Raw genomic sequence first — 57,671 nt, 5'->3', positions numbered from 1 at the left:
CAAGGAGTAAAACCTAAAGGATAAAATAAGTTTTGTACATCTGCTTAGAATTTCTACTTTTGTCGCGGAGAGCTGGCAGAGTGGTCGAATGCGGCGGTCTTGAAAACCGTTAACTGTCACAGGTTCGGGGGTTCGAATCCCTCGCTCTCCGCAGAAGCGGAAAAGCTACCAATTTGGTGGTATTTTTTGTTTAAAGAATTCATTAGGCACATTCGAGGCACTTGGATTTTTATAAGTGGATAAGGGGTAGTAGTGCGCTTTAAACAAACAAAGTTCGTTTCCGCCCTTCTTCGCTGAATAAATAACATAGCATTTGAATGTTATTTTCGAATTCACAAAATATCAGCAAAAGGGCATAAAACCTGCAAATTTTCAAATTTCCAGGTTTTTCTGCTTTAGGGCTAACCTCCAAAATTTTCAAAAATGCACAAAGTTTTCGTGGCAATATTGTGGCACTTTTTAAATGTATAAAAAAGTGCCACAGAATACCATATAACTATTTGTATATCAACATGTAAAGCACATTGTCGACTTGACTTAAAAGCGCCATAATTCTAACATATGTTAATTTAAAAATTAACATATGTTAGAAAGCAGCTTTGGACTAAACTTCTTTTTGAAGACTCCAAAAAAGAAAACCAGCATCAGGTATATTTACCTGAGAGTTACCGTTGATGGCATTCCCAAAGAAACCTCTACAAAGCGCAAATGGGACATGCATCGGTGGTACCTACGCACAGAAAGAGCAATCGGTAACAAAGAAGACGCAAAGACACTGAATTTCTTTCTGGATTGCATGGTAACGAAAATAAACCAGTGCAAGACAGATCTGATGTACGCAGACCAGACTGTCACCTAACAGAAGATCATGGATTTATGAGGGGCAAGACTATACTCAAAAATAAGGTCCTAGAGGAATTTTAGGCCCACTAGCATTGTTCTTCGATTTTCGAGACTGCAAAAACAGCATTGGACGGAATAAACAGTTTGGTAAATTGCTTTTATAACTAACTTTGAATTGATTAAATTTTTGAAATATGCTAAAAGAATTTTCATATAAACAATTCGGGAACATCGAATTCAGCATGAAAGCATTTGAAGAAAACACATTCACTTCAATAGCTGACCACATAAAAATTCTTCTCATTCCAAAAAAAGCCATCATCCAAGTGGATTTTCAAGAGTTCAAAATGGAAACTGATGCCCTTTTGTTCATTAATCCAAAAGTGATAATAAAACCTTGCGAAACAATTAATGGCCAATTGATCTATTTCAATAGGGATTTTTATTGTATTGAAATTCACGATCAAGAAGTAGCCTGCGATGGAATCCTCTACAATAATGTCTTTGAAATTCCCTTTATTGCTTTGGATGAAAATCAATCCAGGGACATCCAAAGTATCATTCAAGAAATCAAATCTGAAATGAACAATGAGGATGCCAATACAGAAGAAATGCTTCGGATATTGTTAAAACTCATCATTCTTAAGTCAACTCGAATTTGGAAACAACAACACCAATTATCGGAAAATACCCAACATAATGATGTTCAATTCTTAAGAAAGTTCAGCAAATTAGTAGAACAACACTATAAAACACATCATTCTGTTGCGGATTATGCCGAGCTGTTATTTGTAACACCAAAAAATCTAAGTAAAAAAATAAGTTTGATCAGTAAGAGTACTCCAAACGACATCATCAAAGACCGGATAATACTTGAAAGCAAACGTCTTTTAGCCCATACCAAAATGACTGTCAAAGAAATTGCCTACAGTCTTAATTATGAGGATGACGCCTACTTCATCAGATTTTTCACCAAACATACCGGATTATCACCGGTTTCTTTTAGAAAGCAGTTTTAAAACTCAAAAGGGACTCTACATTTATAAGTAAAACACGGCACAATTGTCGTGTTTTTTCTATTTAAACCATCCCAAAACTTCTATATCATTCATTAAAAATCAACCTGTTTTTATAAAAAGGGAAAAAAGTGCAATGCAAAGAGAAATCCGTCCATTGTCGCCCTGTCCTATTTGAAGCAACTTTGCTACATCAAATTAATACTAACATTTTAAATATTAAAATCATGAACAAGTTTACAGTAAAAGACGGAACAGAAATTTATTTCAAAGATTTAGGAAACGGGCAACCAATTTTCTTTCACCATGGTTGGCCACTGTCATCTGATGATTGGGATGCCCAAATGATGTTTTTCTTAGAAAAAGGATTTAGGGTAATCGCACATGACCGACGCGGACATGGCCGTTCTACACAAACTTTCCAAGGAAATGACATGAACACTTATGCTACTGATGTAGCTGAATTGGTTGAGTTCCTAGATTTGAAAGACGTCATACACGTCGGTCATTCAACAGGAGGAGGTGAAGCCATTCGCTATGCAGCTCATTATGGAAAAGACCGAGTAGCCAAGGTGGTTTTAATCAGTGCCATCACTCCTTACATGATTGCAGACGAAAACAACCCTAACGGAGTGCCTTTAGAAGTTTTTGATACTATGCGTTACAACACACAGCATAACAGGCATCAGTTCTATCAAGACTTGACAATACCATTTTATGGCTATAACAGAGAAGGTGCTGATGTGAAAAAAGCAATCCAAGACAATTGGTGGAGACAAGGAATGATGGGTGGCATCAAAGCTCAGTACGATTGTATCGAGGTGTTTTCTGAAACCGATTTTACAGAAGATTTAAAAAGCGTAACCATTCCTGTATTGGTATTGCATGGTGATGACGACCAGATTGTTCCATACGAAACCACGGCTGTTAAAGCCGCTGAATTATTACAGAATGGTAAATTAATCATCTATCCAGGTTTTTCTCATGGTATGCCAACGACTGAAGCGGCTACCATCAACAAAGACATTCTAGAGTTTATTAACGCATAACAGGGAAAAAAGTGCAATGTTAAGCGGAAAGCGTCCATTGAATATTTGGGCTTTTCGCTTCAAATTTGCCTTATCAAAATACTAATATTTAAATTTAAAAAACATGAGAAATTTAATTTTAACAATCGGATTAGTTGCAACATTATTAGCAAGTAATGTTTCGTTTTCACAAACAAAAAGAGCTGCTGCATCAGTCGGAAGATCAGAATATATTGAAGTAGAAAAAAGCGTAAAACTTCACGTAACCGACCTTGGCGAAGGACAACCTATTGTATTAATTCATGGATGGCCACTGAGTGATGAAATGTATGAATACCAGTACCAATATTTAAGCCGAAAAGGTTTCAGGGTAATTGGTATTACTTTGAGAGGTTTTGGAAAATCAGACAAGCCTTATGGCCGATATGATTTTGATGTATTTTCGGATGACATTAAAGTGGTATTGGAAAAATTGAAAATTGAAAAAGCCGTGTTAGGTGGTTTTTCAATGGGGGGAGCTGTGGTTATTCATTATGTCACAAAATATAACTCGGCTCATGTAAGCAAACTAGCCCTGTTTGGAGCGGCCGCACCTTCTTGGAAACAAAGAGACGGATTTCCTTACGGAATACCGGATGCAGATGTAGCCGGACTTATACAAGCTACATTGACCAACAGACAGGATTTGATTGCAAGCTTTGGAGCTGGCTTTCCAGCTAAAGAGGGCAATATCTCAAAAAACATGGAAAAATGGCTGGAAAACATCAATTTAGAAGCTTCTCCTTACGCTATAACTGAATCTATAACTGCACTTCGCGATCTGGACTTGCGACCTGAACTTTCAAAAATTAAAATACCGGTGGCTATATTTCATGGCATCTATGATAAAAACTGCCCTTTCATTTGGGCAGAGCAGTTGCAAAAAAATATAAAAAACTCAACTATTATAAGATTTGAGAATAGTGGACATGCACTTTTTATAGAAGAAATGGGAAAATTCAATACTGAGTTGGAAAAATTTGCTAAACAATAATTCTTTAATGCCTGCTTAAATAAAAGACACACGAAGGGATCGTATTACTTCGTGTGTTTCATTTTCTTGGAAACATTTAAAAATTAAATTGATGAGTTCAACCAAACAAGTTGCCTTGTTATTGGGGTTTCTTGCTTCTCTTTTCTTCGCCATCACTTTCGTAGTAAACAGGCTAATGTCGTTAAATGATGGAGTTGGATTTGGAGTGCTTCCCTATGATTTTTTTGGATGTTTCATGTTATAGAAATGGCACTCCATGCCCTAACGAAATAATTTGCTAACTGTAATAAATAGCTAATTGTTTCAATCTCATTTTTACTAGTTTGTTTTTTTGATTTCCACTTGGAATCTCTATCATTGCCGATTAGAAGAAATACTTCTGTAAAAAGAAATAGCTACTAAAGTTGATTTCTGAGGCAAACTGTTATCAAAATTAGTACATTAGCATAAGTATTCACAGAATTATGACGTTCCTTAAGATCAAGTGACTTCGTGCAGGAGTCCTTTAAGATATTTGAGAACGAGGGAAATCTTGAACTGTAAAAGTGTAAAATCGTGGCATGCAAATTAAAAGTAGGCTAAAAAGTGGCTTTATATGCCTTCAGAAGGCTAGGTTCGAATCCCTCGCTCTACGCAGAAAAGGGGCTGTCTCCTACATTTGCTTGATACAAACATAGGAGACACCTTCTTATTACATTTCAAGGTATTCGAACCGAAGAACATTCAAGGTCATGTTGAAGGAAATGGCCGAAGTCGCCGATTGCAAATTGGAAGTTTGATTCGAACTTCGCTGGAAAAATAAAATGTTTTTCATATATTAACTCCAGATTTTTAGCTATTTCATCAAAAAAGATTGTTATGATATTCTCGTCAAAAGCAGAAAATATTTTGGGGCAGATCAGCACCAAAACTAAGCTGGGTGACTTACGTAAGATTGCAAAGGACATAAAAAAAGATCACGAGTTAGCTTTGGAGCTATGGTCTGCCAAGAGTTTTTTTTCCAGGCTATTGGCCATCTTGATTATGGACAATAAGCGCGTATCACAAGATTTCATTAGTGAGCTTGATATCGATATGCAGACCCATCCATTGGATGAGCGGACACAGCTAATGGACTGGTTTATGGCTAACCAACTTACTAAAGACAAGAAAACAATTGCACTGATTGAATCATGGGAAAATAGTCTTTCTACTCTTCAGAGACGGATATTCTGGTATCACCAAGCACGTTTAAGGTGGACAGGACAAATACCGCCTGCCAATACACCAGAATTACTAAACAAAATAGAAGCTGACATTGCCAAAGAAGAACCAGAAGTTCAATGGGCAATGAATTTCACTGCGGGTTGGATTGGAGTTTATGAAAAACAATACCGAAATCGGTGTGTCAGTCTGGGAGAGAAAATAGCTCTCTATAAAGGTGACATGGTATCAAAAGGGTGTACACCAAATTATTTACCAGCGTTCATTGCCATCGAAAGCAATAAGCGAAATTTGTAATCCAGCTAACGCCTTCAAATTTTCAATAAATTAGTTCGAGAAAATTATTCGCTATGAGCTGCTCCATTATTAAGAAATCAAAATCTCAAATTCCTTGACACAATTTGTTTACTTTTGTTGTGATGCCGACACTAATAGATAAAGAGGTTCAGCTTCTATCACGAATCAGAAATGGTGATGAGAGAGCTATAGATGAAATTTATATTGCGAGCAAGGGTCGGTTTTTGGCCTTTGCAAGAAAGTTGTTGAATGATGAAAACAGCTTGGAAGACGTCTATCAGGATACGGTCATTGCATTTTATGAAAATGTGCGTACTGGAAAAATAACATCGCTAAATAGCAGCATAACAACTTATATCATCGGTATCGGTAAATACATGCTTTATCACCATCTAAAAAAAACAAAAGCAATGAGCAATTTGGACGACGTAGACGAGTTGGATTTAGGCATTGCGACAAATACATATATTGAACAAATAGAGAATAAGGAAACTGCGATCATACTGCAACAGGCAATCGAAAAATTGGGAGAGCCTTGTACTTCGTTATTGCGACTGTTTTACTACGAAGAAAAAGAAAATACAGAAATAGCAACTTTATTAGGATACGCGAATGCCGATGTAATCAAGAGCCAAAAATACAGATGTATGCAGGTTCTTAAGGTGATAATGAAAAAAACATATAAAAATGGCAAATAAATATCAAGACCTGATAGACGATTACCTAAGAGATAAGCTCGACGAAGAACAGCGCCGGGAGGTCGAACGATTGGCCGATACGAATGAACATTTTCGCACTGAACTTGATTTCCACAAGCAGACCAAGTTAGCTTTTGCAAATCAACAACACGAACGGTTAAAAAAACGACTTCAATCCTTATCCGATGAGGCACCAAAACCGTTAAATCCCAACCAACCCACAAATAGGTTTGGAAAATCATTTTGGTTTGTGGCTGCAACTGTGTTACTGATATCAAGTATCGGGCTTTATGTATGGTCATTGAAACAAAGTGAAGCAAGCCCGATGGATTTGTACATAGTCTACTTTGAACCTTATCCAAATGTGGCACTACCCGTCACACGTGATGAAACACAACTGAACGAACATTCATTGGCCTATTCTTATTATGAACAAGCAGAATATGCCAAAGCTTATGAACTATTTGAAAATTTGTTACAAAATAGTAGTATAGATGATCCCGAAATCTTTTTCTATAAGGGTATATCAGCTATGCAACTCAACCTAAATGATGAAGCTATAGCCTTATTTAATAAATATAAAGGTGAGGCCACGGCAAAACTTGAACGCCAAGCGAAATGGTACGAAGCACTGACCCGTCTTAAACAGGGGGATAAAGTACAAACCCGTAAGCTGTTGCAATATTTGGCAGACGATCCGGGTTACAAACAAACAGAAGCAATACGTTTATTAAAGCAATATTAATTCATCGCCGTTTCATTAATTTTTGCTTACCTTCTTTTACGTATTATTCCGAGGATGGATAATACGAGAACAGATCCCAAAGCTATCCCCCAGTACCAATAATTATCGTGTGGATGTATGGGGTTGATGTCTCCCGAGACGACCAGTCCTGCCCAATAGAACGGATGTTGTAGTTGACTTTCGTTTTCGACACGTTTGAGATAGTTGGTTTTTGCGGTTGTTAATGCGGAATGTTTATGTTTTTTATCGATAAGTTGTTGGTAGTAATCCACCATGATGCCACTCGTGCTGGCATCCGGCAATGACCACAGACCCATCACCAAACTTGGAACACCAGCATATGTAAATGCGGTAGCCAAGCTTTGTACGCCCTCGCCTTTTTGCAACGGCCCGTAGCCCGTATTACAGGCGCTCAGTACCGCCATATTGGCCTGCAATTTTATTCCATACAATTCGTACGCATACAATTTACTGCCATCACCGAAATGAAAATTTGACTTTTCACTATCTTCTTCCTGTACATCGGCGTGCATGGCCAAGTGTAACAACGAATAATTAGGAGCTTCTTTTAAAAAATCCTGCTTGCCAAAATGATTTTGCTGATAAACGTAGCCATCGAGCATCTTGGCGATCTTCTCCGCTTCTTTTGCGGCTCCGGTTAGCCTTTGTGTAGATACGGATCGTTCCTCTCCCACGCCACCTATATACTCCGGGGCGAATGCGCCGAAAGATTGTCCTTGAGTGTGCCGAAGCCCCTGTTGCGCCAGCCACAGTGAAGTACTACTGGCGTAACTAACAGTATGCTTATGAAGCAAGTAACCTGACGGACTCTCTGTATTGGTCAATGCTTCAAAAGGAAACTGGTGGAGTATTCCATCAGGTACAATGATGAGGTTGCGCTTTAATCCCCAAGATACATCCGCTCCCACCAAACGTTCATGAAGTTTTGTGGCCGTCACATAATAATCGGAATTGCGTGTCTGCAATTGTTCGGTTGCTTTCCGCACGAGCAATTCAATAGAATCCGTTCTGCCTAGCGGAAAGAGAGAAAGCGATGAACGATCAATTCGCATCACATACGCGCCAGAATCGGTAAACATATAACGTAACATCGACACCTGTTTCGGAAGTTCTTGCTGAATGGTACGAGTCGTCACCATGCCCTGGCTCAACATTTTATATCGAGGGTTCAACACTAACATTTGCTTCTCTATATCATGAAGTGCTATTTCACAAGCATGAATTTTTGCCCGCCATTGGTTCGCCTGTTTATCTTGTAAAGTGTCCTTATGCACTTTAGCCAACTGTTGTTTGTAGAAAACAAGGAGCTGACGTTGTTCTTCTTCAGCATCACGGAGCGAATCAGGTAAAGTTGTACTATTGGACGGTGCGTGTTTGATAAATTTTTTCCAACGGTGCTGACTTCTATTGTTCTCCAAATTTTCAAATAGCGTGGCCAAAGAAGCTTGATCTACTTGCTCTTGCTGCACCAACGTTTGGCATTCCAACAAGCCGAAATGAATAGCAGTTTGTATATCCGCCAATACATCCGTATAAGGGCCGCCAAGATAATACGTGTTCAGCATTTCCAACGCCAGCTTAAAGAGATGGTTGGCATTTCTGAGGTCATCTTTATGCTGTGTGTTATGGTATAATCTTAGTAGGTGATGTCCATTGGCACTGAGACTGCTTATATACTGTCGGTTTACCTTTCCAAGAAAAGAGGAAGAGGCGAGTTGCGTGTAATCGTTTACCAAATCATCATTTCCAGTCAAAGTAGTCAATGATTTTTCAATATGAAAACGGACGCTGTCCGGCTGATTCTTTTTTTCGGCCAATTGGGCTGATAGGGTATGAAATACCGGAAAGTCTGCAGAGCTTGGGGTTTTAAAGGCTTCCTGCATTCGTTGACTAGCCTCATCAAGCTGACCGACTGCCATCAGCGACTTGGCGAGCCGAGCATGGTTGTGCTCTAATCTTCCTCCGTATCCGTATTGCGCCATATGGGAAAATCCGGTGCGAAAGTAAGAAATGGCCTTTTCATGGTTATTCGATTCGGCATATACCTCCCCTAGAACCGAATAGGCATTATTTAAGTATTCCAACACCGCGTCATCTGGCTTCCTTTGAAGATTTTGTATAAATCGTCTTGTCGAATCCAGATAGTTCTGAATGCTATAAACGTCTTTTTTGAGCGCATGGTAGTCAAGACATGATTTCCAATAAGACAAGAGCAATGTAGGATGTTCGTGGTCATTTTTGTTTACTATTAGCCTATTTTTATTTCCCCATTCCTTGCTTTTGCTGTCAACTATTTCACGAATGTTAGCCAAAATCCCTTCCATTGCTACGTGATCCCCATACTGTTTTTGCCATCGCATTTGGTTTCCATAGACGGTCATCAGGTAACTGTTGTCGACCAGTTCGATACCACTCCATATCTGCGCAGCTTTCATATAATACGCATACGATTTATTGGCCATGCCCGCCAATCCATAATTGAATGCTAGATTATTGTAACCCAATGCAACTTCATTGTCCATATGACCATTGTGCTTGATATATCCGTCGATAGACCGGTGGTAGTATTCAATAGCTTCGGGATAGTTCCCGATTTTGTTGTTGATATAAGCGATGTCGTGTATTGCAGATAAATAGGCCAATGGAGGATCTTCATTTAGTGATTCACGCAATTTCGCACACTCCTGCGCAAAAGGCAATGCTTCTTCCCATCGGTTGTTGTAACCCAAGAAATGGTAATAGGTATTTAGAAAGGTAGATTGCTCACTGGTATCAAGCCTTGAATAGGACAACAAAGGATAGGCTTTTTCAAAGAAGGGAATCCCCTCTTTTTCGTAGTTGTAGCCCGCTCCTTTGGCATAAAGCTGTTTAAACAAAAGCCAGTTTTTGACGGAATCCGGTTCGTTTTTGGCAAGTTGGTATGCTTTCTCCCAATGATCAGAGGCCTCATGGTAATGTTTTTGCTTTTGTAACGTGTCTGCCATTTCGACCTGTTTCATCCATGTGGATTGTTCCTGCCCCGAACCCGAAGGCAAGCAGAGTACACCGCATATTAGCAGTATGTATAATAAGTGGTTGGTTAGTAGCATATTCCAAACTTAAATAAAATGCTTTGCATTCACGAATAGCTTTTGCAAAAAAAATATGCATGAATAACTCATTTTTATATGCAATAATTGCACAAAAGAACTAACGCATAACCCTACCTAGGACACGTTTATTTCAGAAAAGCAAACTTTCTGTTTACCTCATCCCAACGAGATGTCACTAACCCAATAACAACAAACACAAAAAGCGAAAACAATTAAAATATACAACTATGAAAACTATTCCATTTTTTTCTCAAGTAAGGATATCGGCTATCATCGGAGGAATATTGTTCCTTTGTGTAACCGCATGTAATAAACAAACTGAAGACCTCAAAGATGACGTTGAGGACACCAATCGCGAAAAATACATTCAACGTATCGCACAGTATACGTCTCAGGATATGAGTACGGCCAGTAGCACCATTATGTTTGAATATACACCCGGGAAAAAAATCTCCAAAGAAACCGTTACCAGATATACTTCAAATGGTCCACTGATATCTACCTATTCATATTCATACGCCAACGGAAAGATTTCAGAAGTAAAATATAGCGAGTCCCATACCTCATACCAGACCACGACAATTTATGAGTATAACGGCGACCGAATTACGGGTAGGGAGATCAGGTATAACAACGGAAATCCGGATTCCTACAGACACTACAGCTATAACGAAGATGAAAACTATTATGAAGTCAGAGACGGGCTTAACAGAGATTACTGGTATTTTACAGACGCTGGAGATCTTCGTATCCTCGCGTTGAATGCGATTTTACCTACCACCCATGAGTACGACAATAAAGCTAAAGGCGCACTGTATGCATACAGGGACGACCTGAACACCGTACATATAATGGCATTGTCAAGTAAAGTTTTTACCGTCTTTCCAAGAAAAAGTACCACCACAGGGTCTAATACAATTTCTTTTAAAAACACATTTGATGACCAAGGATACATCATTGAATCGACCACAGTAGGTGGAACATCTTACTCCAAAACTATCTATACCTACGATTAATAAGGAATTTTCTGTTTACCTCACTCCAACGAAATGCCACTAACCTAATAACGACAAATTTAAAAATATGAAAACTAAAATTTTATTACTATCGGTTTTGCTATTCAGCGTATTCTCTGTAGACGCTCAGATATGGAAAAACATGGGCAAGAAAGTAGAAAAGAAAATCGAACAGAAAGCCAGTCAACGTATCGAGCGGAAAATAGATAAAGCCATCGATAAGGGGTTGGACAAAGTGGAAGAAACCCCAGGCGAGATCGGTAAATCAGAAAAAGAAACAGCGAAAAAATCCCAAAGAAATACAGGTGCTCAGATGGGAAATGCTGGGCGGGAAGATAGTTCGACAGATGAACTTGACGGGCTCAGTGAAGATGGAAACTCTACCGCCAGTTTGCGACGTTACAGCAAATTTACGTTTGTGCCGGGCGAAGAGATTATTGCTTTTGACGACTTTTCACAAGATGCCGTAGGCGATCTGCCCGCATCTTGGGTCAGTACAGGCACCTCCGAAATTGTGAAGTTTGAGCACGTAGAGGGAAATTGGGTTTGGTTCAACAAGACCAAAGGAAATTTTGTGCCGGAATATCTGCGTGACTTCCCAGAGGACTTTACACTCGAATTTGATCTCATGTATGATTTTGCGTTTGGCACTTATAGCAATGCCCGTTTGCTTAACTTGGTGTTTTCTGATATGGCCAATCCCGAGGCCAAACTGAGCTGGGAAGGCACCCCAGGATATTTTGCCCTTCAAAAATTGGCGGACAATTATACAGGGATCGAATTTTCTGGGCTTGGGCACGATGGCGGGCCTTTCATTACCGGTAGGAAAGCCGTATCAGCAGACGCTTCCCTCAACTTCACATCAAGGTATAAAGCTGATCAGCTTATTAACGCTGATGGTAAAAACACGCCGATCCACATCTCTATCGCCCGAATGGGCAGACGGATGCAGGTATTTGCTAATGAAATTAAAGTACTGGATATGACAAATGCATTCGAACGTGATGTGAAACTAAGCAGCGCACGTTTTTACGTATTAAACAGTACCGATGCCGACAACTATTACATCAGCAATATCCGTTATGCCGTTGGCAAGCCCGACACTCGAAACAAATTGTTATCATCGGGTACATTTACGACTTCAGCTATTACGTTCAACAGTGGTTCGGCACAGATCAAACCCGAATCCTACGGGATATTAAAAGAAATAGCCGATGCCCTCAAATCCGAACCAGCCAAATCCGTTACCATCATCGGGCATACCGATAGTGACGGCAGCGATGTGCTGAACCAACAATTGTCCGAAAAGCGGGCCGATGCAGTGCGTCAAGCCTTAACGCAAGAATTTGGCGTAAGCAACACCATCACAGCTGAAGGAAAGGGAGAAAGTACTCCTGTAGCAGACAATACTGCCCCATCAGGTAAGGCACAGAATAGACGTGTAGAATTTTTACTAAAATGAGTGGACTATCAAACCATGAGCTTGAGATATTGAACGAAGCAAAAAGCCGCCAAAGTCAATTTATATTAAACTAAAACATTAAGAATAAGCAGAAAAATTCTAAAAATAGTAATAAGATGAAAAAACTACTAATACTATTATCCATTTTGGCATTGTTGGCCGGCTGTGGAAAAGATGGATCTCCGGGGCAGGACGGTCAAAACGGAGAGCAAGGACCTGCTGGAACTGCGAATGTTGTCGCGTCAAATTGGTTTCCCGGAAAGCGTTGGACTACCGTTGCATCAGACTTCAAACATGCTACTTATACCATTACACAGGGAATGTTGAGCGAAGTTGGAGCAAGCACTTTTACAGCATTTTTAGAAAGTGGCGGAACGATGATAATGTATATGAAAGCTGAAGACTTCATTTATCCTTTACCTCATTTGGGCGGTGCTATGGACAAAACTAACGTGAGATGGTTTCCATATCCTATAGACTCTCCTAACGATATTATTTTGCAGGTATATACCAATGACCGTACCAGAACAAACACCTTTTATGACGATCCGACAACATTTGATTTCCGTTATGTACTGATCCCTGCCGGACGGCAAGTGCAGGCCGCTAAAGGCTTTAGTAGAGATATAATAGATGTCAAGACATTACCGGGAATGAGCTATACGGAGGCCAAGAAACTGTTTGATTGGGAAGACTGACCTGAGAAGCCGTATAGACACGAGTATTTAAACTCAAAGAAACATGAAAACAAAATACTACCCGTTACTTCTTTTATTGATTCTTTGCTTCAGCATATGGGCCTGTAAAAAAGACAATAGAGAACCCGAAAGAGAAAAAACAAAGGCCGAATTGCTTGTAGGCAAATGGCAAATAGAAAAAATGTATAATCTCCAAAATGAGGACGATACAGACGACTGTACGAATAAAACCACCTTCGAGTTTCTCGCAAACAATGATATGCGCTGGAGTGAATGGTTTGTAGGAACTGAAAAATGTAGTGAGTTAGCTTATCACGAGCATAGTAGTGTAAAATATCAAGTCGAGAACGGCCTCATAACCATTCGGATTGTCACTGACGATGGAAAAGCATCATTTGACGACTTATCTTTTGATGTGAGTGAAGAATCGTTTACCCTTTATTTTTTCGAAGGACATAAGGGACTTTTATTTAAAAGAATCCAATAAGCGAAAAAACCAAGAATAGAAATAAGATGGGGACTGTTTTCATACGTTTGTTGTTTGTATCCATCGGATTGTTAGGTATCTGGGGAAGCCTGTATGCGCAGGCTACCCATGCCTTTCCGTATCGGGACGAGAGCAACCACTATTTTCCCGAAGCGTTTATCTATCAATACACCGATCTGCAGGGCGAATACCAATTGGTATGGTTATGCTACAACCCCGATACCCGCGAGATGCTTTACATTCCAAATGACGATATGTTGAAAGCCGTTATTTCTTATCCGAATGGCGACTATATTGGTTATCTTATCGACGAAAACGGGCAAAAGCAGACCATTCGTCATCATATATCCGAAGTGTCCGAGACGGAGACTAGCTCACACCATGATTTTTACCAGCTTACTGCCAGACCGCAGGATACGATCATCAGGTATCGGGAATATCAGCACAACGAACCGATCATCTCATGGGCCATAGACATCACATACCTCAAATCAGGAGAAAAAGAAAGCATTTACGTGACCGAAGATTTTGATATCAATACCTATCAAATCTACGGTTTCAATCGCTTATTCGGTGATATGCGCCTACCCTTTTCATTGGACTATATCGGCATCCTGACAAAAAAGCAAATGGTTACCGACATTAAAAACAATCCCTATCAAACCGCAAAATTTAACGGACATACCGCTACGGTGTATCACTTTGATACAGCAGGGTATCCTGAAACAGAAAAAGAGGATACGAATTAAGAATATAATTTATAAAACATGAAAACGAACAAATTATTACGGACGCTTATCCTGTTCCTGTCCTTGGGTTGGATAATGGGCGCAACAGCACAAACAGACCGGACTTTCAATGCTTTTGGCGGAACATTTAAAGCACAGCCTAATTCATCATCTGCAAGCCCAGAGACAACGGTGTTCTATATTCATCAAACACAGAATAGAATCACTGGGACGGTTGTTAGTGAAAATCCGAGCAGAAAAGGAACGTTAGCAGGATCCGTCAACAACGGTATCGCTAGCGGAACAATTACTTGGACACAAGGGGCATCGGGAGACGAAAAGTTTAATATCATTAAAGATCAACGTATACAATACCTCGCTTTCAGGTACTTTAAAGCCGGTAGCAACAGTGCCTATTTAATCCATACAATGGAGCAACACAGCAATCTGAAAGCTTTGCCAGACAATGGATCAACATCAACCGGCTCACTATCCAAATTAGAAACCGTAACAATGGGAAAACGGTCGACCAATAGTATCGCAAATCAACTTATAAAAAAGGAGGCTAGAAAAATCGCCGGATTTTACCGTATCAAAGGCTTAATGGATGTTAAGGGCATAAAGCACGATGTGTATGTTGAAATAAAGGACATTCCCAACACCGCTGACAAAAGCAAATCCAAGGTAACTGCTTTCATCGTTGGCGAACGTTATGGCTTGGGAACAGGCGGTAGACTGTTTGAAGGAAGCGTCGATGAAGATGACATCTCCGTAGTTATCGATGTTATTTACGAGGAAGTTAATAGGCGCACAAGCTGGGCTAAAGGACGCATTGTATGGACAAATAGCGGAATGGCCTTGGTTGCACCCAAACAAAGTTACCGCATGGAAAAAGTAACTAAAGCCATAGCGGAACGTCAGGGCAATAAGTAATTCCAGGCTAACATCACAAATAAGACAACATAGGTTGTGCAAGAATCCAATTTAAATGATATAAAAATATGAAAGCAATACACTTATTCGTAGCTGTAATAGCACTTGCTACCCTTTCCTCTTGCGGACAAGGTCGTAACAATGACGAATCCGCAGCCAATAGCGAAATCGACCAATTAGAAAACGAACTTAAGAACATAGACCCCAAAGCCAAAGGTGACAATACCTGCCTGCTGGGATATGCCGAAAAGTATGAAGAATTATTGACCAAAGATATGGTGGCCGAGGCCACGGGATCCAATGCGGGTCAGATGACAATGCACGAGAATAAAATACACAAAGACACTAAATATCACTACACTAAATACAGCTGGAAAACAGGTAAAACAAAGGAAAGGTACGGTATGGATTTACCCGAAGAACATGGTGTGAGCATAAGCGGTATAGAAGCCATTTCACTAAATCAATTTCAAATGTCCTACAAAGCCGTGTCAAAAGCAGCAGCAGCGGCACTTACGCAAAAAGCAAACGAAGCCTTAGATGGCAAAAGCGATAATGCTGCCGTCAATGAAGGTATGAAGAAACTGGATGAAATGGGTATCAGCAAAGAGGAACAAAAAAAGATGATGGAAGGCTTTGCCAATACCGCACAAAAGATGACAGAGGGATTTACCAAAGTCGACAATCTCGGACAAGCCGCTACATGGAATGCTAAGACGAATACGCTATATGTATTCGAAAACGGCGCCATGTTTGAATTGGTCGTCGAATTGAGCGATAGCGGACGTAATCTGGAAGTCGCTACGACAATAGCCACACAGATATTGAATAAATGTAAATAAGTTTTTATCGTTGTTATACAACGCTTTAGCGGGAATATTTGCTTTTTCTGTTTACCTCAGGTCACTTTCATGTCACTAATCTATATAACAAACAGTTTTATCAAAAATTATTTAACAATCAATTTAACAGAAAATGAAAAAATCACTATTAGCAATCGCTTTTATCTTATCAGGTATGACCTTTGTTCAGGCACAGCAACCCATTCGAGTTGGTGTATTCGGTGGATACGGCACGAAAATTGAAAAACCAGCCATTGGTGCGATTGGTGAGATCGGTATCTTGGATAAACTGACTGTATCGCCCTCTTTTGCCTATTATTTCTTGGAAAAGAATGAATTTGCCAAAGCATCTTTCTTTGAGTTTAACGCCAATGCCAATTATTATTTCGTGACCGGAGGTCCTTTCAATGCCTACGGGCTTGCAGGATTGCAGATTGCGAGATCCTCGGTCAGTATGGATTTGGGCGATTTTGGATTTGGTGATTTTGGTGGCAGTTCCAGTAAAGTCGGATTAAATGTTGGTGGAGGTGCTAATCTCGATTTCGGAAGCAAAATCCTGCCCTTTGCCGAGGTCAAGTACACCATTAGCGGAGCTGAACAACTTGGAGTCTTCCTCGGTGTAAAGTATAGTATTCGATAGTCTATTATTCATCCTCAAAACAAGTATAATGAAACTGAGACGTAAATAATATTGACACACAGGTCAATATTATTTACGCTGAGCTCTCATCAACCATAAAAAAATAAACAGATGAAAACATTGATTACATTATTTATCACAATATCCTTAATGACAGGGATATATTCCTGTGGGAAAGAAGACAATCCGCCTACCGAAACGAGCAACAGCAGTTATGAATTTAAGTTTTTAAGCGGTCCATTGGAAGGCAAGGAGTACAAAGCTTCAGGTTTGTCGAGAGAACAAGTTACATCATTATTTACTGAACAGCCGAGTGAAAACGTAAAAGGCATATTTGCCCAAGTATTAAACGGGAATATGACAGTGGTCGCCACCATAGGGCTGACGGCCAATAATCAAGTCCAGCCATTCAATGATGACGATACGTCGGTAGGTACACAGATGTTCCTGTCATTTACCGACAACGGAGTCAATTATGTTTATGGTGCTAAATCCGGAACACCTACGATTAAAAATCTAAAGATTGCGACGGTTGGTAGTAGCGGAGGCGCATCCATGGGGCTTACGACTTACGAACTCAGCTTTAGTAATGCCACCTTCTACGATGAGGTTGCCTCCGGGAACGGTCAAAACGTGGAAGTAAAGGTGAGCGGTAAAATCATTATCCAATAATACTTTTGTGATGTGAGGCTGATCCCGATCTCGTGTATGGAAAAATCGGGACAGCACACATCGACCAATTAAAAAGTAAACTTAAACAGATGAAACCATCATGATTTAGTCAAACCGAACGTAGTGAGCTCATGAACTTAGCGAAGCGATTTCATGAATGCCTTAAAAAGCGAACAAGTGATGAATAATACCAAAGAAAGACAAACATTCAATGAATAAACCACACAAGGAATGAATAAATCTGATCGCTTCATCACCTTTAAAACCGCCGAAGGCAGCATGAATGGCTTTAAAAATAAACAAATAATGAATAAACAAATTTAGACAGATGAAAACAAGATATTATACAGCAATATTGCTGGCATCGTTCACTATTTTGGTTGGCTGTAGCAAAGGGGATGACCCAAAGCCCGACGGATCGGAGGGAGAAATCTGGTATCCTGAAAAATCGCAACCGGGCGTATTCAAAGTTCCTGATGGGTTGAAAAACCACCAAGATACATATGCCAAACAAACCTATTCGAAAATTGAGGTGTTGGATAAGCTTATTAAAGATTATGCCCCTTACTTTATAGCTCCACAGGGGACGAAAAACACTTCGATTACTCCAACTCTGGGAAACCGTTTTGAATACGCTGTCAACAATCATACAGTCAATTATATGTATGGTGATTTTAGTTCTACCCACCGAATCTTTGAACTCGAAGTAGATAATTCAAATACGCCGATGTTTAAGGCAGGCGGCGACTTATGGGAAAATTGGAATGCCGAAGATGGTAAACCCGAACAGGGAAAGCACTATGGTAATGTATCCTATTACATCGGATCGGACGATACAAGGCAAACCAAAGAATTTTCTTGGATAGACGATGGCGGAGGTCGTTATCGGGTCAAATTGTTGATCTGGAGCACAAGACCAAACAGCTATCTCACGGCCAGATACGAATACACCTTTAAGCCCGATTTATCTGGTAATTATACCTATTGGTCATATCCTCCCAATGGTGGTGGAGACTATTGGCGTGCTGACTGGAAAGCCAGTGGTAAAGGAGCGTTAACAAAAGGTGAAGGTGGGGCAGCCGTAACATACCAATGGTAACGGCATTAGTCTTATTATAACTAAACAAATACACGCATGAAGAAGATATTAACATTTGTCTTTCTTGTCATTTTTCTCAGTTGCGGAAAGGATGGCAGCATAGGCCCAAAGGGCGAGCAGGGAATACAAGGTATCCGTGGCGAAAAAGGCGAAGATGGTTCGACTATCTATAACGGTACCGTCGTCCCACCGGCTAGTCTGGGTCATGAGGGCGATTTTTACTTCCGCTCGGGTACATCCGATTTCTACGGCCCGAAAACAGCATCCGGCTGGGGCACACCAACTAACTTAAGGGGTGCTAGCGGAGCAACAGGAGCCACAGGGGCGGCCGGATCGAAGATATTGGGCGGAGCTGCTTTACCTGCTACAAATGTCGGAGTCAATGGCGACTTCTACTTCCGTACGACGACAGCAGATTTTTATGGCCCTAAGATATCTTCGGGCTGGGGTACGCCCATTAATCTCAAAGGTGTAAAAGGCGATGACGGTTCCCGTATATACAGCGGCACAAGTGTGCCCGCGACGAGCTTGGGCAACAGTGGCGACTTCTACTTCCGTACAAGCACATCGGATTTCTACGGCCCGAAAACAGCATCCGGCTGGGGAACGCCGACCAATTTAAGGGGTGCAGCCGGAGCAACAGGCGCTACTGGTGCCGCGGGAGCAGCAGGATCGAAAATATTAAGTGGAACTGCGGTACCCACGGCAAGTGTCGGCATAAACGGAGATTTTTATCTTCGCACGGCAACCGCCGATTTTTACGGGCCAAAAACATCTTCTGGCTGGGGAACACCTATAAATCTACGAGGGTTGCAAGGTCCCGCTGGCCCGCAGGGTCCTCGAGGAACAGCTAATGTAATTTATTCGGATTGGCTCTATTTTGATCAATTGAATGATTGGACGAATATTAACCCTAAACATGTCAGTACCCTATTTTACGTAAATGCATTAGCGGCGAATCCAAACAGCTTGGTCATGGTTTATGTACGTACGGCCGGCTCAAGTCAGGTGAGAGCACTACCTATTTATAATTTCGACACCGGTTATCGAATATTGTCCTATGAGTTTTCCTACCACTACCAATTGCCAATCATAACAATTGATATTAAGTCCTCTACCGCCGATATGGGGCAGGGTATGTTGTATGATTCGTTTCGCTATATCATCATCCCCGGAGGCGTCGCGACGACAGCAATGAGCAGTAATCGGAATACAGAGAGATCGATAGAAATCAAAGGTGTAGTTTACTCAAAATCCGACCTGGAAAAGATGTCGTACGATGAAGTGCACAAATTGGTAGGAATACCAGAGTAAGTTTACCGTCGAAAACGAGGGCTGTCTCAAAATACTGCCCCTTAAAAAGTTAGACACTTTTTAAGGGGCAGTCCATAACAAGAGATAGTTTTTTCTCGTGAAAGAGGGTTTATCCAGTCTTCTAGGTTATCCCTGAAACGACGGGTTTTGAAATTCTTGAACGTTAGCTACCGCGCTACCGCCTTTTCCAGTTCTCTAACAAAGTCCCTACCCCAATAATGTATATCGTAATAGGTTACTTGATCGTACAATCGGTTTACACGTACCCTTCTTTCATCCTCCGGCATGAGCAATGCTTTTAACAAACCTTCCTTCATACTTTTCATATCATACGGATTAGTTAGGATAGCATACGGTAGTTCAACCGACGCTCCTGCAAATTCAGAGAGCACCAATGCCCCATCGCTTTTAAGAAATCCCTGTACAGCCATATATTCTTTAGCAACAAGGTTCAGACCGTCTCGGAGTGGTGTAATCCAAGCAATGTCGCTGGATCCGTATAACGTTACCACCTCTTCAAAAGGCAAGGCACGGTAAAAATACTGGATAGGTACCCAGTCCATCGTGGCATATTTACCATTAATCTCTCCCACTGCTCTATTTACCTCATCGCGGATATCGTCATATATAGACATACCTTGAGATGGTGGCGTACAGATATTCACCAGCTCAACTTTCTCCCTAAATTCAGGATATTCAGCAAGAAACTCGCCAAAAGCCAGGATCTTTTCCAATGGTCCTTTTACATAGTCCAGCCGTTCGACCGACAGAATTGTTTTGCGCCCCAGTTCTTCTTTGCTCGATTTGACCGATGCAATTTTCTTTTTCACTTCCGGCTTATTCAAGATTCGTTTGATCTTATCAATATTAACGCCTACCGGTTGTGCACCTAACCTCACCTGTCGACCATCGACTTCAATGATCTTTGTCATCTGGTCTACACCTAGGGCACAGCTGTACGTTAGAAACTGCTTTGCCGCATTGATTTTCTTAACGACCTTAAATGGGGTGTGGCTACGCAGCACATCTACAAAATTTTCTACATAACGTGGAATATGGAAACTGATAAAATCACATAAAAGCAAGCTTCCGATAATTTCCTTTCTCCAGGGAATAATGTTGAAGATATCTGCTGCGGGGAACGACGTATGATGGAAGAATCCAATTTTAAGATCTGGACGTAATGTCTTTAGATAAGCAGGTACCATCCAAAGGTTATATTCGTGAATCCAGACCAAGGCATCTTGATCGGCATCCCTTGCGATCCGCTCGGCAAACAAACGGTTAATTTTTAGATAATGTTCCCAGTCGCTGTGATTAAATTTCGCTTTGTCGACAAAAGAAAATATAGTGGGCCAAAATGCCTCTTTAGAAAATACGCGATAAAACTGATCAATGTCCTTTTTTGGCAAGCTGATTGTCGAGGCCACTAAGTTTGGAAATCGTTCTTCATCGATAAGCTGATTCGGAATATTAGGGGTATCGTCCTGCAAGACCTCTTCACCAATCCACAAGCCCGATCTACCTTTTTCGAATAGGCCCAGTAGCGAAGGGATAATTCCGTTTGGGCTTTTTGGTGCTATCCGTATGGCTTTACCATTTACGATTTCCTGCTCAAATGGTAGGCGGTGGTAGACCATCACCAATTGATTTGTTTTCTTGTTAACCGATATCGAATTTTTACCACGCGCTTTAGGATAGTGTTTTTTAAATACTTCAAAACGATCCATCGATTCTAAAATACCTCCGGCACCTTTTTCAACAGCGTGATATACATGCGATAAATCCGCTGTCCTATCCAATAGCGATTGCTCTGCCGCGCCAACAACTACCCCTTTAAACCCGACCTGATACAGCGAAAGGTCATTAAGCGTATCACCCGCGACGAGAACCTCTTCATCGGATATCCCCAGTGTTGCTACCAGTGAGCGTAGTGTGCTGCCCTTATTGACATCCTTAGGCAAGATATCGAGATATTGATCCACAGAGGTAATCATATCACAATCAAATTTATCAGCGATCTCCTTTATCTGTTCCAGATCGACATCCTCATCGTAGTAAAATGAACAGCGTCGCTGTTGTGGTACTTCTTGATAAACTACATTGGCAATATCCAATACTTCCTGACGGATATCGTATAGCGATGGCCATTTGGCCTCAATCTCACCTTGTAGCGGTTCAATAGACTCAAGTGTAAATCCATTCACCACCGTTGCACCCACATCGGAAATAATATAATTTGGTCTTGGAATAAGTGGATCATTTAAGAGGGGGATAACCGATTCCAGTCCCCTTCCTGTTACAAAAACCAACTGAATGTCTTTTTCTTGTTTAATCAAACGGTATAACCGCAGACGATCTTCCATGCTTCCGCCTAAAAATGTACCGTCTAAATCTGTTGCTAACAACATCAAATCATGCTCCTTTCTAATAGTTTAAATTCTGTTTTTACGGGCATATAATTGTATAAAACCCGATAGGCTGTATTCAAAATAGGCATATTAAGCCCGCGTGCCGTGGCCATATCATGTAAACCTTTTGTGGCCGTATACCCTTCGGCCACCATAGACATGGTATCCTTCGTCTGTTCGACACTATATCCCTGTCCGATCAATACTCCAAAAGTGCGGTTCCGGCTGTGCTGCGAATATGCTGTAACAAACAAGTCTCCTAGGTAACTCGAACTTCCTATTTGCACGCTATCAAGACCTAGTGCGTGCAGTAGCATCTCTAACTCGTGGATCGCATTAGCAACTAATACGGCGATAAAATTATCTCCATAGTTTGTTCCCTTGGCCATGCCACATACCAATCCCACCACATTTTTAAATATGGCTGCATATTCAACTCCGATTAGATCTTGGCTCTCACGGATCTGTACGTAATTCGAACCGAATGCGTTACTCAACGCTGTTCGTAACAAGGGATCGCCCGCACAGACCGTCATATAGGTTTTCTTACCGACGGCAATTTCTTCCGCATGGCAGGGACCAGCCAAGATCGCCTGATTGAGCTGCAACGCACCAAAACTTTTTGCCAAAAAAGAAGAGGGAAGTAAATTATCGGGTCCTACCGTACCTTTAATAGAAGAGATAATGATTTTATTATCCATTTGATCAGGATCGATCTGCTGACAGACAGCTGGAAGATGTGCACTGGGAACGACAAACAGTATATGCTGGCATTTGGAAAGAACGTCAGCCAAATCTGTCGAAGCTTCAATATAGTCGGTATCTAATTTCGCGAAGCTGATGTAATCGGGATTACTACCTTCTCTCGTAATTGCTTCTACCTGTAATTGTCGGCGTAGATACCAATATACCCGAATTTTATTCTCTGCTAATATTTTTACCAAAGCGGTAGCCCAACTCCCACCACCTATTACACTAATTTCTCTCAAACCATTGTGGATTTTGTTAAAACAGCAGAATACGCTGTTTATTTTGAATATACTGATACAAAGATACTAAAAATAAACTAAAAAGCAAATAAAATACTCATTAATAAATGGATAATATATGACGCTCTATGTAAAAACGTCTTTCGTTTGTAAACGGCATTTTTACATAGAGCGTAGTAATCCTATCAGCGCGGTCGTTATGGTACTAACATGGCGCTAGCGCACCATAAAAGAGCTGCTTGACCATGAAAATCACCTACCAGACGGCGGCGGTTAAGATAATGTTCTTTCGTGGAACCAACGTTTGTACCAATGCAAACTTCCCGTAAGTCGCCATTATCATTCAGGTACGGCATCAGCGCCAGCCACGCCCGCCGTGCTACTTTAGCATACTCTTTCTTGTCAAGCCATCCTTCTTTAACACCAGTAACCATAGCATAGGTGAACATGGCAGAACCCGATGTTTCCGTCCAGGAATCTTCAGGCTCGTCGACAAGTTGTCCCCAGAGTCCCTCCTTATTCACATAAGATTTTAGCGTACGCATCATATGTTGATAGCTAGACAGTATACGCGGATAGTGTTTATTATCTTTAGGAAGGTTCTTTAGCAGTTCCGTCATCCCTGCAGCCATCCAGCCATTACCTCTTCCCCAGAAAAATGGTGCCTGCTTAGCATGATAAAATAGACCGTTTGGTTTTTGGATGGAATCCAGGTATACCGTCATTTCATAGGCTGCCCTATCGATGTAACTCTTATCCTTTGTTGCAAGGAATGCATGGCTTTGAATAGCTGTGATCATGTACATATCGTCGATCCAGAATCTGGTCTGCCAGCTGAGTCCGTTATCCAAAAATACGCGGTGTTTCACGCTGTCACTTGCAGACGATTTTGGAAGTTGCCATTGCCGGTCTGCGAAATCAATTCCGATATGATAGTAAAGCGGATTTCCGGTGAGCATATAGAGCCGTAAAGGAATAACGCCAAACACGGTATTATCTACGTGGTTGGGCTTTTGCATCAGTTCCTTTCTCTTCCCCAGAAGGGGGAAGAAACGTTCCTCCAGATCCTTGAGCAACGCTTTATTATTCGTTTTTTCGCTGAATACGAGTGCTCCTAACCAGGTGCAGGTTTCCGGATATACGATGTACGGTGGCGTTCCGGGGATCTCGTCAAAATGCCTATAATCGCTAGAAAGGTAGTTTTTCACTAACTTCTCACCAATAACCAAGGGGTCGGCATAAGCAGGCAGCTGGTCCCATATGCCATTTTGTGCATAAGTCTGTATACTCAAAAACAAAATACAGATTTTTAGAATGTTTCTTTTCATACTATCTATTCGTTACGTCATTAGGCCATTGACTAAAAAAGCGTCAATGGCCCATATTACTCATTTATTTTTAGAATGCAATCAACACTATTCACTTGCGCCATATACCCGCATACGGTTAATACTTGCATTATCCCCCCTATTGCTTTCGGTAATGGTAATACGAATATAACGGACTTTTTGCTTTGCAAAAGAAGCAAAACGTTTATCATCCGATGCCGGGGCAGACCCCCAGTTTATCTCACCTACAGATGTAAAAGTACCTCCATTTTGGCTCACTTCAATAATAGCTTTGCGCAGATCCGTATTTGTTGACCTTCTATTGATCATTATTTCAGTAATCATTCGCTCTGCTTTCATATCCACCAGGATCCAGTGTGGTAGCTTTTCTGAACCACCTTCCCATTTGCTGTGCCAAAAAGGTGAAGCCCCATCGACCAAGATTGCTCCGGGCGTACCTTGTGATGCATTGAAAGAAGACGCAGTAGCGGTCCATCCCGTATAGCTAAGCTCCGCTTCCACGAAGAAGCTAACGGTAGACTGTACCGGATTAGCATCTTTGGATGAAATGGTAATCTCTACCTCACCCCTGCCTTTCGCCGTTACCACACCAGCTTCGTCTACCGTGGCAATATCAGGGCGGTTACTTTCATAACGGAGTTCGACCCCAGCTGCAATAGCTGGCAAGATTGTTAGTTCTTTCCTTAATTGATAAGTGCCCCCCATTGGTGTGATGGTTAACTGGTTAGTCGGTGTTACAATCTCGGATACCGTTAGATCCAGCACTTTTACTTTAACGGTGGTGTGAATTTCTGGATTGTGTACGGCACGAACAGTTAAATTCGCTTCGCCGTTTAAGCGGTGTCCCAATGCGCTGCCAGCCTCATTTATTGTGAATACGCTGGCGTCGTCTGTATGAAAGGTTACCAGAGGTGTACTATTTTCGGGCAGCAGATTAATCATGACCTTCTGTTCCAGGTTGTATCCGACGATAAGATAGCCGTCTACCATACCCTCCACTTCAATCGTTTCGATGGATGGTCTTTCGATCGTAATTGTCCGTTGGTCGCTTAACCTGCTACCGTCCTGGGTTTTCACGATCAGCTCAGCCGCTCCCATGTTCTTGGGTGTGATTAAGCCTTTTGCCGACACGGTAAATATTTCTTCATCGCTCGATTTATAGGTAATTCCACCTCTATCTGCATTATCGGGGGCTATTGAGGCTTCTACAAGAAATGTTTCATTCAATGGAATACTTAATCCTTCCTTATCGATATTCTGGATTAAGATATCGTTCACTTTTATTTCTTCGTTCTTGGAGCAGCTCCATAACGAACATAGTAGCATTATTATCGCTAAACTTTTTTTTATCAGATGTATCATAATTCGGTATAGTTATTCAACAATTTCATTATTTTTTTGCTTCAAAATCTGCAAGTCTCGCTAGCATCTCGACACACGCCCCCTGATACAGGATTCCCGATTCAGGTCGTGGACCGTTCGCTTTAAAATCATTGTTAAGCAGATTTGTCTGCACATCTCTCGCTGGCGACATCCAGGCATGTTGCATTATTTTTCGATAGGCCTGTACGTACTTCTCATTATTATCTACATGGCACAATTCGATATAACCCCTCAACAAAATAGCATTGAACCATACATTGTTATCCGTCCACATCACGATTTCTTCACCAAGTGCGGCCGAATGATAGGGTTTGAACCAGCGTTTATAAGCTGATTCAGCCGTCTCTTGGGCATCTGTCAAGTATTGGTTGTCGCCCGTGATTTCGTATAATAATACAGCGGCCTGTACAGGTTGCCCCGCGTTATAGGTGAATTTCGTTTTGTCTATAATGACAGTTGAACCCGGATTGGACGGATCGGATAGTTTCATATTGTCCCAGTACAGCTTATCTTCGGGATCCTGAAGTCGATCTTTCACCCAATGGTAAAATTCTTTTGCCTTGTCCAGGTATACCTGTTCGTTGGTCGCCTGATAAAGTTTGGCTCCGAGTACGGCGGCAGGGGCAGTAGAACAGGTGTTCTTTCCTTTGTCACCTTCCTTCCAGTGCACACCCCCTCCCATCAGATCGTTTGTTCCGGACAGCACAAAATCCCAAACCAGTTTTGCACGCTCGAGATATTTGGTATCGTCGGTAAGCATGTACAGATCGACCATATCTAATCCAATCCATACATTATCGTCGTAGAAGCGTTCGTCGCCACCCCCGGGAAACACAGCATATCCCTCAGGGCCGCCCTGCCTCTGGTTTCGAAATTTATCTATCGACGTAAGCAGCCTATTGTCGTAGAGCGTTGCATACTTTGCCTTAAGCGCCGGGTCGTGCTCGCCCATACTTTTAAGTGCGGTATAACCCGAAAAAGCGGCCCCCTGACCCCATACCGTAGAAGCGCCATCCCAAAACGTATTTCGGCGCGGATAGTATTCGCCCCAGACATCCAGTGGCATGCCGTCCAGAAAATAGGTGATCAATGCATCCATCATCTGATCCGCAGCCGTCAGCAGCATATCGCCCTGTTGATCCTGTGTCACTTCTAGTTTCAAGTTAAAAGGCTGCTTTGCAACAGCGCTATTGATACCGGTACTCGCGTGCACCGTCCACTTGATGTCGACAGGGTTGCCTACCGTAGCACCCAGAGTCCTAGCCAGCGAATCCAGCGTCATCCGAGGCACAGTTAATACAGTCGCGGATCCCAATTTGTCAGGCCTGCGGCTCATGAGGGGCTGCGAGAAATCACCCGATACCTTGTCAAATACCACAGTATAGAAGGCCAATGTGCCATTCGAGACGGTGGCTTCCGACCATTTGAACTCAAGTCCGTCACTGTTCTCCGCTAGCGTTACCGTACTTCCGTCTACAGGAGCTCGCAATTCCACTTCCTGCACCCGACCCTCACCGAGCCCTCCCTTTTCTTCCTTTTCACAAGCCGAGAAGCACAAAGTAGATGCTACAGCCAGTATACATATAGATACTATATTTTTCATCTGTATAATTTTTTTGGTTACCACCCTGGATTTTCAACAAGATTTCTATTTTTATTCAGCTCGTCCTGTACAATATTCCACAGGTATTGTTTGTCTTTCCATTGACGCGTTTCAAAAACAGTGCGCTGATGGAAACCTGCCGACGTCGTTGCCTCGATATTCATACCGTAAAAATCGCCACCATCTGTTTGCGCAGCTATCTTCCACCGGTGTGTATCAAAGTAGCGTAAATTTTCAAAACAAAGTTCAACACGGCGCTCTTGCTGTATTGCCTGCCGCATGGCGTCCTTATCCCCCGGAACAGGCACCATACCATCTTCCGAACCGTACTGCGGGATTCCCGCTCTTTCGCGGATCATGTTCAGGTATTTTGTAATATCCGAATGCTCCGGATCATATTCGTTCAAAGCCTCTACATAATTCAGATAAATTTCTGCCAATCTGAGCTGTACTTCCAATCGCCCCTGGATACGGTCTGGCTCCAGTGTCGTACTTGGATGTACCAGCTTTCGCGCACCATATCCTGTCCTAGAATAATTTCGTCCATTATATAGACCACTATTTCCTCCGCTGTACATCTGTATGGTAACCGGCTGGTTATTACTTCCCCTGTCGTTATTTATCCATTTGCTGAGGTTGAAGGTGATGGCGACATAAAAGCGCGGTTCACGTCCCACATACATGTTTGAGGTACCAGGTGTATAATATTTCGTGTCTTGCGCCGTTGTACCTGTTTCGTTATATCCCGAAGCTGGATCAGTTATAGGCCGCCCATTAGACATGAAAAAGGCATCCACGAGTTGCTGTGTCGGTCCAAAGGCTGACCACCCCCCCACATTTCGGGGCGATCCCATTTTATCGGGGCCAAAATTATCCGATACACGAGCCATGATCACTTCCGAATTCCAATCCGTCAGATGCACGTTCTTCAGGGATTCATACGGCTTAATGACACCATCTGCATCCCGTTCGATATAAAGACTATACTGACCGAAATCGATCATATCTTTCGCAGCATCAGCTGCCAACTTCCACTTATTGTTATCGTATTGCTGGTTTACCAGTACCGTACCATCCAGATTCTTAAAGTCTGCATAATCGATATTCCCGTTAAATAGGGGGCTGGCAGCATACAATAATACACGTGATTTAAAGGCCAGCGCCATTCCACGGTTGATTCTTCCCCACTCCCGTGTATTCACGGGCGTTATCGGCAGATCAGGAATAGCAGTATTGATTTCATTGACCACATAATCAACGCATTCATCATATGTATTTCGCGGCAGGCTAATTTCCTCAATTGTCGCATCCGGTGCAAGTAGCTCTTCCGGCATAATAATTACCGGACCATATTGCATCATCAGATTGGCGTAGAAGTATGCGCGAAGAAAGCGTGCTTCTGCCTTCCATTTCGTCTTTTCAGCCTCCGGTACTTCCGGATTAGCGTCTACATTCTGAATAAAGAAGGTAGCCGAACGAATTCCCTGATAGTAATGGCCCCACCTATTAAAGGCGCTGGTATTGCGGTCCCAGTTACCGATATTGAGCTGAAAGGGTGCCATGTCGTTGTAAGTCACGTCGATATCGTCCGACAAGCTTTCGAAACTGTTGTCAAAGCGCCAGTCCATCTGTGCGCGAATCCGGTTGTATATATTCGCCAAATATTGCTCGGTTGTCGTACGACGTTTGAAAATATCCCCTATCTGCAGGCGGTCATCGGGTACCTGATCAAAGAAGTCCTTATCGCATGAACTGCATATCAGTATCAACAGCAGCCCTATATATGTTTTTATTTTTGTGTTCATAATTAACAGAATTAAAAAGTGATGTTCAGACCTAAGCTATACGTCTTAATATTTGGATACCGATCGCCTGCGCCACTCCCCAACTCGGGGTCAAACATTTTAAACGGACTAAATGTGAGTAGGTTGTAGCCAATAAAGTAGATACGTGCATTTTCCACGCCCCAGCCACTAAAAGAACCCTTCGGTATCGTATAACCAAAGTCCAGGGTCTTCATGCGTAAGAAGCGACCATTTTGAATCCAATGACTGCTTGGGGCTGTGTAGTTCTGGTTAATATCACCGTAAGAAAGACGGGGATAGAATGCATCCTGCCGTTGGTCGTCTTCTGTCCAGCGGTCGTGAATATTGTTAAACAAACTTCCACGGGCAGATCCAGCACGGAAAGGCATGAAAGTGGTCGAAAGGGAAAATTCAACACGGTCTACCCCTTGAAAGAATGCGCCTAAGGAGAATCCCTTGTAGGCTGCCGTAAGACCAAAGCCATATAAGATTTGGGGTACATGATCCAGTCCGATGGCGGTCTGGTCATTTGCATCAATCACCCCATCACCATTTAAATCCCTGAATTTTAAGTCTCCAGCCTGTATGACACCAGCCGTACGGGCCACCGTCGGATCTTCAATTTCTTCCTGTGTATAGAAGCCATCTGCAATATAGCCAAAGCGCTGAAAAAGACGATGTCCACGTTTTTCCATCCACGGATAAGGTTTAGCGGGTTCGTCGTTTTCGATCAGCTTGTTCGAGTTGTAGGTAAATGTACCTCGGAAGGTAGCGCCCCACTCACCCCATTGCTTACTGAAATTAGCGGTGATGTCGATACCTTTGTTTTCTGCGATTCCCAGGTTGCCCAGCGGGTTAGAACGTAGTCCTACCGAGGCCGGGACTGATGCGCGGGTCAGGAAAATATTTTCCCTACGACGCTTGAACACATCGACCATAAGCTCTAGCGCATTATCAAAAGTTTTTAATTCAAGGCCGATATTTGTGTTTTTTTCAGTCTCCCAGGTCACTGTAGAGGCGTAATCACCAATATCCAACCCACCAATGTTGTTGTCTCTATTTTGGCCATAGCTGTATCCGCCCGTGTTTGCCACCGTGGCGATATACGCAAATCGTCTCCCGCTGATATCACCACTACCCACTAAGCCATATGAAGCTCTGATTTTTAACAGTTGAATCACCTGATCCATATTGCCCCAGAATTTTTCATTTGAGGGTACCCATCCGATTGCATAAGATGGAAAGATACCATATCGGCTTTCGGGCGCAAAATTTTCTGAACCGTTATATCCGAAGCTCACTTCCGCGAGGTACTTATCTTGATAGGCATAGCTTCCCCGACCCACAATCCCACGGCTACGGTACGGAATTGATCCCATCAGATCGCCGGCCGTGGCACTGATCCGATCTGATTGATTATATAAAAATAGGCCGTTAACCGAGTGTCCACCAAAGTCGCGACTATAGTTAATGGCCGATTCGAGATAGAATTGCCGGCGGCCACCATTTTCCCGACTAAAATCAAGGTAATCTTTACCGGATCCACCATCTGTCCGTTCATAGACGAGTTCGCCATTATCATCGCGCGTCTGCGCATAGTACGTATAAGGTATTTTGGATCGATTTAATCTATTTGTATTCTGTGCATCAAAAGAATATAGGACACGAGCCGAAAGTCCTTCTGTCACAAAATCCAGTTTCTGTTTGACATGGATGTCCGACATCATCTGATTTTCGTACGTGGTCACGAAACCACGGTTTGTCAACAATCCGTAGGGATTGTATAGTCCACCTCCTGTAGAAACGAACGGTTCCGACCCATCTGGATACCGAACGGGATACAAAATCGGATAGAGGTTAAATACCGAAGAGAAGATGGCATTTGTTCCTGTACCGGGATAATTGCCATTCGAGATCCAACCTTTTATGCCGAGGTCTACCGTGGTCGTTTTCGTCGCATGTACCGTTAAAGCCGATGTAAAATTATACCGCTTAAAAGCAATCTCCGAATTGTATTGCGATAGACCATCAGTCTTAAACAGTCCTTTTTCATCGTAATATCCCGCAGACACATAATAGTTCATGCGTGGAGCGCCACCACGGATACTCAGGTTGGCCTTTCGGTTATTTCCAAACCTGTTAAATATCTCCTTAAACCAGTCCACATCCGGGTAGAGCATAGGGTCTTCCTGGGACAGCGTATTCCGTATCCGTTCTTCCGAATAGATCGGCGAATCGCCCCTTGTCACATTGGCTTCGTTGGCCATCTGCATGTACGTGACCCCATCTACCATATCGGGTACGCGGGTAAATTCGGTTATACCCTGGTAGTAATCTACGTCTATCCGCGGTTTTTCCAAGGGCAATCCTCTTTTCGTTGTGATCAAAATGACCCCGTTGGCACCACGCACACCATACACCGATGTCGAAGAAGCGTCTTTAAGAATATTAAAAGACTCGATATCATTTGGATCGATGTTGCTAAAACTTCGTTCCACTCCATCCACGAGTACGAGCGGACTGGAGTTATTCAAGGTGTTGAAACCCCGGATCCAAAGCTGGGCACCGTCAAGACCAGGCTCCGCACTACGTTGCATACCGACTACCCCGGAGACGCGACCTGCCAGCACGGTACTGATATTTGCTACAGGCTGTTTTAACTCGGTTACATTAAGATTAGACTGGGCACCTAAAGTCTGGATCTTCTTTTGTGTACCATATCCCACCACCACTACTTCTTCTAGGTCATCAGCAGCTTCTTCGAGCTGTACCTCTACACGGGTCTTATTTTGTAAAGTTTGCTCGATTTCTTTGAATCCCACAAATGTAAATCGCACCGTTTTGGCCTCTTCTGGAATACGAAATTCATATTCCCCATTGCGGTCTGTCTGTGTAGATACGTTAAAATCGACGATTGAAACTGTTACACCCACGAGCGGGGTACCATCGGGTCCTGTCACCTTTCCCGTCAGCGTACGCTGTTGCAGCCCGGTGCCGCTAACGGGTGATTTCACAATAAAAAGATGATTTGCACCCATAGGGGTCGGATATGCGCCTACAGCCGATAGCAGCAGCATAGCGCATAAGGGTGTACGCAACTGTAAGCCCCATTTAATCCTTCGAATTTTATTAAATTCTTTCTTGTTCATTGGTTATAGTTTATTCGTTAATTGGTAAAAAATATTGATTCGTACCGCAGAAGACGACCTTAGGTTGCCTATCTACGTATCATCGGGAAATGATTATCGGTATACGAGCATAATTCTGATTTAGTTTATAAAGGTTTAATACATGTATTACATAGGCTCAATCACAGCAGCAAAGCCTCCGCTTTTAGCCATTTTTATTTCCATTACGGAGTCAGCTGTCACTTCAGACATCTTTTTTCTATAGTCCATCGCCTGTTCTACCGCATTGATACCATCTTCGAAATGCGTCATTTTAAATGATTTGCCGGAGGCCAAAAACGATAGTTTGACCTGAAAATTTCGCCAGTCAACTTTACTGTTTGTCATTCCGCCGATGTACCATTTATCCCCTTTACGCTTGGCCACGATGACATGCTCGCCCACCTTAGCATCTAGGGCAACCGTTTCATCCCAGGTGGTAGGCACCTTGGTGATAAATTCAGTACACTCCTCGTTCTTATAGTACTGCGTGGGGTTATCCGCTAACATTTGCAGTCCACTTTCGAAAATAACAAAGAGGCTCATCTGGTAGGCACGTGTACCAATGCTCGCTGAATTCGGACGCTCGCTTCTATAGACATTGGGTTGCATACTGATCATGGCACCAGGCGTGTAATCCATGGGACCTACGGCGTTACGTATGAAGGGAAGGTATACGCTATTATCCGGGTAACAACCACCCATCTGCTCCATTCCGCGAACACCCTCATACGAGATCACATTTGGATATTTATATTCCAGTCCGGCCGGTTTAAAAGAGCCGTGGAAATCTACAAGAAGATTATGTTTCGCAGCTTCTCGGGCAATACGTTCGTAATAGTTGACCATCCACTGGTCGCTCCTATCCATGAAATCGATCTTTACTCCCTTTACGCCCCAGGATGCGAATTTTTCGAAAAGGTCTATATTTTTTTCTACCGTTAACCAGGTTAACCAAAGAAATACACCTACATTCCGCTCCTTACCGTATCTGATAATCTCATGTACATCTACTTCGGGATTGGGGGTATATGGGTCTCTGGTACTCTTCGCCCAACCTTCGTCCATAATAATGTAGTTCATGTCAAATTTATTGGCGAAATCGATAAAGTACTTATAGGTGTCCAAGTTATATCCCGATACAAAATTCACATCCGGACCGTATGGTTTTGCCCCGTTCCACCACTCCCAACTTGCTTGACCCGGTGTTATCCAAGTGGCGTCGTCGATGATATTCTTGGATGCCAATCGATAGGTCATCGTATTGGTGAGGATATCCGTATCCACTTTCGAGACCATAAAATATCGCCACGGAAAGCTCCGTTTTCCAGCCGTTCTCGCAATATAATCTGCTTCTTCTAAAATTTTTACGCTGCGGTCTCCATCATCTCCAAAACGAAGCGGTACCTTAGGAAAGGTCGAAGTGATCCCGTTTTGACCATTTCCCTTAATAAACATACAGGGATAATCCGACAGATCCGATTCAGAAAGCAGTATCTTATATGGCTTTTTTGTGTCGATCAATACAGGTAGGACGGCCATTTTATCCGCAGGTTTCCATTCAGAACTATTTATATGGGTATATATTTCTTCGTATGCAGTTTTAAATCCTCCTGGTTGTTGTGCATGTAAAAGGTAATCAGCGGGAAAATTGATCCCGAAATCTTCCGAAATTACATTGATGCTGTCTTTCATTTCAGTCATGATCCGGTAAGCTATACCGTCGTCGTACGCACGAAATTCCACGCCATATTGACCTTTAAAACGAAGTATCAGCTGGTTGTACGCGTTATCTATAGTCGAAAATTTTAATGGTACCACTGGTTTGAGCTGCTCGTTAACATGATTTTCCTTTTTACCCGCTAGTTTAGGCTGTTCACCTAGGTTCGCATTATCAAGTTGTAGCCCTAGAGAGTTGTTGCGTAAGAGGGTATCATTTTTACATAAAACGGAATAATAGATTTTGTCAGACAGAACGATCTCAGTGGCCATGTCACCATTCGGTGAGACCAGTTTAATTTTGTTCTGCGCATTTACTGTCGATAACGTCGCAGCAAGTAGGAAAGCTCCAGCAATCTTCTTCATGAAGTAATAATATTTTTAAGTTTAACATTCTGTATGCAACCATGTCCGGGTGCATTTTCGCTACCAGTGTGTATCGAGATGGCCTTGAATTTTGTTCACGCTATTGTACGTGAAAACCCGAACCGGCTATAGATAACATTATCACTGCAGATTTATAATGCAACAAATTTAGTTGCTATCCCTAACGAAGTATTTGCGTAGTGCGCCAAAAGGGTACACTTATCGACCAGTTGTAAATTAGTGTACCCTTTTGGCGAATTATGATACTGTTGATCCGGTATTGTGCTATTACCACGATCATAGAAAGTTGTATATTAGCAGAGTGCAAACACCCCGTGGTTATATTTCAGTTATATTTTCACGGATAAACCTTTTACACTTATAAATAATTACAGGTCATTATAATGAAGATTATTGGTCATCTAAGATACTATTTGGTTTTAGTTCTCCTATCAACAGAATTGATAACGGTCACCGCACAACAACAGCAGCATAGACCCAATATCTATTTGCCTAATAATGCCGTATTATACGCCTATCAAGACCATTACGGATATATGTGGTTTGGCACCTATGATGGACTATCTTTCTATAATGGTACGGAGACCATTACCTACCGTCATGAACCATCAAATCCACTCTCCTTATGTAGCAATATCGTTTACAAGGTCACTGCGGCCGGTGATGACCACCTCTGGATCTCCACTACCATGGGATTGAACAAGCTATCGCTCATCACCCGTAAGATTGTTGCTTCCTACCCTTCCCTCCCAAAACTAGTGAATATTGAATCCGACGCCAATGGTGATTCTTGGATGATCCCCGGAGACCAAATACTATTGCACTATAAGTCGTCCCCACATCTAAACGATGTCGTGATAGATAGCATCCAGCTTTCAAACAAAGACCTTGGTCTACTGAATATCAATAAGTTATTCATTGTAGATTCAGCATTATTGATATTAAAAAATGATGGACATCTGCTTTCTAAGAATATAGCGGAAATCCGTGGTCAGAAGAAAATTAACGGTCAGGAAGTACGCATCCACGATCACCGGATAATGAAAGCCTGTCTCTCGGGCAACGACCTATATTTTATTGATCGGCAATTTGATATCTTTCAGTACGATCTACTCACCTCCCGTAAACGTCATCTAGCGAATATCAGATCGATGATCGAAGAGGATTACGGATTTATCGCACAGATTGAATATTACGATAGAGCGGTATACGTGGCGTTGAATAATTCGGGTGTGCTGAAAGTTAGCCACGGTAATGGAGATGAGACCGAATGGGTGCGCCCGGGGGTTTCGGTATTCTGCCTGCTCCGCGATCGGTATCAGGATTTGTTGTGGATCGGCACCGACGGGCAAGGCGTACAGCAGCACAGCGCATCACCCCCACTATTTGGACAACTCAACCTGTCTATTCCCAACATCACGAACAAGCCTGTTAGAGCAATACTTACCGATTCACTGGGGAATTTATGGATCGGCACCAATGGCGATGGTTTGCTTCAATTCCAATATAATAGTTCGGGCAACAGTGTTACCATCTCTACACAACCTACGGGCCGGTTTAGCAAAACCGAAGGACTATCCTCGGGACAAATTTTCGGTTTAGCAAAAAGCAGATACCATAATATTTTCTGGATTGGTACGGAAAAAGGCCTGTTTTATTATAATTACACCGACCGTAAAATTCGACAGGCACGGGATCCCGAGGGAAAGCCTTTGTTGGAGAGCATACACACCATATTGGAGGCGGATCCGGGGAAACTTTGGCTCACCTCGACCCGGTTTGGACTGATCGAGGTCGATATCGCGACCGAGGGGGAACACATTCTGGTTCGTTCTGTAAGAAATCATTTAATGCGAGGTACCAATTTCGCGGGTAATGAAACACAAGCAATGCTTTTTGGAGATCCTTCCCAATTAATAGTCGGATTAAGGGGCGGACAAGGTGTCGCTGCATTTGATACCGCCCGACAAAGCTATCGCTTCCTTCCGGTCAAAAACCCCACCAATGGCCTCAATATTACCGATGTGCTGACTATGTGGCACGACCACCAATACGCTTATTATCTGGGATCTACTTCCGGGATGACGACATTTAATCTACGGCAGTCGGGCATTAGCGATGTTAAGCATTATGACAAGAAAGACGGACTCGTAAATGATATGATCCATGGAATTCTTGGTGATGAAATGGGGTATCTCTGGTTAAGCTCCAGCCGGGGCCTGATTAAGTATAACCCGCACAACGAGGTATTTCATAACTATGTACCACCTAACCTGGAGATTAACGAGTTTTCGGATGATGCTTATTGGAAATGTCCCCATACCGGTACCTTGTACTTTGGCGCCGTAAACGGATTTATGTGGGTAAACCCGAGTCAGCTGCTGCAGCAAGAATATGCACATCCCAGTAAGTTTCAGTTTTTTGACATCAAGGTCAAAGGAGAAAGTTTTCCGCTGTCTGCCTTTGCAAGAAAAAAGGGCGACGGGATCCAGATCCCTGTATCTATCCCTTCGTTCAGTCTTTCTTTTACTGTACTTGATTACTTGAACAAAGATTATGCATACAGTTATAAATTAGATAATTATCATGACGAATGGATCGCTATATCCAATACAAACCAAATAGATTTTAACAATCTGCCATCTGGCAAGTACACCTTGAAAGTTCGTTATAAAAATGATGTCACCCCGGGTAGCGAACGAACCGAAAGCCTTTACATCGTCAAGCTACCCCCTTGGTATTTATCTAATGGCGCCATTATATTTTATATGCTGATCCTAGGCATGGCATGTTTGTATATTTATAGGCAATCCAAGCGTATTACGCGACGAAAACAAGCAGAAGCCCAACGGGAGATGGAGAAAAACCAACGTAAAGAGCTTTTAGAATCCAAGTTAGCCTTTTTTACGAACATGACGCACGAATTTTATACCCCTCTCACCCTTATCAAGGGAATTTGTGAGGTTCTTAAAGGGGGCAGCGTACAATCTGAATCCGAATATCAAGAACACCTGAACACCTTGACCTCAAATACGGTTGCATTGGAGGGATTAATCCGTGAGCTATTAGCTATTCACGATCCCGAGAAAGCAACTCCCGCCTATCACATCCAAAAAGATGTACAGCTCACCCCTTTAACAATGCAGTACCTCAAATCATTCAGGTTAATCGCCGCGAAATCAGGGATCAATTTTGTTGAAGCTATCGAATCGGATATCATTTGGAATACGGATACAGCTTTTTTTCAGCGGATATTAAACAATTTGGTATCCAACGCCTTTAAATATGTCAATGAGAAGGGCACTGTACGGGTATATCTCGGTCAGCAAGCTTCTAATTTAGCGCTTACCGTTTATAATAGCGGAAAGGGAATCGAAGCATCTGATTTGTCACGCATATTTGAACCATATCACATCCTGGAGAACGATGACACCAACGGATATATGCAGTTAACAGGACGTACCGGCCTCGGACTTTCCATTTGTCGCTCGATGGTGGAGTTATTAGAGGGTACATTGACCGTGGAAAGTGAAGTGAATCAATATACCCAATTTCACGTTATGCTACCTCATCTTGTTGTAGCAGATCCAGAAGAACCGACAATGCCAGCTACAGCGCTCCCGTCAAGGCCTGTGCGATTAGCATCTACTCGTCCCACGATATTGCTCGTTGACGATAATGCGGATATTTTAGGTATGGTTACACGGTATTTAGATACAGACTTCACTATTCTTACGGCCAACAGCGCCCTACGCGCTTTGGAAATAATAGCTTCAGAAAGTGTCTCATTAATCATTACGGATGTGATGATGCCCGGAAAAGACGGTATCGAGCTTATTGAAGAGATAAGAAAGGTAAAATCATATAAGCATATTCCAATCATTGTATTATCGGCTAAAACAACGGAAAAGCAACAGGAAGCTGGAATACAGTCCGGTGCCGATATTTACCTAACCAAGCCATTTTCACTTTCCCTTTTACGTTCCCATATCGAGCGACTTGTTTCAAAGAGCGAGGTGATGCGCGACTATTATCATTCTCCGGAGAGCGCATATGAAACAACCATGAAAAACATTGTACATCGGGACGATAAAAAACTCATATCTACCCTTGTTGGTATCATCGATGTCCATATCGAAAATCCTGCGTTAAGTCCGGCCTTCATTGCCGAGCAGCTGCATACAAGTCCGCGAAGCCTCTACCGTAAGGTAAAACAGATCACTTCATTATCGCTGATGGATTTTATAAAGGACTACAGATTTTTGACGGCAGAACGGCTGCTGGTTTCGACCAATCTATCTGTTCAGGAGATTATGTACAAGAGCGGCATGTCAAACAAATCCTATTTCTACCGCGAATTTGTAAAACGTAACAACGTCACGCCAAAGGAATACCGTAAATTGTCATAGTGTTAAAAAAACCCTCATCAATCGGGAGATCGTGAGGGTTCTATTATCTATCCTTGTGATTTGACCAAATCACAAAACCTAACCTATGGCGTTAAGTAAGAATAACTTAACGACTTAATTTAGGATAAAAATAATAATTCTTTTTTTTATTTCAAAAATCTGTTATATTTTTTTTGTGTACGTTATTTGGCCGTTCAATTATTTTATCTAAGTTTGGCCTTTGTTGATACGTACGTTCTAACGAATTATGCTAAAAGCGATTAAAAACTTAATTTATTCAACGATTAGTAGCGGTGGTAGACTTTTGGCTGGCATAAGTTTTATAATACCTTTTGTCGAACCGTATACCAACTCCATTGAAAAAATCAGATAAAACGAAAAGAAAGATGAAGAAAATACCATTGCACTGGCAGATTTTGATAGGCATCACAGCAGGTATCTCAGTCGGATTGTTATGCACTCAATTTGCAGGCGGACGGGAGTTTGCTATCGATTGGATCAAGCCTTTTGGTACTATTTTTATCAACCTGTTGAAATTGATAGCTATTCCGTTAATCATTGTTTCCTTAATCAAAGGTGTTTCCGATTTAAAAGATGTCACGCAGCTCTCAGCTTTAGGCGTTCGTACATTTGGACTTTACATCTTGACCACCGTTATCGCCGTCAGCTTAGGGCTGGCGCTCGTGAACTTTATACAGCCGGGCAACTTTATTATGGAAAATACCAGGCAAGATATGCTGCAGTCGTTTGCTGGCGAGATGCAGTATAAGATCGACGAGGCTACTGAAATTAAGGAAACCAGGGGACCTTTACAAGTATTGGTCGATATCGTTCCAGACAATATCTTTCATGCGGCGACAGCAAACAGCAATATGCTTCAAATCATCTTTTTCAGCCTTTTAGTCGGTATCGCTATGATTATGCTGCCTTTCGGCCAAATCGAGTCCTTCAAAAATGTACTGGATGCCGGGAATGCTATTGTCTTAAAGATTGTCGACATCATGATGATATTTGCTCCTTACGGTGTGTTCGCACTTCTTGCTGCCCTTGTAGCGGAGGCCCCTTCTATCGACGTATTTAAAGCATTAGGGATGTACGCTTTTACAGTTGTACTAGGTCTCGTCATACTTGTTTATGGTGTGTACTCCCTATTCATATATTTCTTCGGAAAGATGAATCCGTTTCATTTCTTCAAAGCTATTCTGCCCGCACAGTTACTCGGTTTTTCAACCAGCTCTAGTGCAGCTACGCTGCCCGTTACGATGGAATGTGCAGAAGAGAACCTTGGTATACGGAAAGAGGTATTAAGTTTTGTACTTCCTATCGGTGCAACGATCAACATGGATGGCACCTGTCTATACCAGGGCGTTGCGGCTATTTTCATTGCTCAGGTTATGGGCTACGATCTTACCATGGCGCAGCAACTTAGCGTGATCGCCACGGCAACACTTGCCTCTATAGGTGCTGCAGCCGTCCCTGGAGCAGGGATTTTAATGTTGGTAATCGTATTAGAATCGATCGGTGTAAGTCCAGCCGGAATAGCCCTGATATTCGCGGTCGATAGGCCGCTGGATATGTTGAGAACAGCGGTCAATGTATCCGGAGATGCGATGGTCGCAACGATAATAAATAGGGTTGGAATGAAAAAGAGCAATCCCCCACAAGAGACAGCGTAAAGTAGATTTTCTGCAGAGCACTTACAAACCAAAATTTTCTGGTTCGTCCGACTGCTGCGCAATTTCTTCCACGTATTCCGCCTGCAAAGCGAGTGGTATTATCTGTTTCGATTCACCCTGCATAACCGGCCACCACTTTGCATATAACGTTTCGGCTATCTCCAGACTATGACCAGCTGCTACTGCCGGATACGTTTCGTGACCCTCTGTCCATGACTTTTCCCATGAGGAGAGTGCGTCAAAGAACGCATTCGCATTATTTGCAGGTCGACCGTACGACTTACGCAGTTTTCGCTCATGGTAGCGTTTGTTTTCATCGGCGGGCTGCTGTAAAAGATAATCGATAAACATCTGCCAACGTGGTAAGTAAAAACCTTTGATTAAGCCAGACCACTGCCTGTTGGAATAATCAAAAAACAGAGCGTTGGGTGTTACCGGCCCCCACACCGTTACAAGCGTTCGTGCAGCTTGTTCATAGCGGTTTTGCTCCTCCTCGTAATTTCCCCACTTGCGGGCATCGCTAAGCCATTTGCCCAACAAAAATTCCTCCCGTGTTGCCAAAAGATCATCCAGATCTTCCATCAGTTCAATAAATTGTCCACCAGCCCTACGCAGGGCGTTTAGGTCTTTATTTTTATACGCGATATTAATCTCTTGATGTAACAGCAAAGATAAATCCACCAGACATTGGCGGGCAATATCCACCACATCATATTGGAAAGTAGCCTTCTCTCCGAGTTCACTTGCTGCGTTGTGCATTTCGTTCCAAGCCGTCCACAGGTCGATTAACGGATAGTCTCTCACCATATCTCCGTTCATGGATACGCTGGGCATGGACAATGCCGGACGCGCGCATATAGGAGATTCCATGGAGATAATTTTCACCTTCTTTTGCTGATAGACCGTCGCCAGCAATATTTCCCAGGCACGTGCAGCAGCCGTAGGCAGACTGCCGTAGCGCGACTTGGCATATTGCTTAGTCCAAGTCGACGGGTCCTGCACTTCCTGATGCCAAGCAATCTCCGTGGCTGCCTGGTAAATGATGGGATTATGCTCGATTGCTTCCGGAAAGATCCCAAGCCCCTGCACGTTTTGGGCAGCAGGTAAACGCTTCAAATGCAATGGGTGACTCAGGAAATGCGTCATATTTCCACCCATATAATTTCGTCCCCCAAAATTATGCATCATACCGACCACCCATGGCCTGCCCCAGTAGCTCTCGTGTTTTTTCCAGTTTGTCCCTGTCAGCGCCATCATCAGCGTCCGATCCTTGGGGACAGCCCGCAGCAAGCCCTGTCTAAGCGACCAAGTCTGTATAACGAGCACAGCTTCTGGGTCGATATCGTTAATCGCAGAAAATATAGCTCTACCCGCTTGCTCCAGATATCCTTCGGTTTTGATGGGCGGTTGGCTCTCGTGAAATGGATCAACCGAATAATAATGATCCGTGCCGAAAAGTTTGTGTTGTTCTTCGACGAATATTTCTGCTATCTCACTAAACAACGGATCCAACGGATCTATTTGCGCCGTTTCAAATGTAGATATCCAGTCGGTTTTATAGACTTTAGCGTCCGGATAAAACTTGGCAAGTGCGGTAGGCACGTAGCCGCTGAACCCCTTAAGGATCGTTTTCATGCCCAGTGCGCGCTCCCTTTCGATAATTTTCTGCCCCAATACCAAGTGCCTATCTATCCAATCTTGCGAGAGCGGGCCCATCCAGCCTTCCAGGTTATCCATCCACTGCCAAGCGAAGTAGGTTGGGCCGACTAGAAAATTTCGGATCGAATTATCATCCATTCCCAAACGTCGCAGCGTATTCTGCCATACAGCTTCTAGACCTGTTATAGCGAGTGGCATATTAATGCCGTGCAGCGCCATCCAATCTATTTCACGTTCCCAGCGCTCCCAATCCCACCACGGCATCGAATAACTAAATGTGCAATAATTAAGATACGCGCGGATGTCAAATTCGGTGCGTTGCGCAATTGGATGAAAATCGGTCGGTAAAAGATCCGGGAGATCCAGTTGGTCACTGTTCCAGGATATATGGCAATTACAGACATATTTCAGGTACCAGTGCAATGCAGACGCAACCGCTACAGGCGTATTTCCTTTAAGAACAACCTTTTGGTCTCTTGGAAAAATCTCAAAAAAATCATCTGCATTTCCGTCGTCGGTACGCGCAATGACGACATTAAACTGTTCATATCGATTTGGTAGTATTCTTTTTATTAATGCTTCGGCAGCGTGTTGAAAGTCATTATCTTTTAAAATCTTCATTAACTTGTTGACATAAGGGGTGAAAATATGTTCAGTTGGCAGAAAGCAGGCAGATGTACACACTAATTGCGCTCAAACCATTGTGGATACTTGTTAAAACAGCCGCATACGCTGTTTTGTTTTGAATCATACGCATGCGAAGTTAATAAAAAACGAGCTATCCGAAAAAACTTGTTCTCCAGACAACGCTATGTGCCGCGTAATTATAATTGCATATAAAAGCAATATTAAGCCCGCTAGCTTCCAAAAAAGAGGTCACCTTTTTCGTGATAAACGCCCGTATCCTCCATAAGGAGATAAAGAGGCCTTTCTGCGAAACTATGAGCTTGTACCACTGCTGTAAATTTACCAGACCTTTATCTGTATTTCGAAAATTACCATAATGGCACAACTTTTTATCTAGATTGGAAAACATTTGTCCAAGGTAACGACAGTTCCTTGCTGCCGATGTCGATACCAACTACCTGCTCGAGTATGTCCATATTGATTTTTTATTTAACATGAAAAAATCAATAGTGAAACTTCCCTTGGATGGACTTGTTTCCTGATGGATATTCCAGCTGAACTCTAATTCCGCTTTACATTCTGTCCCGTCTTAGGAAGCGAAAAAAAAGGAAGACCATTTCTCAATATTAGTATGCTAAAAAGCTACTAAGACGGCTTTTGGCTCTCCTTTTTTCATTATGTGAGCGAATTTGTAAGACAAAAAAAATGTCTCATACATTTGCCGGTTAAAAACATAGGAGACAGCTTCATTTTTATATATAAATTGATATTTAAATTACCAACAGTACAAAAATTATAACATGTATCTTGAAAAAATATGAGACAACACGAATTATTAAGGTTGCCAGCTCTGTTGCTCGCAACCAAAGAATTTAACACCAGCAAAGAAACAACGAAAATATAGATAAAACTTTTAGCTTTTTCAAAGTGATCGTTCTTAACTTCCAGGTATACTTAAACAAATCGCATCCCTAGTTGGACCGTTACAAAAACCACAGTAACAAAGGTATGCACATAAAACCCCGCCCCCGCCAAAACAAGTCAAATAGCAAGCGTAAACGACCCCATCGCATACAGTAGGAGAATCCTCGGTTGGGGCGCAAAAACCTTCTATACAAATTGATGATTGGTCAATACAATTTTCTATATTATGAAGTTCGGAACCACAGGTGAAACCCGGAGGGACTGAAGAGCTTTGGATACTATAATTTGAGGAATATCCGTTCATTTCTAACACAATAATACCAACAAGATCGTTGAATTTAAGATCTTGAAGTCGTTCATCTGCCATCAGAAATTTAATAATACCTAACGATAATTGTACCTCTCTTTTTATTGAAGTTTCGTCAAGCTTGCTTTTAATTATGGCTGATTTATATTTTTCCTTCTGGATTTCGGGGCCCATTACGAATGCTCTTAATTCTGCACTTGTAAGTCCTGTAACTAGTTCAAAGTTTTGAACCTTTTGAATTGCAGACCTTAACAACTTTAATTCTCTTCTGATATTAGAAGATTGCGTAATGTCATCCGTAAAATTTAATTTACTAGCCATCAACTTTTCGTACAATAACCTTTCCTTATCAAGGTCTTTATAATTTTTTATCATCATATCTAGCGATTTTGGCTTATTCGAAACCAGCTCTATGATAATACCTAGATCAACTTTGCTATCGCTTTTTGATATTTCGCAAGATACACAACTTTTTTGTTCGTCTATTTTAAGGTCATATTTTTTTGCTAAATGTCCTTTTGCTATCAAAATTCTCTCTCTATCTTTATCGAATTCCTCTTTTTTATATCCTATAAGTTTTAATAGTTCATCTAATTCTATTGATTTCAATTGATTTAATTTTTCAGTATTTTGAACGATACGTCCCCATAAATTATTTTCAATATCCCAAATTAATTTCCATTCAGGGTCATCGAAAAGGTAATGTTCTTTACCATCTTCTAGTATTGAAAATTTCGAATCGTTATTATTATAAGTTGACAAGTTTTCGTCGCCATAATCCCTTTGATTTGGGGATTTTTGACAATTCTGGAGAAGTAGACTTAACACCGCTAGTAAACAAATAAATTTCTTTTTCATAATAGATATTTAATGATTGTAATTAATAAAATACAATATAAAGAAATATCTAATATTTGTATAATATTTTGGTAAGATTTTCCTGTGTGATATCAGTATAGCGATAGTAAGTAAGATTATAAGCTGAATCCATAGTTATCCCCCTACATGTAGTCGAAGCATACAACGCGTTTAAAGACAAGGGATTTACGGTTCTCAGCGTTTCGCTAGACGATAACGAAAGTAAGTGGAAAGCTGCTATTGAACAGGATGGTATGACTTGGTATCATGTATCAAGCCAAAAGGCTGGAAGGAACCTGCAGCGGCCTTGCACAATGTGCGGGCCATTCCACAAAATGTACTGATTGATGGCCAGGGAGACATTGTGGCATCCAACCTCCGTGGCGAGGCCTTAATTAACAAGATTCAGGAACTGCTAAAATAAATAACATAGCATAAATTCATAAACTTAAAAGTCCTATTACAGTGTACAATCCATTCCTATGAATTACCTCATCGATCCGTCTGGTAAGATCGTTGCAGTCGGTCTACGTGGAGAACAATTAATCAAACACTGGAAAAAACTCTTTAATAAAAAAGACAGTATTAAAAGCAACACCTTAACGCACAGATGTGTGCGTTAAGGTAGTTTTCTGAATTATCTATCTTTCTCTTGGTACAATGCTGTCACTGCTGAAATCAGCAGCAATCCGTTGCAAGGCCATTTTAAACCAGTGCGTAAAATGCTGTGGCTGCGTATGCACCTCCCGCTCCAATTGCTCTAGCGGCACCCAGCGGTAATTTTGGATCTCAGCGGGGTTTGGATTTGGTTCATCGTTCGTATAACCTAAAAAAACGTGGTCGTATTCGTGCTCTATCAGATTATTCTCCACCGGTATATTATAAATAAAAGAGAAACACTTTTCCAAGGTACATGATATCCCCATTTCATAGGCCAAGCGCTCCTTTGCACTTTCCATGATATCTTCGTTCCACTGCGGATGCGAACAGCAGGCATTGGTCCATAAGTCGGCGCCGTGATATTTACCCTTCGCCCGCTGGTGGATCAACATATCCCCTTGTGTATTAAATATAAATATTGAAAATGCCCTGTGCAAAACGCCCAATCGGTGCGCGTCCATCTTATCCATCTCCCCGATTGCAACATCATGCCTATCCACCAATACAACTTTATTTCTTTCCATAATACATTTTATCTATCAACCGATTCTATGCGGTGTGCGATGCAATTCATGCAACAACGCAGGTAAAATCATTAAGTTAGTGCAGCTGTCTCAAGCCTGTCACGGCTAAATTTTTTGAAGAAGAATACGTTCCATAAAATCATCGTATAGCCATACACAGCATCCTCAACGGGAATTGTGCCTATCCGAATCTCCATATAGTGTCCTGTTGTATAATTTACAATCGGCTGCTCTAAGCCTGTGCCTGTTAGCACACCATTTACCAAAAAGAATCCAGGGAGGAGCATCGTATAGATCAACGATACCTTACCGATCCAAGTCACCCGACTGACAAACTTGAGGTACACCAGCGATATACCTGTCGCCAAAAACGTAATAAATGGATAAACAAGGCCCGTGTTGAACAAACATAGCACAAAGCAGGATACCGCTGCCCCCATGCTGAAATACCGGTCAGCCTGCGGCTTCCATTCCAAACTGAAAAACTTGTCCAGACAATAAAAAGTAAAGACACAGGAGAAAGGTATACATATAAAAAACAGCCATTCCTCCAAGGGAAGTCCAAGCAGGCGTACGCCGATAAGGTAACTGTCATTAAACCACCATACACCTATTTTTGTAAACCAGGCATCCCAGATGATAAACGGAATTAATACTAGGATCGCGCTCTTGATAAATGGTACAAAAAACCGATCGAACCTAATTTTAGGGTGAAATGAAAAAATAAAGCAGACGATGACTGCTAGAAAATTGACCAGTAAATAGGTGTATTGTTTCATGATATAAAAACCATAACTAACTAAATTTTAGAACTTTTATCTCTAAAATACATTTTAAAATATTTGATCGGCACCCATAGGAAACCAAAGCATTCGCCTTGTTCCTTTCCCGTATGTTTGTGATGCTGTTTGTGTGCCCGTCTAATAGCTAATAAATAGGGGTTTTTCGTATCGCGTAAAAATCTGACACGCTGATGGATAAAAATGTCGTGCACAAAGAAATAGGAGAATCCGTATAGTGTAACACCCAGCCCAATATAAAACCAATGGTTAAAGCCCTGTACTGATCCATAGTACATCAACAAGAAAGCTGGAACAGCAAAGATAACAAAGAAGTAATCATTTCTTTCCAATTTGCTATCGTGCGCATGATCATGATGGTCTCTATGCAAAAACCATAAAAAACCATGCATCACGTACTTATGTGTGCACCAAGTAAACCCCTCCATGAGTAAAAACGTAGCTATAACGATTAAAATATTCATCTCTATTGCGTATTAAATTTCTTTTCCAACACCTCAAAACGGTAATCGAATATATGGTCTAATTTTTTCTTGACGAGTAAACCATGTACCCAGTCGCCTAATATACCAAAAGGCAATTCATAATCTACCGTATCAATAACCAAGACCCCGTTTTCGTTTTCGATGAACTGGTGGTGATGATTCCACAGCTTGTATGGTCCCTTCTTTTGGTAATCCGTAAAACTGTGAAGTGGTGATACCTGGGTAATTTCCGTTTGCCAACTCATCGGTATACCCAACAAAGGTGTCACGTTGTAATTAATCAGCATCCCTTCGAAAATCGATTCGTCGTCTAGTTCAGAACGCACCTTGAATTTCATCGATGCAGGCGTCAAGACAGACAAGTTATATGGCGAAGAAAAGAAAGTCCAGGCCGCTGCGATATCCGTCTTCAATTGTTGTTCCCTATGTAGTTGATATTTCATATGTCATTAAAGCATGGCCAATTTATATTGAAAGTAACAACTCATCATCAAAGAGAGCTTTTTTCCATTGTTAATACGTATACGCTGATTGATAATCTTTTCCGCCGATGTACACTTAATCTTATTAAATAAAGATATATAGTACCTGTAAGCGAGGTAAACACCGTATTTAGACGAGGTTGGCAACATCTTAATACCTGTTAGTGCCACGTCAAATTCGCTTTTTATCTCGGCCTCTATAGTGGTTTTTACCTCGCAGGTAAAGGCATTTAGATCCACATTCGGGAAATAGGTGCGTCCCAGGATATGGAAATCATCTTTAAGGTCACGTAAAAAATTTACTTTCTGAAAAGCAGATCCCAGGCGCATGGCATAGGGCTTTAGTCGTTCGTACTCCGATTTATCCCCTTTTACAAACACCTGTAGGCACATCAGTCCTACAACCTCCGCAGAGCCCAGGATATAGGTATCATATAATTCCGAATTATAATCAATTGTTTGAAGGTCCATTTCCATACTTCTTAGAAACGTATCGATCAGTTCATGATCGATCTGGTATTCATGCACAACATGCTGAAACGTATTCAAGATAGGATTCAGCGAAATTCGCTCCTCTAAAGCCTCTTTTGTCTGCAGTCTAAAGCGTTTCATTAACTGCTCTTTATCGTAATCATGAAAACTATCCACAATTTCGTCCGCCAGTCGCACATAGCCATAGATCGCATAAATAGCCGGGCGAATTTCTTCATTCAACGCCAAGATACCTAGCGAGAAGCTTGTACTGTACTTTTTTGTTGTCTCTTTACTCACCCTAAAAGATAACTCATCGAATAAATGCTTCATAATTTAATAATTTACATGTATAGATGTTGATAACGCACAGACCTCCTGTGCTACGATCCTTCCCGATATAATAGCTGGAGGCACACCAGGACCAGGAACAGTAAGTTGCCCCGTGTAAAATAGATTTCTCACCTTGCGGTTGCGAACAGAAGGCTTAAACACGGCCGTTTGCCGTAAGGTATTGGCAAGACCGTAAGCGTTGCCCTTAAACGCATGATAGTCGGCTACAAAGTCGGCTATACAAAAACTTCTTTTGTACGTTACCCGCTCTAGCAGACCGGTGGTTTGCGTGTGCTTTTCCAGACGGGAGATCATTTGTCTAAAATAGCGCTCACGCGTCTCCTCTCTATCGTCTAGACCTGTCGCGATCGGCATCAGCAAAAATAGATTCTCATGCCCTTCGGGTGCTACCCCCGGATCCGTTTTCGACGGACAGCAAGCATAGAACAGCGGATTTGAAGGCCATTTTTTTTCCTCGTAGATTTCTTTAGCCTGTTGGTACAGGTCGTGTTCAAAGAATAGTGTATGGTGTGTAAGGTCTGGAATCGTACGATCAAAGCCTAGGTAGTAGATCAGACACGAGGGCGCAAAAGTGCGGCTTTCCCAATACAATTCGTCGTAATTTCGGTATTTCTGCTCCAACAATTGTTCACTATGGTGATAATCTGCTGAAGCGATGATAGCATCCGCGATGACAAGTGCGCCGTCAATCCGCAGCCCTCTAGCATACCTATCTTCCACCACGATTTGCTGTACCGGCGCATTAGCATGAAACTGCACACCCAGCTCTTTCGCCACGGACATCATAGCTTCAATGATTTTTACGAAACCTCCCATTGGATACCAGGTACCCAATTTATAGCCACCATAATTCATCAAACTGTATAGCGCTGGAATATTATCCGGCATTGCGCCTAAGAATATAACCGGAAACTCCATTAAGGTTATCAACTTCGGATGGGTAAAATATTTACGGACGAACTTGCTGAAATCGCTTAGCAGATCCATCTTTAGTGCACTTTTAGCTATTTTTAACGACACGAATTCAAACCAGGAGTGGCAGGGCTTGTTCACAAAATCCATCATTCCCACCTCATACTTATATTTGGCATCGATCATGAAGTCGTCTAGCCGATCTGCAGCGCCTGTTTCGATATGCTCAAATAAGGTTCTCATCTCAGCATAGTCGGCTGGGAGTGCAATTACCTCGTCTGCAAATACCATTTCGAATTGCGGATTAAGCGATACCAAGTCGTAAAAATCAATCGCTGATTTTCCAAAATCCCGAAAAAAATTTTCGATTATGTCGGGCATCCAATACCAGCTTGGCCCCATATCGAAGGTGTACCCATTATCGGTCGTAAACTGCCTTGCCCTTCCGCCAAAAGTGATGTTCTTTTCGTACACATGAACCTCATGCCCGTCTTTAGCTGCGTAAGCAGCGGCAGAAATACCTGAGAACCCCGAACCTATAATCGCTATTTTCATCTAAAAATTATTTTATTAATTGCTGTTCATCAAATGATTATGATATGCTACTTCCAGTAATTCGGTCGTATCCAAATTTTGTTCGTAAATAGTTTGATGAAAATTAACCAGCTTATTAAGCAGCTGTATGAGCTCCATTTTCTCCGAGGTACTCAAGTTGCCCGACACCACGCTGGTCGCCTGCCTTATTTTTGCCATTTGACTTTCTAAAGTCAGGTTACCCGCTTCCGTAATAAAAATGATTTTGCTCCGTTTGTCCACTAATGAGTCTACCTGTTCTATCCAACCCTGGGCTAATAGCCGATTAATAATCTGGATACCGTACGGTTTCTCGTGAACGTTACGTTGGATGAGTTGCATTTTGGTCATTCCTCCAAAAGCACGTAAATTAATCAAATAAATAAATTCCTCCTGCGTGGAGAAATCAGAATCTGCTATCGCCGATTTAGAGTATAATTTAGCATAACGATTAAGTTGAACCAACAGTGTACTGATCACACTCTCTGCACTCCTGCCCTGTTCCTTGCCCTCCCACTGCGGTTCTTGGACGGATAGCACTGTGTTACTTTTTACGATCCATGCTATGAAATCCTCTTTTTCCAGATCTCTACCTTGTATTTTATTTGTTTCAATTTCGAACTGTTGTACCAAGTCGATTATATTTTTTACTAGTTTATAATTCATATCTTCAATCCGTCTATATATTAGTACAATAATAAACTATTTTTGTTTAAATTAGTATAAAAATATACAAATATTTCTGTCGCCGGATAATCAAGTATGCATATTTGTGCAACTGTTCTCCAATTATCTACACATAGGTTTACAGGTTAAGACTTCTATCGGGTTACGAACAATGAGATTGATACGTGCACTTTTAACAAGAACATTTAGGGCACATACGATGTTGTACTATGAAACGAATCGACACGAATGGATATATATTTTCTTATCATGCTTCTTGTAGGCCTTGCCAGCTTAGGAATGGCCTTTATGCCGGCCATAACAAAAAAGACGGGCGTATCTTATTCATTAATTTATGTTGCTGCGGGTGTACTCATCTATTGGACGTGGCCCACTCTGCTCCCCTCACCTCTCCCAAAAGACAATCCAGCGTTAGCGGTTCACTTGACCGAACTTATCGTCATCATCTCTCTTATGGGAACCGGGATCAAAATAGATCATGCTTTTTCCTTTAGAAAGTGGTCAAATCCGATAAAGCTGGTTGGGATTGCGATGTTGTTATGTATGATTGTTTGTGGTATACTTGGATACTACATGTTGGGCCTCGCTTTACCATCGGCATTCCTTCTTGCAGCAGTTCTTGCGCCTACCGATCCGGTCTTGGCAGCAGACGTTCAGATTGGACCGCCAGACGAGAAGATCAAATCCAGATCGAAGTTTGCCTTAACGGCGGAAGCAGGCATAAATGACGGGATGGCGTTTCCATTCACGTGGCTAGCAATCACGATAGCTTTGGCCGCGGGTGGTGAGGAGTTGCGGCTGATGCATTGGTTTGGTTATCATCTTATATATAAGATTGCTGCAGGCTTGTTGCTGGGGTGGCTTTGCGGTAAGCTAGTCGGTTACCTGGTATTTACCGTTTCAAAGAAGTATAATTTAATTAAACACGGGGATGGTTTTTTGGCCATATCACTCACATTATGTACCTATGGATTCACAGAACTAATGCATGGCTACGGCTTTATTGCTGTATTCGTAGCGGCGCTCACGCTACGACATGCCGAAAAAGGCCACGATTACCATCAACAACTCCATTCCTTTACCGACCAGACAGAGCGTGCGTTGCTCGGTATCCTATTAATCTTTTTTGGAGGCACGCTTGTCACTGGTATACTAGCGCCACTAACGCTACGGATTGTGCTATTTTCACTTTTATTTCTCTTAGTAGTACGACCTGCTTTAGCTTACCTCTCCCTTATGGGGTCAAAAATGCACTGGAAGGAGCGCCTCACCATCAGCTTCTTTGGAATAAGAGGTATGGGTTCTGCATTCTACCTTGCCTTTGCGCTTGATGAGGCCGAGTTCGTACATCAAGACGAATTGTGGGCAATAGTGGGTATCACTGTGTTATTTTCGATCGTTATGCATGGATTAACTGCGACTCCTATCATGAATCGTTTACAAGAGCAAGTTGCAGAAGGAAAAATCCAGAAATAGCCATATATTACAAACTACCACAGGCCATCCACTCTTTCATTCCTGCCGAATAGTTTTTGACATCTTTAAAGCCGTACTTCGCTAACAACGATTGTGCAATAGTTGCCCTGTCTCCACTTTGGCAATGGATTACGATTTGTTTGTCTTTACTAAATTTGTCCAGGTTATCGGGCAGAGTACCGACAAATACATGGTCAGCACCGTCAACATGGTAGGCCTCATATTCCGAAAGTCCCCTTACATCCACGATCTGTACATCCCGATTACCGATATAGGATTTGAACTCCTCCATATCGATAACCTCTGCAGTTTCCAATTTCAATCCCTGCTCTTCTACGTTTGAAATATATCCGTATATATTGTCCAGTCCGATACGCATCAGCTTTCGTGTTAGCTCCTCGATCTCACTATCCTCAGCGATCAATATAAATTGCTCCTGATAATTCAATAGCCATCCCGCCCAGGTAGAAAACGAGTTGTTGCCCTGTATATTAATACTATTGGGGATAAATCCGTCGGCAAAATCTTTTTTATTACGGGTGTCGATAACTTTAAGTCCGTTTTCATAAGCTGTTAGAAATTGTGCTTTTGTCAATTTTGGATGTTTGGGCACTTCTACTAGCAATGGGCGGTTTACCTTATTGAGATGTTTCATCATTGCAAAGTACTTCGGTGGTTCCGGTTGTCCGTCCAACAGATATTGGATAAATCCGTCTTTATCATTTTCATATTGAAAAGCCCAGTTACGAATTTTCTCATATCCAACAGTTGAACTTGGAACCGCTCCCAGTGTTTTGCCGCAGGCCGAACCCGCACCGTGTCCCGGCCACATCTGCACATAATCAGGCAATTCGGCAAAACGTTTGACGGATTGGTACATCTGTTTCGCTCCATTTTCCTGCGTACCGATCAGCCCTGCCGCCTTTTCAAGCAGATCCGGGCGACCAATATCGCCAACAAAAACAAAATCTCCTGTAAAAACCATAACGGGCTTATCCGTTGCAGGATGGTCTGTCAACAAAAAGCTGATACTCTCGGGCGTATGTCCGGGCGTATGGAGAACCTCTAAAGTCAGGTTTCCAACATTAATCTTATCACCGTGTTTTAGCCCAACGTGCGGAAACTGATATTGCCAGTCTTCGCCACCTTCATCAGAAAGATACAGTTGAGCACCAGTTACCGCCGCCAGCTCCCGCGAACCACAGAGGAAATCGGCATGGATGTGGGTTTCGGCAATATGTGTTATCTTCATATTGTTCTGTCTTGCAATTTCCAGATATACGTCCATATCCCTTTGCGCATCGATCACGATGGCTTCGCCTTTTGCCTGACAACCAACAAAGTAACTCGCCTGAGCTAAACTTCTATCATATACATGTTGAAAAAACATATTTTTATTTTTTTAATATTACTAATTTTATACTACAAATTTACCATCTGCGAATTACTTGTACGGTAACATGGGTTACACTTCCATTTATTTATAGAAATAATTCTTTTATCAGGATATAGATTCCCATGAGCAGCACAAACCAGCCAAAAGCGGCTTTGAGTTTGTTTCCTTTAATTTTTTTAGTGAGGAAGATTCCTATAAAGATTCCGACAACAGATAAACCAGTGAATACAGATAACAAGGTCCAATCAACCGCTTCATCACCTTGTAAGTCGCCTAAAAAACCTAAAAGCGATTTAGCTGCGATGATCAATAAGGAGGTTCCGACCGCCAATTTCATTGGCATTTTTGCCAGAAGCACCAATGCTGGAATTATCAAAAACCCTCCGCCGGCGCCGACCAATCCTGTAAGTGTCCCTACTAGCGTGCCTTCCAATAAGATCATCGGATAGTTGTATTTGATCTTCGTATCTTCCGATTCGGTACAGCTCTTACAAGGTCGAATCATGGAGATAGATGCAAAAATCATCACTAGGGCAAATAACACCATCAAAGCGATGGATTTCGTAAATTGGAAAGCTTCTGTCGTAAATAAAACATCCGGAATCAGAGGCATCAAGTACGCTCTGGTCATATATACCGCTAGGATAGACGGAATTCCAAAAATCAGGACGGTCTTGAAATCAACTTTTTTGTGTAGCGCATTTTGTACACCGCCCACCAGAGAGGTTGTTCCTACCACAAAGAGCGAATAAGCCGTTGCCAGTACAGGTTCTACAGCCATTACGTATACCAAAATAGGAACAGTAAGAATGGAGCCGCCGCTACCGACCAGTCCTAACGAGATGCCGACAAAAACTGCTAAAATGTATCCGGTAACTTCCGCTGCCATATTTCCATGATTTAAATTGTTATGAAACAAAAGTAGCATGTCACACTAGCACAGGCAGTAACATTTGTTACAGAAGATCAACATTTATAGTCTTTTTTTAAGAACGTAGCAATTCAATATTGTTACGGTTCAGCTTAATCTTACCTTCATGTTCAAAAGCTTTAAGTAACCGCGAAATAACGACTCTTGAACTGTTCAATTCGTAGGCAATTTCCTGGTGGGTGGTGGTTATAACCTTGGTGTTGTTTATCTTACTCTTTTCGTAAAGGTAATTATAAAGACGCTGATCCATATGCATAAATGCGATGTTGTCTATCGCCGATAGCAGCTCTTTAAAGCGACTGTCATAGCTCTGAAATACAAATGCACGCCAGCTTTTATATCTACCCATCCATTCTTCCATTTTACCGACGGGTATCATGACCACCAATCCGTCATTTTCGGCTACCGCACGAATTTCACTTTTCTTGTCACCCATACAGCAACTAAGGGTCATCGAGCAGGTGTCCCCTTTTTCAATAAAGTACAAGAGGAGCTCCCCGTTATCAAAATCTTCGCGCATTATTTTAATAGCTCCTCGAATCAGTAGCGGCATTGTTTTGATGTATTTCCCGATATCAATCAAGACATCACCTTCTTTAAATTCGACCAGTTTGCCCACCGATACGATTTCTTCAATCAGTGCCTGTTCAAAGATGCCTCCGTATGTATTGATAATTAACTCATCCATTTTTATAGTGTGTTAATGTGGTAACCTATCTTTTAATAACCCGTAAACCCATGTACCTAATACAGCACCTAAAATTACAACTAAAATAGGAAAATAGCCTGCACCTGCAAGCACAAACATAGGGCCCGGGCAAGCACCTGCCAATGCCCAGCCCAATCCGAAAAATATTCCGCCGATAAGGTAGCGCGGAAAGCTCTTTTCTTTATCGGTTATAATAATTGGATTGGCATGTACATCCTTTATTTTATTACGTTTGATATATTGAACGCCTATGATACCCACTACCAGGGCAGAGCCCATCAAACCATACATATGGATGGATTGGAAATTGAACATTTCGTATATCCGGAACCAGGATGCCGCTTCGGACTTATACATTACGATTCCAAAAAACGTTCCGATAATTAAATAAATAATACTTTTCATCTGATCTAAAAAATTAATGGAAAAATAAGATGTATCATCAGTAGTCCACCAATGAAGAAGCCCATCGTCGCAATCAGGGAGGGCAGCTGCAAGTTACTGATTCCAGATATCGAGTGCCCAGAGGTACAACCACCCGCATATCGAGCTCCGAAACCCACGAGCATACCTCCTATCAATAGGATGGCTAAAGTTTTCGGATCGGATAAAGCTTCTTCTGCAAACAACTCTGCCGGTGCATAAGCACTGCCTGCACTTTCAAAGCCGGTAGCCTGAAGTTGCGCAACGGTCGTGGGATTGAGGTTAGGCACCTGGTCATCAGACAAATAATTTGAAGCCACGAAGCCACCTATAACGGCTCCGGTCATCACCAGCAAATTCCAACGTTGGCTCTTCCAATCGAATTTAAAAAAATCACTTGTTTTATCCGCTCCGCATAGGGTACACAAGGTTCTCAGGTTGGAAGACATTCCAAAGCTTTTGCCAACATATAGTAGCATAAACATCGTCAAGGCTATCAAAGGGCCACTTATATACCAGGGCCAGGGTTCTAAAATCCACTGCATAGTTAAATTTTTTTTATTGTTCAGCATACAAATATCAACATCTCGACAGCTATATACTGTTACATATGTTACACAAAAAAAATTAGCCCAACTCTGCCGATTTAGCCCAAATATTCAGTGCGCCATCTTGGGCATACTGGTCTATTTTTGCTAACTCATCAGCTGTAAAGTCGAGGTTTTTAATTGCTCCGACGCAGTCGATCACCTGCTCCGGTCTGCTGGCACCTATTAATGCAGAAGTGATCCTCCCCTGTTTAAGCACCCATGCGATAGCCATCTGCGCCAAGGTCTGTCCCCGGTTTTCCGCTATTTCGTTCAACGCTTTTATCCTTTCCAAATTCTGTGGGCTCAGGAAATTTGGATTTAACGATTTGTGTTGGCTTGCGCGGCTATCTTCTGGAATATCCTTGAGGTATTTTGTGGTGAGCATACCCTGAGCAAGCGGCGAAAAAACGATGGAGCCGACTCCCAGATCGTCCAAAGTATCGATCAACCCATCCTCCTCTACCCATCGGTTCAGCAGGGAATAGCTGGGTTGATGGATTAGACAGGGAGTGCCCAACGATCTTAATATAGCGACAGCTTCTCTCGTGCGTTTACTATTATAGGATGATAAGCCTACATATAACGCTTTACCCGATCGAACCAATTGATCCAAGGCCTGCATCGTTTCCTCCAAAGGCGTATTCGGATCAAAACGATGCGAGTAAAATATGTCTACATAATCGAGTCCCATTCGTTTTAAGCTCTGTTCACAGCTCGCAATGAGATATTTTTTGCTTCCCCATTCGCCGTAAGGGCCAGGCCACATTTCATAACCTGCTTTGGTAGAAATAAGCAATTCGTCCCGCAGACCTGCAAAGTCTTCCTTTAATATTCTACCAAAGGCTACTTCCGCACTTCCGGGAGGCGGCCCGTAATTATTGGCTAGGTCAAAATGGGTAATACCAAGGTCAAACGCCGTTTGGCAAATATCCTGTTTTATGCGATGGGGTTTATCATCCCCAAAATTATGCCATAGGCCGAGTGATACCGCAGGAAGCATTAAGCCGCTCTTGCCGCATCTGTTGTACAACATATTCTGGTATCTGTCTGGATTAGGA

48 protein-coding genes and 1 tRNA gene (1 of these 49 running past the window's edge) are annotated in these 57,671 nt (G+C 42.2%); 24 read left to right on the top strand and 25 right to left on the bottom strand.

What is annotated here, in order from left to right; all coding sequences use genetic code 11:
* Window positions 1-66: 66 nt before the first annotated feature.
* From FAZ15_RS03670 to FAZ15_RS22440, 6 genes are all read left to right on the top strand, one after another.
* Window positions 67-151, top strand: a tRNA-Ser gene (locus tag FAZ15_RS03670).
* A gap of 432 nt (window positions 152-583) precedes the next feature.
* The gene (locus FAZ15_RS03665; protein WP_136899934.1) at window positions 584-859 is read left to right on the top strand and encodes an Arm DNA-binding domain-containing protein; all 276 of its coding nucleotides are present in this window, start codon (window positions 584-586) and stop codon (window positions 857-859) included.
* 178 nt (window positions 860-1,037) lie between these two features.
* Window positions 1,038-1,862, top strand: a complete 825-nt coding sequence (locus tag FAZ15_RS03660) for a helix-turn-helix domain-containing protein (RefSeq protein ID WP_136899933.1) — start codon at window positions 1,038-1,040, stop codon at window positions 1,860-1,862.
* A 224-nt stretch (window positions 1,863-2,086) separates the two neighbouring features.
* A complete protein-coding gene (locus FAZ15_RS03655; protein WP_136899932.1) occupies window positions 2,087-2,908 on the top strand; it encodes an alpha/beta fold hydrolase in 822 nt (273 codons plus the stop codon).
* 103 nt (window positions 2,909-3,011) lie between these two features.
* Complete coding sequence (locus FAZ15_RS03650) at window positions 3,012-3,920, top strand: alpha/beta fold hydrolase (RefSeq protein ID WP_136899931.1); 909 nt, start codon at window positions 3,012-3,014, stop codon at window positions 3,918-3,920.
* A 91-nt stretch (window positions 3,921-4,011) separates the two neighbouring features.
* A complete protein-coding gene (locus FAZ15_RS22440; protein ID WP_162304832.1) occupies window positions 4,012-4,164 on the top strand; it encodes a hypothetical protein in 153 nt (50 codons plus the stop codon).
* 447 nt (window positions 4,165-4,611) lie between these two features.
* On the opposite strand, the gene FAZ15_RS22970 is transcribed toward FAZ15_RS22440, so the two are convergent.
* Window positions 4,612-4,734, bottom strand: a complete 123-nt coding sequence (locus tag FAZ15_RS22970; RefSeq protein WP_262709281.1) for a hypothetical protein — start codon at window positions 4,732-4,734, stop codon at window positions 4,612-4,614.
* Between the two features lie 44 nt (window positions 4,735-4,778).
* On the opposite strand from FAZ15_RS22970, the gene FAZ15_RS03645 reads away from it, so the two are divergent.
* The 3 genes from FAZ15_RS03645 (at window position 4,779) to FAZ15_RS03635 (ending at window position 6,863) form a co-directional block, all read left to right on the top strand.
* A complete protein-coding gene (locus FAZ15_RS03645; protein ID WP_136899930.1) occupies window positions 4,779-5,420 on the top strand; it encodes a DNA alkylation repair protein in 642 nt (213 codons plus the stop codon).
* 122 nt (window positions 5,421-5,542) lie between these two features.
* Complete coding sequence (locus FAZ15_RS03640) at window positions 5,543-6,118, top strand: RNA polymerase sigma factor (protein WP_136899929.1); 576 nt, start codon at window positions 5,543-5,545, stop codon at window positions 6,116-6,118.
* The gene (locus FAZ15_RS03635) at window positions 6,108-6,863 is read left to right on the top strand and encodes a hypothetical protein (RefSeq protein ID WP_136899928.1); all 756 of its coding nucleotides are present in this window, start codon (window positions 6,108-6,110) and stop codon (window positions 6,861-6,863) included. Before FAZ15_RS03640 ends, FAZ15_RS03635 begins: the two co-directional genes overlap by 11 nt.
* Window positions 6,864-6,889: 26 nt before the next feature.
* Here FAZ15_RS03635 and FAZ15_RS03630 read toward each other — a convergent pair whose 3' ends face one another.
* A complete protein-coding gene (locus FAZ15_RS03630; RefSeq protein WP_136899927.1) occupies window positions 6,890-9,973 on the bottom strand; it encodes a CHAT domain-containing protein in 3,084 nt (1,027 codons plus the stop codon).
* A gap of 230 nt (window positions 9,974-10,203) precedes the next feature.
* Here FAZ15_RS03630 and FAZ15_RS03625 point away from each other — a divergent pair, with 230 nt between their 5' ends.
* From FAZ15_RS03625 to FAZ15_RS03575, 11 genes are all read left to right on the top strand, one after another.
* Window positions 10,204-10,992, top strand: coding sequence for a hypothetical protein (locus tag FAZ15_RS03625; RefSeq protein WP_136899926.1), 789 nt, complete (start codon window positions 10,204-10,206; stop codon window positions 10,990-10,992).
* A gap of 67 nt (window positions 10,993-11,059) precedes the next feature.
* A complete protein-coding gene (locus FAZ15_RS03620; RefSeq protein ID WP_136899925.1) occupies window positions 11,060-12,454 on the top strand; it encodes an OmpA family protein in 1,395 nt (464 codons plus the stop codon).
* Window positions 12,455-12,570: 116 nt separating this feature from the next.
* The gene (locus FAZ15_RS03615) at window positions 12,571-13,152 is read left to right on the top strand and encodes a hypothetical protein (RefSeq protein WP_136899924.1); all 582 of its coding nucleotides are present in this window, start codon (window positions 12,571-12,573) and stop codon (window positions 13,150-13,152) included.
* A gap of 43 nt (window positions 13,153-13,195) precedes the next feature.
* The gene (locus FAZ15_RS03610) at window positions 13,196-13,639 is read left to right on the top strand and encodes a lipocalin-like domain-containing protein (protein ID WP_136899923.1); all 444 of its coding nucleotides are present in this window, start codon (window positions 13,196-13,198) and stop codon (window positions 13,637-13,639) included.
* Window positions 13,640-13,665: 26 nt separating this feature from the next.
* Complete coding sequence (locus FAZ15_RS03605; RefSeq protein WP_136899922.1) at window positions 13,666-14,388, top strand: hypothetical protein; 723 nt, start codon at window positions 13,666-13,668, stop codon at window positions 14,386-14,388.
* 18 nt (window positions 14,389-14,406) lie between these two features.
* Window positions 14,407-15,300 carry a hypothetical protein gene (locus tag FAZ15_RS03600; RefSeq protein WP_136899921.1) on the top strand — a complete coding sequence of 298 codons (894 nt, stop codon included), beginning with the start codon at window positions 14,407-14,409 and terminating at the stop codon, window positions 15,298-15,300.
* A 68-nt stretch (window positions 15,301-15,368) separates the two neighbouring features.
* Window positions 15,369-16,142 (top strand): hypothetical protein, encoded by a 774-nt coding sequence (locus FAZ15_RS03595; protein WP_136899920.1) that lies wholly within the window; start codon window positions 15,369-15,371, stop codon window positions 16,140-16,142.
* 133 nt (window positions 16,143-16,275) lie between these two features.
* Window positions 16,276-16,782 (top strand): outer membrane beta-barrel protein, encoded by a 507-nt coding sequence (locus FAZ15_RS03590; RefSeq protein ID WP_136899919.1) that lies wholly within the window; start codon window positions 16,276-16,278, stop codon window positions 16,780-16,782.
* Window positions 16,783-16,893: 111 nt separating this feature from the next.
* On the top strand, window positions 16,894-17,454 hold the full coding sequence (locus FAZ15_RS03585; protein WP_136899918.1) for a hypothetical protein: 561 nt from the start codon (window positions 16,894-16,896) through the stop codon (window positions 17,452-17,454).
* A gap of 328 nt (window positions 17,455-17,782) precedes the next feature.
* Window positions 17,783-18,553, top strand: coding sequence for a hypothetical protein (locus tag FAZ15_RS03580; protein ID WP_136899917.1), 771 nt, complete (start codon window positions 17,783-17,785; stop codon window positions 18,551-18,553).
* A gap of 36 nt (window positions 18,554-18,589) precedes the next feature.
* Window positions 18,590-19,867, top strand: coding sequence for a hypothetical protein (locus tag FAZ15_RS03575; protein ID WP_136899916.1), 1,278 nt, complete (start codon window positions 18,590-18,592; stop codon window positions 19,865-19,867).
* Between the two features lie 167 nt (window positions 19,868-20,034).
* Here FAZ15_RS03575 and ggpS read toward each other — a convergent pair whose 3' ends face one another.
* The 8 genes from ggpS to FAZ15_RS03535 all read right to left on the bottom strand — a co-directional run bounded on the left by ggpS (window position 20,035) and on the right by FAZ15_RS03535 (window position 34,659).
* Window positions 20,035-22,278, bottom strand: a complete 2,244-nt coding sequence (ggpS, locus tag FAZ15_RS03570) for a glucosylglycerol-phosphate synthase (protein WP_136899915.1) — start codon at window positions 22,276-22,278, stop codon at window positions 20,035-20,037.
* Window positions 22,278-23,267, bottom strand: a complete 990-nt coding sequence (locus tag FAZ15_RS03565) for an NAD(P)H-dependent glycerol-3-phosphate dehydrogenase (protein WP_136899914.1) — start codon at window positions 23,265-23,267, stop codon at window positions 22,278-22,280. The genes ggpS and FAZ15_RS03565 overlap by 1 nt, the downstream gene beginning before the upstream one ends.
* Before the next feature lie 197 nt (window positions 23,268-23,464).
* Window positions 23,465-24,595, bottom strand: a complete 1,131-nt coding sequence (locus tag FAZ15_RS03560; protein ID WP_136899913.1) for a glycoside hydrolase family 88/105 protein — start codon at window positions 24,593-24,595, stop codon at window positions 23,465-23,467.
* 87 nt (window positions 24,596-24,682) lie between these two features.
* Window positions 24,683-25,894 (bottom strand): discoidin domain-containing protein, encoded by a 1,212-nt coding sequence (locus FAZ15_RS03555; protein WP_162304865.1) that lies wholly within the window; start codon window positions 25,892-25,894, stop codon window positions 24,683-24,685.
* A gap of 112 nt (window positions 25,895-26,006) precedes the next feature.
* A complete protein-coding gene (locus tag FAZ15_RS03550; protein WP_136899911.1) occupies window positions 26,007-27,602 on the bottom strand; it encodes a glycoside hydrolase family 76 protein in 1,596 nt (531 codons plus the stop codon).
* Window positions 27,603-27,619: 17 nt separating this feature from the next.
* The gene (locus tag FAZ15_RS03545) at window positions 27,620-29,407 is read right to left on the bottom strand and encodes a RagB/SusD family nutrient uptake outer membrane protein (RefSeq protein ID WP_136899910.1); all 1,788 of its coding nucleotides are present in this window, start codon (window positions 29,405-29,407) and stop codon (window positions 27,620-27,622) included.
* A gap of 11 nt (window positions 29,408-29,418) precedes the next feature.
* Entirely contained in the window at window positions 29,419-32,556 is a 3,138-nt protein-coding gene (locus FAZ15_RS03540) for a SusC/RagA family TonB-linked outer membrane protein (RefSeq protein WP_136899909.1), read from the bottom strand.
* Window positions 32,557-32,703: 147 nt separating this feature from the next.
* Entirely contained in the window at window positions 32,704-34,659 is a 1,956-nt protein-coding gene (locus FAZ15_RS03535; RefSeq protein ID WP_136899908.1) for a glycoside hydrolase family 97 protein, read from the bottom strand.
* A 404-nt stretch (window positions 34,660-35,063) separates the two neighbouring features.
* On the opposite strand from FAZ15_RS03535, the gene FAZ15_RS03530 reads away from it, so the two are divergent.
* A complete protein-coding gene (locus tag FAZ15_RS03530) occupies window positions 35,064-39,089 on the top strand; it encodes a hybrid sensor histidine kinase/response regulator transcription factor (protein WP_136899907.1) in 4,026 nt (1,341 codons plus the stop codon).
* Window positions 39,090-39,475: 386 nt separating this feature from the next.
* A complete protein-coding gene (locus FAZ15_RS03525; RefSeq protein WP_136899906.1) occupies window positions 39,476-40,765 on the top strand; it encodes a dicarboxylate/amino acid:cation symporter in 1,290 nt (429 codons plus the stop codon).
* A 21-nt stretch (window positions 40,766-40,786) separates the two neighbouring features.
* Here FAZ15_RS03525 and FAZ15_RS03520 read toward each other — a convergent pair whose 3' ends face one another.
* Both FAZ15_RS03520 and FAZ15_RS03515 read right to left on the bottom strand, forming a co-directional pair.
* The gene (locus FAZ15_RS03520) at window positions 40,787-43,045 is read right to left on the bottom strand and encodes an alpha-N-acetylglucosaminidase (protein ID WP_136899905.1); all 2,259 of its coding nucleotides are present in this window, start codon (window positions 43,043-43,045) and stop codon (window positions 40,787-40,789) included.
* Between the two features lie 943 nt (window positions 43,046-43,988).
* Window positions 43,989-45,140: a hypothetical protein gene (locus FAZ15_RS03515; protein ID WP_136899904.1), complete on the bottom strand. Its 1,152-nt coding sequence runs from the start codon at window positions 45,138-45,140 to the stop codon at window positions 43,989-43,991.
* A 259-nt stretch (window positions 45,141-45,399) separates the two neighbouring features.
* On the opposite strand from FAZ15_RS03515, the gene FAZ15_RS22435 reads away from it, so the two are divergent.
* Window positions 45,400-45,564 (top strand): hypothetical protein, encoded by a 165-nt coding sequence (locus FAZ15_RS22435; protein WP_162304864.1) that lies wholly within the window; start codon window positions 45,400-45,402, stop codon window positions 45,562-45,564.
* Between the two features lie 217 nt (window positions 45,565-45,781).
* On the opposite strand, the gene idi is transcribed toward FAZ15_RS22435, so the two are convergent.
* The 7 genes from idi to FAZ15_RS03480 all read right to left on the bottom strand — a co-directional run bounded on the left by idi (window position 45,782) and on the right by FAZ15_RS03480 (window position 51,067).
* On the bottom strand, window positions 45,782-46,324 hold the full coding sequence (gene idi / locus FAZ15_RS03510; protein ID WP_136899903.1) for an isopentenyl-diphosphate Delta-isomerase: 543 nt from the start codon (window positions 46,322-46,324) through the stop codon (window positions 45,782-45,784).
* Window positions 46,325-46,395: 71 nt separating this feature from the next.
* The gene (locus FAZ15_RS03505; RefSeq protein WP_136899902.1) at window positions 46,396-47,103 is read right to left on the bottom strand and encodes a lycopene cyclase domain-containing protein; all 708 of its coding nucleotides are present in this window, start codon (window positions 47,101-47,103) and stop codon (window positions 46,396-46,398) included.
* A 20-nt stretch (window positions 47,104-47,123) separates the two neighbouring features.
* Entirely contained in the window at window positions 47,124-47,588 is a 465-nt protein-coding gene (locus tag FAZ15_RS03500) for a sterol desaturase family protein (protein ID WP_136899901.1), read from the bottom strand.
* Between the two features lie 2 nt (window positions 47,589-47,590).
* Window positions 47,591-48,052, bottom strand: a complete 462-nt coding sequence (locus FAZ15_RS03495) for an SRPBCC family protein (RefSeq protein ID WP_136899900.1) — start codon at window positions 48,050-48,052, stop codon at window positions 47,591-47,593.
* A gap of 6 nt (window positions 48,053-48,058) precedes the next feature.
* On the bottom strand, window positions 48,059-48,895 hold the full coding sequence (locus FAZ15_RS03490; RefSeq protein WP_136899899.1) for a phytoene/squalene synthase family protein: 837 nt from the start codon (window positions 48,893-48,895) through the stop codon (window positions 48,059-48,061).
* A gap of 3 nt (window positions 48,896-48,898) precedes the next feature.
* A complete protein-coding gene (locus tag FAZ15_RS03485) occupies window positions 48,899-50,383 on the bottom strand; it encodes a phytoene desaturase family protein (protein WP_136899898.1) in 1,485 nt (494 codons plus the stop codon).
* 15 nt (window positions 50,384-50,398) lie between these two features.
* Window positions 50,399-51,067 carry a MarR family winged helix-turn-helix transcriptional regulator gene (locus FAZ15_RS03480; RefSeq protein WP_136899897.1) on the bottom strand — a complete coding sequence of 223 codons (669 nt, stop codon included), beginning with the start codon at window positions 51,065-51,067 and terminating at the stop codon, window positions 50,399-50,401.
* A 270-nt stretch (window positions 51,068-51,337) separates the two neighbouring features.
* Between FAZ15_RS03480 and FAZ15_RS03475 the strand changes: the two genes are divergently transcribed.
* Window positions 51,338-52,564 (top strand): cation:proton antiporter, encoded by a 1,227-nt coding sequence (locus FAZ15_RS03475; protein ID WP_162304863.1) that lies wholly within the window; start codon window positions 51,338-51,340, stop codon window positions 52,562-52,564.
* 7 nt (window positions 52,565-52,571) lie between these two features.
* On the opposite strand, the gene FAZ15_RS03470 is transcribed toward FAZ15_RS03475, so the two are convergent.
* From FAZ15_RS03470 to mgrA, 6 genes are all read right to left on the bottom strand, one after another.
* On the bottom strand, window positions 52,572-53,954 hold the full coding sequence (locus FAZ15_RS03470; protein WP_136899895.1) for an MBL fold metallo-hydrolase: 1,383 nt from the start codon (window positions 53,952-53,954) through the stop codon (window positions 52,572-52,574).
* A gap of 91 nt (window positions 53,955-54,045) precedes the next feature.
* Window positions 54,046-54,849 carry a sulfite exporter TauE/SafE family protein gene (locus tag FAZ15_RS03465; protein WP_136899894.1) on the bottom strand — a complete coding sequence of 268 codons (804 nt, stop codon included), beginning with the start codon at window positions 54,847-54,849 and terminating at the stop codon, window positions 54,046-54,048.
* 97 nt (window positions 54,850-54,946) lie between these two features.
* A complete protein-coding gene (locus FAZ15_RS03460; protein ID WP_136899893.1) occupies window positions 54,947-55,579 on the bottom strand; it encodes a Crp/Fnr family transcriptional regulator in 633 nt (210 codons plus the stop codon).
* Between the two features lie 12 nt (window positions 55,580-55,591).
* On the bottom strand, window positions 55,592-56,005 hold the full coding sequence (locus tag FAZ15_RS03455) for a YeeE/YedE family protein (RefSeq protein ID WP_136899892.1): 414 nt from the start codon (window positions 56,003-56,005) through the stop codon (window positions 55,592-55,594).
* Between the two features lie 5 nt (window positions 56,006-56,010).
* A complete protein-coding gene (locus tag FAZ15_RS03450; protein WP_136899891.1) occupies window positions 56,011-56,568 on the bottom strand; it encodes a YeeE/YedE family protein in 558 nt (185 codons plus the stop codon).
* 82 nt (window positions 56,569-56,650) lie between these two features.
* Window positions 56,651-57,671: the 3' portion of an L-glyceraldehyde 3-phosphate reductase gene (gene mgrA / locus FAZ15_RS03445; RefSeq protein ID WP_136899890.1), read on the bottom strand. It continues 11 nt past the right edge of the window; only the last 1,021 of its 1,032 coding nucleotides appear in the window; the start codon falls outside the window, past its right edge; it ends in the stop codon at window positions 56,651-56,653.

The organism is Sphingobacterium olei (assembly GCF_005048855.1).
In the GTDB taxonomy this organism is placed as follows: domain Bacteria; phylum Bacteroidota; class Bacteroidia; order Sphingobacteriales; family Sphingobacteriaceae; genus Sphingobacterium; species Sphingobacterium olei.
This window is presented reverse-complemented; position numbering and strand designations above follow the sequence as displayed.

Bases quoted from the DNA above. Each gene is read 5' to 3' on its own strand.
- FAZ15_RS03615 (WP_136899924.1), top strand. From the start codon at position 12,571: ATGAAAAAACTACTAATACTATTATCCATTTTGGCATTGTTGGCCGGC.
- FAZ15_RS03550 (WP_136899911.1), bottom strand. From the start codon at position 27,602: ATGAAAAATATAGTATCTATATGTATACTGGCTGTAGCATCTACTTTG.
- FAZ15_RS03470 (WP_136899895.1), bottom strand. From the start codon at position 53,954: ATGTTTTTTCAACATGTATATGATAGAAGTTTAGCTCAGGCGAGTTAC.
- FAZ15_RS03630 (WP_136899927.1), bottom strand. From the start codon at position 9,973: ATGCTACTAACCAACCACTTATTATACATACTGCTAATATGCGGTGTA.
- FAZ15_RS03515 (WP_136899904.1), bottom strand. From the start codon at position 45,140: ATGAAAAAGAAATTTATTTGTTTACTAGCGGTGTTAAGTCTACTTCTC.
- ggpS (WP_136899915.1), bottom strand. From the start codon at position 22,278: ATGTTGTTAGCAACAGATTTAGACGGTACATTTTTAGGCGGAAGCATG.
- FAZ15_RS03590 (WP_136899919.1), top strand. From the start codon at position 16,276: ATGAAAAAATCACTATTAGCAATCGCTTTTATCTTATCAGGTATGACC.
- FAZ15_RS03600 (WP_136899921.1), top strand. From the start codon at position 14,407: ATGAAAACGAACAAATTATTACGGACGCTTATCCTGTTCCTGTCCTTG.
- FAZ15_RS03610 (WP_136899923.1), top strand. From the start codon at position 13,196: ATGAAAACAAAATACTACCCGTTACTTCTTTTATTGATTCTTTGCTTC.
- FAZ15_RS03560 (WP_136899913.1), bottom strand. From the start codon at position 24,595: ATGAAAAGAAACATTCTAAAAATCTGTATTTTGTTTTTGAGTATACAG.
- FAZ15_RS03465 (WP_136899894.1), bottom strand. From the start codon at position 54,849: ATGGCAGCGGAAGTTACCGGATACATTTTAGCAGTTTTTGTCGGCATC.
- FAZ15_RS03490 (WP_136899899.1), bottom strand. From the start codon at position 48,895: ATGAAGCATTTATTCGATGAGTTATCTTTTAGGGTGAGTAAAGAGACA.
- FAZ15_RS22440 (WP_162304832.1), top strand. From the start codon at position 4,012: ATGAGTTCAACCAAACAAGTTGCCTTGTTATTGGGGTTTCTTGCTTCT.
- FAZ15_RS03480 (WP_136899897.1), bottom strand. From the start codon at position 51,067: ATGAATTATAAACTAGTAAAAAATATAATCGACTTGGTACAACAGTTC.
- FAZ15_RS03475 (WP_162304863.1), top strand. From the start codon at position 51,338: ATGCTTCTTGTAGGCCTTGCCAGCTTAGGAATGGCCTTTATGCCGGCC.
- FAZ15_RS03655 (WP_136899932.1), top strand. From the start codon at position 2,087: ATGAACAAGTTTACAGTAAAAGACGGAACAGAAATTTATTTCAAAGAT.
- FAZ15_RS03520 (WP_136899905.1), bottom strand. From the start codon at position 43,045: ATGAAGATTTTAAAAGATAATGACTTTCAACACGCTGCCGAAGCATTA.
- FAZ15_RS03460 (WP_136899893.1), bottom strand. From the start codon at position 55,579: ATGGATGAGTTAATTATCAATACATACGGAGGCATCTTTGAACAGGCA.
- FAZ15_RS03500 (WP_136899901.1), bottom strand. From the start codon at position 47,588: ATGAATATTTTAATCGTTATAGCTACGTTTTTACTCATGGAGGGGTTT.
- FAZ15_RS03455 (WP_136899892.1), bottom strand. From the start codon at position 56,005: ATGAAAAGTATTATTTATTTAATTATCGGAACGTTTTTTGGAATCGTA.
- FAZ15_RS22970 (WP_262709281.1), bottom strand. From the start codon at position 4,734: ATGAAAAACATTTTATTTTTCCAGCGAAGTTCGAATCAAACTTCCAAT.
- FAZ15_RS03620 (WP_136899925.1), top strand. From the start codon at position 11,060: ATGAAAACTAAAATTTTATTACTATCGGTTTTGCTATTCAGCGTATTC.
- FAZ15_RS03625 (WP_136899926.1), top strand. From the start codon at position 10,204: ATGAAAACTATTCCATTTTTTTCTCAAGTAAGGATATCGGCTATCATC.
- FAZ15_RS03605 (WP_136899922.1), top strand. From the start codon at position 13,666: ATGGGGACTGTTTTCATACGTTTGTTGTTTGTATCCATCGGATTGTTA.
- FAZ15_RS03485 (WP_136899898.1), bottom strand. From the start codon at position 50,383: ATGAAAATAGCGATTATAGGTTCGGGGTTCTCAGGTATTTCTGCCGCT.
- FAZ15_RS03530 (WP_136899907.1), top strand. From the start codon at position 35,064: ATGAAGATTATTGGTCATCTAAGATACTATTTGGTTTTAGTTCTCCTA.
- FAZ15_RS03595 (WP_136899920.1), top strand. From the start codon at position 15,369: ATGAAAGCAATACACTTATTCGTAGCTGTAATAGCACTTGCTACCCTT.
- FAZ15_RS03650 (WP_136899931.1), top strand. From the start codon at position 3,012: ATGAGAAATTTAATTTTAACAATCGGATTAGTTGCAACATTATTAGCA.
- idi (WP_136899903.1), bottom strand. From the start codon at position 46,324: ATGGAAAGAAATAAAGTTGTATTGGTGGATAGGCATGATGTTGCAATC.
- FAZ15_RS03505 (WP_136899902.1), bottom strand. From the start codon at position 47,103: ATGAAACAATACACCTATTTACTGGTCAATTTTCTAGCAGTCATCGTC.
- FAZ15_RS03575 (WP_136899916.1), top strand. From the start codon at position 18,590: ATGAAGAAGATATTAACATTTGTCTTTCTTGTCATTTTTCTCAGTTGC.
- FAZ15_RS03535 (WP_136899908.1), bottom strand. From the start codon at position 34,659: ATGAAGAAGATTGCTGGAGCTTTCCTACTTGCTGCGACGTTATCGACA.
- FAZ15_RS03540 (WP_136899909.1), bottom strand. From the start codon at position 32,556: ATGAACAAGAAAGAATTTAATAAAATTCGAAGGATTAAATGGGGCTTA.
- FAZ15_RS03495 (WP_136899900.1), bottom strand. From the start codon at position 48,052: ATGAAATATCAACTACATAGGGAACAACAATTGAAGACGGATATCGCA.
- FAZ15_RS03660 (WP_136899933.1), top strand. From the start codon at position 1,038: ATGCTAAAAGAATTTTCATATAAACAATTCGGGAACATCGAATTCAGC.
- FAZ15_RS03665 (WP_136899934.1), top strand. From the start codon at position 584: ATGTTAGAAAGCAGCTTTGGACTAAACTTCTTTTTGAAGACTCCAAAA.
- FAZ15_RS03645 (WP_136899930.1), top strand. From the start codon at position 4,779: ATGATATTCTCGTCAAAAGCAGAAAATATTTTGGGGCAGATCAGCACC.
- FAZ15_RS03640 (WP_136899929.1), top strand. From the start codon at position 5,543: ATGCCGACACTAATAGATAAAGAGGTTCAGCTTCTATCACGAATCAGA.
- FAZ15_RS03525 (WP_136899906.1), top strand. From the start codon at position 39,476: ATGAAGAAAATACCATTGCACTGGCAGATTTTGATAGGCATCACAGCA.
- FAZ15_RS03635 (WP_136899928.1), top strand. From the start codon at position 6,108: ATGGCAAATAAATATCAAGACCTGATAGACGATTACCTAAGAGATAAG.
- FAZ15_RS03450 (WP_136899891.1), bottom strand. From the start codon at position 56,568: ATGCAGTGGATTTTAGAACCCTGGCCCTGGTATATAAGTGGCCCTTTG.
- FAZ15_RS03545 (WP_136899910.1), bottom strand. From the start codon at position 29,407: ATGAACACAAAAATAAAAACATATATAGGGCTGCTGTTGATACTGATA.
- FAZ15_RS03580 (WP_136899917.1), top strand. From the start codon at position 17,783: ATGAAAACAAGATATTATACAGCAATATTGCTGGCATCGTTCACTATT.
- FAZ15_RS03585 (WP_136899918.1), top strand. From the start codon at position 16,894: ATGAAAACATTGATTACATTATTTATCACAATATCCTTAATGACAGGG.